54 protein-coding genes (2 of these 54 cut by a window edge) are annotated in these 55,907 nt (G+C 68.6%); 28 read left to right on the forward strand and 26 right to left on the reverse strand.

What is annotated here, in order from left to right:
* Positions 1-1,663, reverse strand: the 5' portion of a protein-coding gene (locus CQ040_RS10585; protein WP_105527060.1) for an ABC transporter permease. Its footprint begins 857 nt before the window's first position; 1,663 of the gene's 2,520 nt are visible here — the first part of the coding sequence; its start codon is at positions 1,661-1,663; its stop codon lies off the left edge, out of view.
* Entirely contained in the window at positions 1,663-2,430 is a 768-nt protein-coding gene (locus CQ040_RS10590) for an ABC transporter ATP-binding protein (protein WP_105527061.1), read from the reverse strand. The genes CQ040_RS10585 and CQ040_RS10590 overlap by 1 nt, the downstream gene beginning before the upstream one ends.
* A 108-nt stretch (positions 2,431-2,538) precedes the next feature.
* Between CQ040_RS10590 and CQ040_RS10595 the strand changes: the two genes are divergently transcribed.
* The 6 genes from CQ040_RS10595 (at position 2,539) to CQ040_RS10620 (ending at position 6,823) form a co-directional block, all read left to right on the forward strand.
* On the forward strand, positions 2,539-3,771 hold the full coding sequence (locus CQ040_RS10595) for a sensor histidine kinase (RefSeq protein WP_258131255.1): 1,233 nt from the start codon (positions 2,539-2,541) through the stop codon (positions 3,769-3,771).
* Positions 3,759-4,397 (forward strand): response regulator transcription factor, encoded by a 639-nt coding sequence (locus CQ040_RS10600; protein ID WP_105527063.1) that lies wholly within the window; start codon positions 3,759-3,761, stop codon positions 4,395-4,397. The genes CQ040_RS10595 and CQ040_RS10600 overlap by 13 nt, the downstream gene beginning before the upstream one ends.
* 152 nt (positions 4,398-4,549) lie before the next feature.
* Positions 4,550-4,909, forward strand: a complete 360-nt coding sequence (locus CQ040_RS10605) for a PadR family transcriptional regulator (protein ID WP_105527064.1) — start codon at positions 4,550-4,552, stop codon at positions 4,907-4,909.
* Positions 4,910-4,911: 2 nt separating this feature from the next.
* The gene (locus CQ040_RS10610) at positions 4,912-5,283 is read left to right on the forward strand and encodes a DUF1048 domain-containing protein (protein ID WP_028501361.1); all 372 of its coding nucleotides are present in this window, start codon (positions 4,912-4,914) and stop codon (positions 5,281-5,283) included.
* On the forward strand, positions 5,280-6,059 hold the full coding sequence (locus CQ040_RS10615; protein WP_105527065.1) for an ABC transporter ATP-binding protein: 780 nt from the start codon (positions 5,280-5,282) through the stop codon (positions 6,057-6,059). The genes CQ040_RS10610 and CQ040_RS10615 overlap by 4 nt, the downstream gene beginning before the upstream one ends.
* Complete coding sequence (locus tag CQ040_RS10620) at positions 6,056-6,823, forward strand: ABC transporter permease (RefSeq protein WP_028501359.1); 768 nt, start codon at positions 6,056-6,058, stop codon at positions 6,821-6,823. The genes CQ040_RS10615 and CQ040_RS10620 overlap by 4 nt, the downstream gene beginning before the upstream one ends.
* A gap of 172 nt (positions 6,824-6,995) precedes the next feature.
* Here the strand turns inward: CQ040_RS10620 and CQ040_RS10625 are convergent, their stop codons facing one another.
* From CQ040_RS10625 to CQ040_RS10640, 4 genes are read right to left on the reverse strand one after another with little or no spacing between them, the layout of a single operon-like run.
* Entirely contained in the window at positions 6,996-7,379 is a 384-nt protein-coding gene (locus CQ040_RS10625; protein WP_105527066.1) for a RidA family protein, read from the reverse strand.
* 23 nt (positions 7,380-7,402) lie between these two features.
* Positions 7,403-8,992 (reverse strand): amidohydrolase family protein, encoded by a 1,590-nt coding sequence (locus CQ040_RS10630; protein ID WP_105527067.1) that lies wholly within the window; start codon positions 8,990-8,992, stop codon positions 7,403-7,405.
* Between the two features lie 8 nt (positions 8,993-9,000).
* A complete protein-coding gene (locus CQ040_RS10635) occupies positions 9,001-10,251 on the reverse strand; it encodes an alanine racemase (RefSeq protein ID WP_105527157.1) in 1,251 nt (416 codons plus the stop codon).
* 5 nt (positions 10,252-10,256) lie between these two features.
* On the reverse strand, positions 10,257-11,615 hold the full coding sequence (locus CQ040_RS10640) for an MFS transporter (protein ID WP_105527068.1): 1,359 nt from the start codon (positions 11,613-11,615) through the stop codon (positions 10,257-10,259).
* 156 nt (positions 11,616-11,771) lie between these two features.
* Here CQ040_RS10640 and CQ040_RS10645 point away from each other — a divergent pair, with 156 nt between their 5' ends.
* The 3 genes from CQ040_RS10645 to CQ040_RS10655 are packed head-to-tail and all read left to right on the forward strand — an operon-like array spanning position 11,772 to position 13,535.
* Positions 11,772-12,488: a transcriptional regulator gene (locus CQ040_RS10645; protein ID WP_105527069.1), complete on the forward strand. Its 717-nt coding sequence runs from the start codon at positions 11,772-11,774 to the stop codon at positions 12,486-12,488.
* A 10-nt stretch (positions 12,489-12,498) separates the two neighbouring features.
* A complete protein-coding gene (locus tag CQ040_RS10650; RefSeq protein ID WP_258131257.1) occupies positions 12,499-13,131 on the forward strand; it encodes a bifunctional 4-hydroxy-2-oxoglutarate aldolase/2-dehydro-3-deoxy-phosphogluconate aldolase in 633 nt (210 codons plus the stop codon).
* Positions 13,128-13,535, forward strand: coding sequence for a rhodanese-like domain-containing protein (locus CQ040_RS10655; protein ID WP_105527070.1), 408 nt, complete (start codon positions 13,128-13,130; stop codon positions 13,533-13,535). The genes CQ040_RS10650 and CQ040_RS10655 overlap by 4 nt, the downstream gene beginning before the upstream one ends.
* A gap of 103 nt (positions 13,536-13,638) precedes the next feature.
* On the opposite strand, the gene CQ040_RS10660 is transcribed toward CQ040_RS10655, so the two are convergent.
* The 4 genes from CQ040_RS10660 to CQ040_RS10675 are packed head-to-tail and all read right to left on the reverse strand — an operon-like array spanning position 13,639 to position 17,367.
* Positions 13,639-14,826, reverse strand: a complete 1,188-nt coding sequence (locus CQ040_RS10660) for an ABC transporter permease (RefSeq protein WP_181158014.1) — start codon at positions 14,824-14,826, stop codon at positions 13,639-13,641.
* 17 nt (positions 14,827-14,843) lie between these two features.
* Positions 14,844-15,554, reverse strand: a complete 711-nt coding sequence (locus CQ040_RS10665; RefSeq protein ID WP_105527072.1) for an ABC transporter ATP-binding protein — start codon at positions 15,552-15,554, stop codon at positions 14,844-14,846.
* Positions 15,551-16,606: an efflux RND transporter periplasmic adaptor subunit gene (locus CQ040_RS10670; RefSeq protein WP_105527073.1), complete on the reverse strand. Its 1,056-nt coding sequence runs from the start codon at positions 16,604-16,606 to the stop codon at positions 15,551-15,553. The genes CQ040_RS10665 and CQ040_RS10670 overlap by 4 nt, the downstream gene beginning before the upstream one ends.
* Positions 16,603-17,367, reverse strand: a complete 765-nt coding sequence (locus tag CQ040_RS10675; protein ID WP_105527074.1) for a hypothetical protein — start codon at positions 17,365-17,367, stop codon at positions 16,603-16,605. Before CQ040_RS10675 ends, CQ040_RS10670 begins: the two co-directional genes overlap by 4 nt.
* A 136-nt stretch (positions 17,368-17,503) precedes the next feature.
* Here CQ040_RS10675 and CQ040_RS10680 point away from each other — a divergent pair, with 136 nt between their 5' ends.
* Both CQ040_RS10680 and CQ040_RS10685 read left to right on the forward strand, forming a co-directional pair.
* Positions 17,504-18,169 carry a response regulator transcription factor gene (locus CQ040_RS10680; protein ID WP_105527075.1) on the forward strand — a complete coding sequence of 222 codons (666 nt, stop codon included), beginning with the start codon at positions 17,504-17,506 and terminating at the stop codon, positions 18,167-18,169.
* A gap of 5 nt (positions 18,170-18,174) precedes the next feature.
* On the forward strand, positions 18,175-19,452 hold the full coding sequence (locus CQ040_RS10685; protein ID WP_181156725.1) for a cell wall metabolism sensor histidine kinase WalK: 1,278 nt from the start codon (positions 18,175-18,177) through the stop codon (positions 19,450-19,452).
* A gap of 123 nt (positions 19,453-19,575) precedes the next feature.
* On the opposite strand, the gene CQ040_RS10690 is transcribed toward CQ040_RS10685, so the two are convergent.
* From CQ040_RS10690 to CQ040_RS10705, 4 genes are all read right to left on the reverse strand, one after another.
* A complete protein-coding gene (locus tag CQ040_RS10690) occupies positions 19,576-20,484 on the reverse strand; it encodes a glycine betaine ABC transporter substrate-binding protein (RefSeq protein WP_105527077.1) in 909 nt (302 codons plus the stop codon).
* Between the two features lie 52 nt (positions 20,485-20,536).
* Positions 20,537-21,538 (reverse strand): proline/glycine betaine ABC transporter permease, encoded by a 1,002-nt coding sequence (locus tag CQ040_RS10695; RefSeq protein ID WP_105527078.1) that lies wholly within the window; start codon positions 21,536-21,538, stop codon positions 20,537-20,539.
* Complete coding sequence (locus CQ040_RS10700) at positions 21,538-22,839, reverse strand: glycine betaine/L-proline ABC transporter ATP-binding protein (RefSeq protein WP_036273588.1); 1,302 nt, start codon at positions 22,837-22,839, stop codon at positions 21,538-21,540. Before CQ040_RS10700 ends, CQ040_RS10695 begins: the two co-directional genes overlap by 1 nt.
* Positions 22,840-23,191: 352 nt before the next feature.
* Positions 23,192-24,307 carry a class I SAM-dependent methyltransferase gene (locus tag CQ040_RS10705; RefSeq protein ID WP_105527079.1) on the reverse strand — a complete coding sequence of 372 codons (1,116 nt, stop codon included), beginning with the start codon at positions 24,305-24,307 and terminating at the stop codon, positions 23,192-23,194.
* A gap of 90 nt (positions 24,308-24,397) precedes the next feature.
* Here CQ040_RS10705 and CQ040_RS10710 point away from each other — a divergent pair, with 90 nt between their 5' ends.
* From CQ040_RS10710 to CQ040_RS10740, 7 genes are all read left to right on the forward strand, one after another.
* Positions 24,398-25,390 (forward strand): ABC transporter ATP-binding protein, encoded by a 993-nt coding sequence (locus CQ040_RS10710; protein ID WP_105527080.1) that lies wholly within the window; start codon positions 24,398-24,400, stop codon positions 25,388-25,390.
* Positions 25,390-27,012, forward strand: coding sequence for an ABC transporter permease (locus CQ040_RS10715; RefSeq protein WP_105527081.1), 1,623 nt, complete (start codon positions 25,390-25,392; stop codon positions 27,010-27,012). Before CQ040_RS10710 ends, CQ040_RS10715 begins: the two co-directional genes overlap by 1 nt.
* Positions 27,013-27,020: 8 nt before the next feature.
* Positions 27,021-27,578, forward strand: a complete 558-nt coding sequence (locus CQ040_RS10720; RefSeq protein ID WP_105527082.1) for a GbsR/MarR family transcriptional regulator — start codon at positions 27,021-27,023, stop codon at positions 27,576-27,578.
* A 256-nt stretch (positions 27,579-27,834) separates the two neighbouring features.
* Positions 27,835-28,224: a GntR family transcriptional regulator gene (locus tag CQ040_RS10725; RefSeq protein ID WP_105527083.1), complete on the forward strand. Its 390-nt coding sequence runs from the start codon at positions 27,835-27,837 to the stop codon at positions 28,222-28,224.
* Entirely contained in the window at positions 28,221-29,138 is a 918-nt protein-coding gene (locus CQ040_RS10730) for an ABC transporter ATP-binding protein (RefSeq protein WP_105527084.1), read from the forward strand. Before CQ040_RS10725 ends, CQ040_RS10730 begins: the two co-directional genes overlap by 4 nt.
* Positions 29,138-29,824, forward strand: coding sequence for a hypothetical protein (locus CQ040_RS10735; protein ID WP_105527085.1), 687 nt, complete (start codon positions 29,138-29,140; stop codon positions 29,822-29,824). Before CQ040_RS10730 ends, CQ040_RS10735 begins: the two co-directional genes overlap by 1 nt.
* 155 nt (positions 29,825-29,979) lie before the next feature.
* Positions 29,980-31,089: an aromatic acid exporter family protein gene (locus tag CQ040_RS10740; RefSeq protein WP_105527086.1), complete on the forward strand. Its 1,110-nt coding sequence runs from the start codon at positions 29,980-29,982 to the stop codon at positions 31,087-31,089.
* Positions 31,090-31,110: 21 nt separating this feature from the next.
* Here CQ040_RS10740 and CQ040_RS10745 read toward each other — a convergent pair whose 3' ends face one another.
* Complete coding sequence (locus CQ040_RS10745; protein WP_105527087.1) at positions 31,111-31,701, reverse strand: helix-turn-helix domain-containing protein; 591 nt, start codon at positions 31,699-31,701, stop codon at positions 31,111-31,113.
* A gap of 74 nt (positions 31,702-31,775) precedes the next feature.
* Between CQ040_RS10745 and CQ040_RS10750 the strand changes: the two genes are divergently transcribed.
* The gene (locus tag CQ040_RS10750) at positions 31,776-33,059 is read left to right on the forward strand and encodes an MFS transporter (protein ID WP_105527088.1); all 1,284 of its coding nucleotides are present in this window, start codon (positions 31,776-31,778) and stop codon (positions 33,057-33,059) included.
* Positions 33,060-33,090: 31 nt separating this feature from the next.
* On the opposite strand, the gene CQ040_RS10755 is transcribed toward CQ040_RS10750, so the two are convergent.
* The gene (locus tag CQ040_RS10755; protein WP_105527089.1) at positions 33,091-33,309 is read right to left on the reverse strand and encodes an SCO4848 family membrane protein; all 219 of its coding nucleotides are present in this window, start codon (positions 33,307-33,309) and stop codon (positions 33,091-33,093) included.
* Positions 33,310-33,433: 124 nt separating this feature from the next.
* On the opposite strand from CQ040_RS10755, the gene CQ040_RS10760 reads away from it, so the two are divergent.
* Genes CQ040_RS10760 through CQ040_RS10775 form a run of 4 tightly spaced genes read left to right on the forward strand, consistent with a single transcriptional unit; the run spans position 33,434 to position 38,642 of the window.
* Positions 33,434-34,060 carry an RNA polymerase sigma factor gene (locus tag CQ040_RS10760; RefSeq protein WP_258131262.1) on the forward strand — a complete coding sequence of 209 codons (627 nt, stop codon included), beginning with the start codon at positions 33,434-33,436 and terminating at the stop codon, positions 34,058-34,060.
* Positions 34,057-34,512, forward strand: coding sequence for a hypothetical protein (locus CQ040_RS10765; RefSeq protein ID WP_105527090.1), 456 nt, complete (start codon positions 34,057-34,059; stop codon positions 34,510-34,512). Before CQ040_RS10760 ends, CQ040_RS10765 begins: the two co-directional genes overlap by 4 nt.
* 57 nt (positions 34,513-34,569) lie before the next feature.
* On the forward strand, positions 34,570-36,138 hold the full coding sequence (locus CQ040_RS10770) for a S8/S53 family peptidase (RefSeq protein WP_105527091.1): 1,569 nt from the start codon (positions 34,570-34,572) through the stop codon (positions 36,136-36,138).
* Between the two features lie 56 nt (positions 36,139-36,194).
* Positions 36,195-38,642, forward strand: coding sequence for a CHAT domain-containing protein (locus CQ040_RS10775; protein ID WP_105527092.1), 2,448 nt, complete (start codon positions 36,195-36,197; stop codon positions 38,640-38,642).
* 264 nt (positions 38,643-38,906) lie between these two features.
* On the opposite strand, the gene CQ040_RS10780 is transcribed toward CQ040_RS10775, so the two are convergent.
* The 6 genes from CQ040_RS10780 to CQ040_RS10805 all read right to left on the reverse strand — a co-directional run bounded on the left by CQ040_RS10780 (position 38,907) and on the right by CQ040_RS10805 (position 44,241).
* On the reverse strand, positions 38,907-39,692 hold the full coding sequence (locus CQ040_RS10780; protein WP_105527093.1) for a DNA polymerase beta superfamily protein: 786 nt from the start codon (positions 39,690-39,692) through the stop codon (positions 38,907-38,909).
* Between the two features lie 67 nt (positions 39,693-39,759).
* A complete protein-coding gene (locus CQ040_RS10785) occupies positions 39,760-40,536 on the reverse strand; it encodes a DeoR/GlpR family DNA-binding transcription regulator (RefSeq protein WP_105527094.1) in 777 nt (258 codons plus the stop codon).
* Entirely contained in the window at positions 40,536-41,390 is an 855-nt protein-coding gene (locus tag CQ040_RS10790) for a class II fructose-bisphosphate aldolase (protein ID WP_105527095.1), read from the reverse strand. Before CQ040_RS10790 ends, CQ040_RS10785 begins: the two co-directional genes overlap by 1 nt.
* The gene (locus CQ040_RS10795) at positions 41,387-42,331 is read right to left on the reverse strand and encodes a 1-phosphofructokinase family hexose kinase (RefSeq protein WP_105527096.1); all 945 of its coding nucleotides are present in this window, start codon (positions 42,329-42,331) and stop codon (positions 41,387-41,389) included. Before CQ040_RS10795 ends, CQ040_RS10790 begins: the two co-directional genes overlap by 4 nt.
* On the reverse strand, positions 42,328-43,320 hold the full coding sequence (locus CQ040_RS10800) for an ROK family protein (protein WP_105527097.1): 993 nt from the start codon (positions 43,318-43,320) through the stop codon (positions 42,328-42,330). Before CQ040_RS10800 ends, CQ040_RS10795 begins: the two co-directional genes overlap by 4 nt.
* Before the next feature lie 24 nt (positions 43,321-43,344).
* A complete protein-coding gene (locus CQ040_RS10805; RefSeq protein WP_028501322.1) occupies positions 43,345-44,241 on the reverse strand; it encodes an SIS domain-containing protein in 897 nt (298 codons plus the stop codon).
* Between the two features lie 328 nt (positions 44,242-44,569).
* Here CQ040_RS10805 and CQ040_RS10810 point away from each other — a divergent pair, with 328 nt between their 5' ends.
* Genes CQ040_RS10810 through CQ040_RS10820 form a run of 3 tightly spaced genes read left to right on the forward strand, consistent with a single transcriptional unit; the run spans position 44,570 to position 47,746 of the window.
* A complete protein-coding gene (locus CQ040_RS10810) occupies positions 44,570-45,814 on the forward strand; it encodes an extracellular solute-binding protein (RefSeq protein ID WP_028501321.1) in 1,245 nt (414 codons plus the stop codon).
* A 31-nt stretch (positions 45,815-45,845) separates the two neighbouring features.
* The gene (locus CQ040_RS10815; RefSeq protein WP_105527098.1) at positions 45,846-46,817 is read left to right on the forward strand and encodes a carbohydrate ABC transporter permease; all 972 of its coding nucleotides are present in this window, start codon (positions 45,846-45,848) and stop codon (positions 46,815-46,817) included.
* Between the two features lie 2 nt (positions 46,818-46,819).
* On the forward strand, positions 46,820-47,746 hold the full coding sequence (locus tag CQ040_RS10820) for a carbohydrate ABC transporter permease (RefSeq protein WP_028501319.1): 927 nt from the start codon (positions 46,820-46,822) through the stop codon (positions 47,744-47,746).
* Positions 47,747-47,911: 165 nt separating this feature from the next.
* Here the strand turns inward: CQ040_RS10820 and CQ040_RS10825 are convergent, their stop codons facing one another.
* Positions 47,912-49,120: an ROK family transcriptional regulator gene (locus tag CQ040_RS10825; RefSeq protein WP_105527099.1), complete on the reverse strand. Its 1,209-nt coding sequence runs from the start codon at positions 49,118-49,120 to the stop codon at positions 47,912-47,914.
* A gap of 163 nt (positions 49,121-49,283) precedes the next feature.
* Between CQ040_RS10825 and CQ040_RS10830 the strand changes: the two genes are divergently transcribed.
* Positions 49,284-52,265, forward strand: coding sequence for a glycoside hydrolase domain-containing protein (locus CQ040_RS10830; RefSeq protein WP_105527100.1), 2,982 nt, complete (start codon positions 49,284-49,286; stop codon positions 52,263-52,265).
* A gap of 296 nt (positions 52,266-52,561) precedes the next feature.
* On the opposite strand, the gene CQ040_RS10835 is transcribed toward CQ040_RS10830, so the two are convergent.
* Positions 52,562-53,728, reverse strand: a complete 1,167-nt coding sequence (locus CQ040_RS10835; RefSeq protein ID WP_105527101.1) for an ROK family protein — start codon at positions 53,726-53,728, stop codon at positions 52,562-52,564.
* A gap of 164 nt (positions 53,729-53,892) precedes the next feature.
* On the reverse strand, positions 53,893-54,192 hold the full coding sequence (locus tag CQ040_RS10840; protein ID WP_105527102.1) for a chorismate mutase: 300 nt from the start codon (positions 54,190-54,192) through the stop codon (positions 53,893-53,895).
* A gap of 62 nt (positions 54,193-54,254) precedes the next feature.
* Here CQ040_RS10840 and CQ040_RS10845 point away from each other — a divergent pair, with 62 nt between their 5' ends.
* Positions 54,255-55,469, forward strand: coding sequence for an AI-2E family transporter (locus tag CQ040_RS10845; RefSeq protein ID WP_105527103.1), 1,215 nt, complete (start codon positions 54,255-54,257; stop codon positions 55,467-55,469).
* A gap of 60 nt (positions 55,470-55,529) precedes the next feature.
* On the opposite strand, the gene CQ040_RS10850 is transcribed toward CQ040_RS10845, so the two are convergent.
* Positions 55,530-55,907, reverse strand: partial view of an ABC transporter substrate-binding protein gene (locus CQ040_RS10850; protein ID WP_105527104.1) — the 3' end only. It continues 537 nt past the right edge of the window; the window shows 378 of its 915 coding nt (coding positions 538-915); the start codon falls outside the window, past its right edge — the gene reads right to left on this strand; the stop codon is at positions 55,530-55,532.

Consider the following 55,907-nt stretch of genomic DNA (forward strand, 5'->3'; position numbering starts at 1 on the left):
GAGTGACTCCCGAGGCCTCGGTCACGTCTGCGGTGGAGCGGATCTCGTCGACGACCTCAGGCGAGAGCCCCGTCGGCGCCGTCACGCGCAGATCGGCGATGACGCCTGCTGTGGCCTGTGCGGCTGCCTCCGCGGCGATGATCGACGGCGCCCCGATCTGCACGAGTCCCAACCCGATGCCGAGAGCGATCGGCAGGATCGCCGACGCGAGACGCCTGCTGTTCGCCGCAGCGTTCGCCGAGGCGAGGAAGCCCGCAGAAGACAGCCGGCGCAGCACCGTCCCGATCAGTCGGACGCTCAGCGACACCAGCCATGGTCCGAGCACAGCGAGCGCGATGATCAGCAACATGGCCGCGCCCGCTGCGGCTCCGGCGGCGATCTGCCCGCGCACCACGAGCGGCACCGTCGAGACCGAGATCCCCGCGGCGGCGAGCACGATTCCGGTGATGATGCGCGGCAGGCCGATGGCCGGAGCGCCCGTCGCCGACTCGCGCAGCGCCTCGACCGGGTCGAGCTTCGCGACCCGAGCCGCCGCGATACGCGCCGCACCCCAGGCGGAGGCGAGCACGAGCAGCACCGCGCCGACCGCGGGAAGCGGACTGAATGCCAGGGCGAAGTCGCCCGGGATCACACCCCCGGCCACGAAGGCCGACTGCAGCACGGTCGACAGCAGATACCCGGGGACGATGCCGAGCACCGCCGCGACGGCCGCGACCCACAGCACCTCACGGGCCACGAGCGCATGCACCTGGGAGGGACTCGCCCCGACGGCCCGCAGCAGCGCGTAGTCACGGCGACGCGACTGCACCGAGAGCGAGAGCGTGCCGGCCACGATGAACATCGCGACGAGGATGCAGGTGCCGACGAAGGCGCTGCCGATGGCCACGAGCGTCGAGCGTGCAGCACCCGAGTCGAGGAACTCGACGTCGCCGCGGGCGTCTCCCGTGCGGGCGATCAGGTCGGGGAAGGCCTCGCGGATCGCGGTCGCCGTCTGCTCGGGATCCGCCCCGGAGACGAACACGCCGAGTGCCTGCGCGGCCCCTCCATGCGGGTCGAGCTGGTCGATGCGCCGCTCGCTGAGGAACACATGCGTCGCCCGCTCCGGTGCCACTGGCGCTGTGACCTCGCCGACGACGCGGTATTCCGAGGGGATGCCGCCATGGGTCAGCACGACCGTGTCGCCCACTGCACGACCGCTACCGGCCGTGACGACCACCTCGTCGGCTGCGGCAGGCTCCTGACCCTCGTTCAACTCGAAGCCGGTCAAGGCGGTGGCCGACCAGGAGTGCGCCTCGACCACGGCAGAGCCGCCGGCATCCGCATCCTGCAGTGCGAGCGGAATCGTCAAGTCGACGACGACGCGGTCGACTCCCGGAAGGGCGGCGATGTCGCGCACCGCATCGGCGGGCAGCGGCACGCGTTCCCGCAGGGGAACAGGAAGATCCTCCGGTACATCCACCTGCTGCGACGCGCCCACCACGACGTCTGCCGCGGCATAGCGCTCGGGCGCCAGACCCCCGCGCATGCCGGACTCGACGAGCACTCCGAGGCCGGTCACCAGCGCGCTCGCGACGAACACCGCGACCGCCACCCCGACGAAGCTCCCGCGGTGGTGACGAAGATCCGCGCGGACCAGCCGACCGAGACCCAGCTGCTCCGCCATCACCACTCCCCCAGAGCGCTCATGCGATCGGTGATCTGCTGCGCGGTGCCGCCGTCGAGATGCCCGGCGAAGGCCCCGTCCGCGAGGAAGATCACCCGGTCGGCGTGCGACGCCACCACCGGGTCGTGCGTGACGACCACGACCGTCTGGTTCAGCTCCCTCGCCGTGTGCGCGAGCAGGTCGAGCACCTGCTTTCCGGAGCGCGAGTCGAGCGCACCGGTCGGTTCGTCGCCGAACACGACATGCGGCCGCGTGATGAGGGCGCGGGCGATCGCCACCCGCTGCTGCTGCCCGCCGGAGAGCTCGGACGGGCGTCGATGGCGGAACTCCGTCAGACCGACGGCATCGAGCAGGAAGTCGAGCCACTGCGCCTCGAGCCGCCGACCGCCCAGGCGCAGCGGCAGGGTGATGTTGTCCTCGACGTTCAGGGCCGGCAGCAGGTTGTAGGCCTGGAACACGAAGCCGACATGGTCGCGCCGGAAGGCCGTGAGCTGGCGCGCCTTCAACCCCGAGATCTCGGTTCCGCCCAGGTGCACGGTGCCGCTGCTCGGGCGGTCGAGGCCCGCGGCACTGTGCAGGAGCGTGCTCTTGCCCGAGCCCGATGGCCCCATGATCGCGGTGAACGAGCCCTTCGCGATGGCGAGATCCACGCCCCGCAGCGCCGTCACGCGAGTGGCGCCTGCGCCGTAGGTCTTGACGACGGATTGCAGGCGCAGTGCTTCTGTCGGCCGCGCATCGACGGCGGGAGCATGTGGTGTGAAGGTCATGATTCGACGCTAGGGACGCCCGTCTCGGGATCCCATCCCGCCTCCTGCCGCATCGATGGTGGTGCTGGCTATACCGTGCGGCCCTGACCGCTCGGGCAGACTGTGAGAGTGAAGGACGGACGGATGCGACGCTGGCTGCGCGCGTGGGGATATCTGGCCGTCGAGGCTGGGGTGTCGATCGTCTCGGTGGTGTTCCTTGGCCTCGGGATCGCCCTGCTTCCGCTCATGATCATCACCGGCGGCGTGCTGCTCATGCCCGAAGCCGTGCGGGGCCTGCACTGGTGGACCGATGTGAACCGTCGCCGGGTCGGCGCCTACCGGGGTGCGGAGCTGACACCGATCGGCCGGGTGCTCGCGCCGGACTCGACCATCGACTCCCGGCTGCGCTTCGCACTCTCGCGCGCCACCGGTCGCGACGTGCTGTGGCTGGCTGTTCAGGGACTCCCGGTGCTGTTCGTCTCGCTGCTGACGATCTCGCTGCCCGTCGCGGCGGTCAACACCCTCGCCGTCACCTACTACTGGCAGTTCGCTCCGGCTGACGACCCCGTCGGGTCGGTGTATCCCGTCACGTCCTGGGAACTCGCGGCCACGATGCCGCTGCTCGCTGTGGCCTATGCGATCCTCGCGCTCTTCCTCATCCCCGCCGTCGCGCGCCTGGTGTCGTTCGTGTCGGCGAAGCTGCTCGCGACGCCGGAGAAGTCACGTCTCGCCGCCCGCGTCGATGCCCTGACCCTCAGCCGCGCCGCCGCGCTCGACGCGCACGCGGCCGAGCTGCGCCGCATCGAACGCGACCTGCACGATGGCGCACAGAACCGCCTGGTCAACGTGGTGATGATGCTCGGGATCGCCGAGCGTGCGCAGGAGACCGGGGGCGACGTGCTCGAACCGCTGCGGCGAGCACAGGATGCCGCGACCGATGCGCTCGCCGGACTCCGCCGCACCGTGCACGACATCTATCCGCCGATCCTGGACGAGCTCGGGCTGGAGGGCGCTCTGGCATCGCTCGCCGGGCGCAGCGTCGTGCCCTGCACGATCGAGACGGACGAGGTCGGACGGGTGCCGGCTGCCGTCGAGTCGGCCAGCTACTTCGTCGTGGCCGAAGCGCTCACGAACGTCAGCAAGTACAGCCAGGCGACGCACGCCGCGGTACGGGTCGCGCGCGAAGGTGAACTTCTGATCATCGAGGTCGAAGACGACGGGGTGGGTGGCGCCGTCGAGCGCCCCGGCGGCGGTATCGCCGGCATCCGTCGCCGCATCGAAGCCTTCGAGGGCGCCCTCGATCTGACGAGTCCGGCCGGCGGACCCACCACCCTGAGAGCGGAGCTGCCATGCGGATCGTGATCGCCGAAGACGACACACTGCTCCGCGAAGGTCTGGCCCTGCTGCTGCGCAGCGAGGGCTTCGAGGTGGTGGCGGCCGTCGACAACGCCGTCGACTTCCTCGCCCGACTCGATGAGGCGGATGCCGCGGTGGTCGATGTGCGGATGCCGCCGACCTTCACCAGCGAGGGGCTGAAGGCCGCGGCCGAAGCCAGAGCCCGCCGCCCCGGATTCCCCGTGCTGGTGCTGTCGGCGTATGTGGAGGACCGCTACGCCGGTGAGCTGCTGGCGGCCGGGGCCGACGGACTCGGCTACCTGCTCAAGGAGCGCGTCGGCAAAGTAGCGGCCTTCATCGATGCCCTGCACCGAGTGGCAGCCGGCGGCACGGTGATGGACCCCGAGGTCATCTCGCAGCTGATGAGCCGGCGTCGCGCCGACGACCCGGTGCAGACGCTCACACCGCGCGAACGCGAAGTGCTCGGCCTCATGGCAGAGGGCCTCGACAACGGCACCATCGCCGGGCGGCTCTTCGTGACCGAGACCGCGGTGAGCAAGCACATCGGCAACATCTTCGGCAAGCTCGGCCTCGCCTCCAGCGACAGCGGCCACCGGCGCGTACTCGCCGTCCTCGCGTACCTGCGCAGCTGACGGCGTCTCGGCCTCTCTCCTGAGGCCCATCGGCCCCACCGGATCCCTTCGAAAAAGTTTGGTATTCGGTGTTGCTAAGTACCGGTACTCAGTGTTACTTTGTACCGGTACCCAGCAACACTGAGTACCAACCGAAACGAAAGGAGGACCTGATGGGCAAGCAGATGACCGAGATGCTCAAGGGCACTCTGGAGGGCATCGTTCTGGCTCTCCTCGCCGAGCAGCCGGCATACGGGTACGAGATCACCACACGCATCCGAGACCACGGGTTCATCGACATCGCCGAGGGCACGATCTACGCACTCCTCGTGCGCATCGAGCAGAAGAACCTCGTCGACGTCGAGAAGGTCCCGAGCGAGAAGGGCCCGCCCCGCAAGGTGTACACCCTGAACGCGCAGGGCCAGCAGGAGCTCGAGGAGTTCTGGAAGACCTGGGACTTCCTCGCGCAGCACATCGCACAGCTGAAGCAGACCAACACCGACAACAGCACCACCCCGAACAAGGAGAACTGATCATGGCCGCAAAGTGGATCGAAGCAATCACCGGATCGCTCGAGGAGAAGAAGCAGTACAAGCAGGCTCAGGCCCGCATCAACGCCCTGCCCGAGCCGTACCGCGAGGTGGCGAAGGCCCAGCAGCGCTACAACATGTACTACGGCGGCGTCACCGACGGCGACACCATCGTTCAGATGTTCCTCGACATCGCCGATCTGTGGGAGCGCGCCGCCATCGACGGCACGCCCGTCAGCGCGATCGTCGGCGACGACCCCGTCGAGTTCGCCGAGAACTACGCAGCGGCGTACGGCGGACGGCAGTGGATCGACAAGGAGCGCACGCGCCTCATCAAGGCGTTCGACGACGCGAAGAAGAAGGAGAACGAGTCATGACGAACCCCGCCATCTCGGTGCGCGGCATCGAGAAGTCCTACAAAGATCTGCACGTGCTGCGCGGCGTCGATTTCGAGGTCGAGAAGGGCAGCATCTTCGCCCTCCTCGGCTCGAACGGCGCCGGCAAGACCACCATGGTGCGCATCCTCTCCACCCTGCTGAAGTCGGACGCCGGCACGGCGACCGTGCAGGGTGTGGATGTCGCCGCGAACCCGGTCGGCGTGCGCGAGCTGATCAGCCTCACCGGGCAGTTCGCCGCGGTCGACGAGATCCTCACCGGACGCGAGAACCTCGTGCTGGTCGCGAAGCTGCGGCACCTGCCAGATGCCGGGAAGGTCGCCGACGACCTGCTGGCGAAGTTCCGCCTGACCGATGCCGGCGCTCGCAAGGTCGGCACCTACTCCGGCGGCATGCGTCGCCGGCTCGACATCGCGATGAGCCTGGTCGGACACCCCGAGGTCATCTACCTCGACGAGCCGACCACGGGCCTTGACCCCGAAGCCCGCATCGAGGTGTGGGACGTGGTCAAGGAACTTGCGAACACCGGTACCACGGTGCTCCTGACCACGCAGTACCTCGACGAGGCGGAGCAGCTGGCCGACCGCATCGCGATCCTGCACGAGGGCCGCATCATCGCCAACGGCACCCTCGCGGACCTGAAGAAGCTGCTTCCGGCCGCGAAGGTCGAGTACGTCGAGAAGCAGCCCACCCTCGAGGAGATCTTCCTCACCCTCATCGGCCCCAAGGCCTCGGAAAAGACGGAGGACGCAGCATGACCACGCACTTCGCCGCCGACACGGCGACACTCACCGGCCGCTCCATGCGGCACATCTTCCGCAGCCCCGACACGATTATCACCACGGCGGTCACCCCGATCGCGCTGATGCTCCTGTTCGTGTACGTCTTCGGCGGTGCACTTCAGCAGAGCACCGGCACCGACAACTACGTGAACTACCTGCTCCCCGGCATCCTGCTCATCGCGATCGCATCCGGCATCGCCTACACGGCCTTCCGGCTGTTCACCGACATGCAGAGCGGCATCTTCGAACGGTTCCACTCCATGCCGATCGCCCGATCGAGCGTGCTGTGGGCCCACGTGCTCACCTCCCTGACGGCGAACGCCATCACCCTGGCGATCATCTTCGGCGTCGGCTTCCTGATGGGCTTCCGCACCGGAGCGAGCTTCTGGGCCTGGCTCGGAGTCATCGGCATCCTGATGCTGTTCACCCTGGCGCTCACCTGGCTGGCGATCATCGCGGGCCTGAACGCCAAGACGGTCGACGGCGCGAGCGCGTTCTCGTACCCGCTGATCTTCCTGCCGTTCATCAGCTCGGCGTTCGTGCCGACCGACACCATGCCGGCTCCGGTGCAGTGGTTCGCCGACAACCAGCCGGTCACCTCGATCGTCAACACCATCCAGGCGCTGTTCGCCGAGAAGCCCGTCGGCAACGACATCTGGGTCGCCCTCGCCTGGTGCGTCGGCATCCTCGTGGTCGCCTACGTCTTCGCGATCATCTCCTACCGGAAGAAGGTCAGCTGATCTTCGCCCAGCGAGACGGGACGCTCCGACCGGGTCACTCGACCCGGCCGGGGCGTTTCGCCGCGCTCGGTGGGGTGTCGGGCGGAGAACTCCGTATCAGGAGGAGGCTCTCGCGCGGATGCTCCTCCCGACACGGAGAAGTCCGCCCGACCGACCGCCTGAAGGCGCGGCGTCAGGCCTGGGGCAGAGCTGCGACGACGTCGATCTCGACCAGGATGTTCGCCAGCTGAGAGCCCACGGTCGTGCGCACGGGGTACGGCGCGGTGAAGAACTCCTCATAGGCCTCGTTGAACTCGGCGAAGTCGGCGAGGTCCTGCAGGTGCACGGTCGACTTCACGACGTCGTCGGTGGTCAGCCCGTGCACGGCGAGCACCTTCTGGATGTTCCGGAGCACCTGCCGGGTCTGATCGCCGACGCTCTCGGGAACGGCATGGTCGTTCGCCGCGTCCTGCGGGCCGAAACCCGCCGTGTACAGGAATCCGTTCGCGACCACGCCGTGGCTGTAGGGGCCGGCGGGCGTTGGCGCCCCGTCTGCGTAGAATCCGGTCTTCGGCATCTTTCTTTCCTTTCGTTGACGATTCAGGTCTGGGGTGAGCGGCGGAGCCCGCGGCCCGGCAGGGCACCGGTCAGGCGGCCGTCGGCGAGAACGCGGATGCCGCCGACGAACACGTCGTCGATGCCCACACCGCGGCCGCGCGGGTTCTCGTAGGTGGCGGTATCGGCGACCGTCGCCGGGTCGACGATCACGAGGTCGGCGACCGCCCCGGCCATGACGGCGCCCCGGCGCCCGAGGCCGAAGCGTCGCGCAGGCAGCGTCGACAGGTGGTGCACCGCATCCGACCACGTCCAGCTCGCCCGCTCGCGCACGTATTCGCGGAGGAACAGCGAGAACGAGCCGGCGGCACGCGGATGCGGATGGGCGCCGATGAAGATGCCGTCGGAGCCGCCCATGTGCCCGGGGTGACGGAAGATTCGGGCGAGCTCCGCGCCCGAGCGAGGGCTGCGCACAGCCATCACCGCGCTGCACTCCAGACGGGAGGCGGCGAGCACATCGAGTGCGAAGTCGACCGGGGCGACGCCGGCGCGGGCCGCCGCCTCGCGCAGCGTGAGCCCGTGCGCCCAGGCCGACTCGGGCGCGGCGAGGTGAGCGAGCGTGATCATGTCCGCCCACTCCGGTCCGAGGCTGGCGCTGCGCTCCGCCCGCAGGGTGCAGAGCTCCCGCAGCTCGGCACGGCGAGACGGGTCCGCGATCACCGCGACCGCCTCCGCCACGGGCAGCGCCGAAACCTCGGGTGGGAGCAGCGGCATCCCCAGCAGCGTGCAGCCGCGGGTGTAGGGGTAGGCGTCGAAGGTCGCATCCACGCCTGCAGCATCGAGCGCATCGAGCGCATCCAGCACGATGTCGGCGTCGGCATGGAAGTGCGAGACGTGCACGGGCAGACTCGACCCCGCGTGCTCGGCGGCCAGGCGGGAGATCTCGGCGATCTCCGCCATACCGGCAGCGGTGTTCGCCTCGTAGCCTCCGCGCATGTGCGTGACGTACACGCCGCCGGCCCGAGCGACCGGCTCGCAGAGGGCGGCGATCTCGGCGGCGTCCTGGAAGATGCCGGGCGTGTAGTCCAGGCCGGTCGAGAGGCCGAGGGCGCCGTCGGTCATCCCCTGCGCGACGAGCTCCTGCATGCGCCGGCGCTCCTCGTCGGATGCCGGGCCGCCCTTCCGGCCGCACACCTCGAAGCGCACGGTGCCCGCCGGCACGAGATAGCCCGCGTTCACCGCTGAGGTTCCGTCGACGGATGCCAGATACGCGTCCACGCCTCCGCCCCGATAGGTGGGGTGGGTCCCGTTGATGGCGGCGAAGTACTCGGAGGCGTACTCGCCGTTGCCCGGCGCGTACGACACACCGTCCTGGCCGGCGATGACGGTGGTGACGCCCTGCCGCAGCAGTGTCAGCGCGACATCAGGGTCGCCCAGCAGGCCGTCGGTGTGGGAGTGCGCGTCGATGAAGCCGGGAAGCACCAGGCGGTCGGAGGCGTCGAGCACGTCATCACCGGGACGGGCGTCGACATGGCCGACCTCCGTGACGAGCCCGTTCTCGATCGCGACGTCGGCGCGCACGAGCCCCGACGCATCGACGACGGAGCCGCCGCGCAGGACCACCCGATTCTTCACGGCACTCCTCAGAAGTAGGTGCGGACGAGGGCGGTTACCACGTCGGAGTCAGCGGATTCGACGACCGGCAGCACGCGCCACTTGTCGAAGGCGGTGCACGGATGCGACAGTCCGAGACGCACCACCGTGCCGATCGCGAGAGGCTGCTCCGAGCGCACGTACGAGTGCTGATCGTTCATCGCCGAAACCTCGCCGTACAGCGACTGCCAGGGGCCGGCGACTCCGGTGGACCAGGAGCGCGGGATCGGGAGGCCTTCGTCGTAGGGCAGATCCCTCTTCCCGGCATCGACGAGCGCCAGTCCGGGCTCCGGAGCCGACACGACCCGAGCGAGCCCGTGCATCGCGTTCACGAAGCGCGGGGAGGCCTCCGGCTGTGTGGCCCCCTCGTCGAAAGGCGAGATGCCGCGGTAGAACCCGTCGTCGTGCACGATGTAGGCGCCGGAGCGGAGGACGAAACGCGTGCGGCCATCCCGCACGGCCGTTCCCCAGACATCGGCGACGACGTCGAAGTACGCGCTGCCCCCGGCGGTCACGAAGAGTTCGCCCCCGTCGTAGAGCGGTGCGATCGCGGTGTGCAGTTCGAGCTGCGACTCCAGGTACGCGCGGACGGCCACGAGAGCCGCGGCGGAGCGATCATGCGCGAGGCTTCCTTCGTATCCGGCCACCCCGGCGAGGCGCAGCACCGACGATGCGGCGATGCGCTCAGCCACGCGCACCGCCTCCTCGATCGACCGCGCGCCGGTGCGACCGCCCGCGCCGCCGAGCTCGACGCAGACATCGACCGGACGCGGAGTCCCGGTGGAGAGCAGAGCCTCCTCCATCGCCTCGACCGTCGCGATCGAGTCGGCCCAGCACACGAACCGGAACTCCGGATCCGCCAGTTCCTGCGCCAGCCACGCCAGCGCGGGCCGATCGACGGCGGCGTTCGCGAGCATCACCGAGTCGACGCCCAGGTCACGGGCCGTGCGGACCTGCCCCATGGTCGCGAACGTGATCCCGAGCGCTCCGGCCTCCGTCTGCCGCTTCCACAGCGCGGGCGCCATGGTGGTCTTGCCGTGGGGCATGAGGTCGAGACCGCGCTCGGCGCACCACTGCGCCATCGTGGCGACGTTCGCCGTCATCGCCGCGTCATCGAGGACGATCAGCGGAGTCCAGAACTCGTCGAGCCGTGGTTCCGTGGCGAGGAACTGCGCGGCGGTCAGGCCCACCGCGCGCATGGGCAGGCCCTTGTCGCGCGCGGTGAGGAGTTCGGCATCCATCTGCGTCATCGTGAGGCACCCGTCTCGACCGGAGCATTCGTGCGCAGTTCATGCAGACGCCCGGCGCCTTCGACATCGGGTTGGATCGACGCCACCAGCGTGGCGATCACGCCGATCACGGAGATCACAGCAGCGTAGATGACCACCGGCCAGAACGCGCCTCCTGCGGCTGCGACCAACGCGGTGCAGATGAGCGGAGCGAGGCCGCCGCCGAAGGTGTTGGAGAACTGGTACCCGATGTTGACACCGGTCGTGCGCGCCTCCGGGTCGAACATCTCGACCAGCATCGTCGAGAGCGTCGCCTGCATCGCCACACCGAAGACGACGAAGCCGAGGATCTGCCCGAGCCAGATCAGCCACATGTTGCCGGTGTCGAACAGCATGAACGCCGGGTAGACCATGGCCGCGAAGCCGAGGCAGCCGATGATGTAGACGGTGCGGCGGCCGATGCGGTCGGAGATCGCTCCCCACAACGGGGCCACGACGATCTGCAGCAGCCCCACGAGCATGGTGCCGGCGAAACCGAACCACACCGGGATGTCCTTGTCGGCCAGCATGTAGGCGAGACCGTAGGTGAGCACCACATAGCCGGCGATCGACTGCGGCAGGCCGATCAGGATGCCCATGATCGCGTTCTTCGGGTGCCGGAACGCCTCGACGAGCGGGTTGGGCTTCTTGCCCGTGGTGGCCAGGAGCAGCGTCTGGGTCTCGGTGAAGGCGTCGGACTCCTCGAGCTGGCGACGCAGCAGCACCGCGGCGATCGCGAGCACGATCGAGAAGACGAACGGGATGCGCCAGCCCCACTGCAGGAACCACGATTCGGGGGCGAGGCCGAGACCTGCCATCAGACCGCCCGACACCACGTTGGCGATGCCCGCACCGCTGATGAGGAAGGCACCGTAGAGTCCCCGCTTGCCGGTCGGCGCTGCTTCGACGACCATCGTGGCCGCGCCGCCCATCTCACCGCCGACGAAGAAGCCCTGGAAGAGCCGGCACAGCACGAGCAGCAGCGGTGCGGCGATCCCGATCACCTGGTCGGAGGGGATGAGCCCGATGCCCGTCGTCGCGAGTCCCATGCCGATGACCGTGCTCATCAGCACGACCTTGCGGCCCTTGCGGTCACCGACGATGCCCCAGATGATCCCGCCGACGGGGCGGAGGAAGAACCCGACGGCGAAGGTGGCGAACGAGTTGAGCTCGGCGATCAGCGGGTCGTTCGAGGAGAAGAACACCGCCGGGAAGACGACAGCTGCGGCGAGACCGTACAGGTAGTAGTCGTAGTACTCGATGAGCGTTCCGATCGCACCACCGGCGATCGTCTTGCGCTGCTTCGGGGTCAGACCAGATGAGGCGACAGTGGCCATCCGGGGCTCCTTGCTCGGTTGATGCGCGCCCGCATCCGTTGCGGTCGGCCTCGACGGATCGTCTGGGCGTGGATAAACTAACAGCGAAATAGACAATCTGTCTATCCCCCGTATTTTTTGTACGCCTGTATCGTTGCTCCGGATTGGAGTCACAGAATGCCGACATCGACGACAGCAGAGAACGCGGTCGCAGCCCTGGCCGACGACCTCGCGCGGGAGACGTACGAGAGTGCCGAAGAGGTCCTCCGCCTCTATCGACCGGTGCTGCGCGCCCTCGCCACGGCAGCGGGGCCCACCGTCGAGGTCGTGCTCCACAACCTCGACGGCACCGACGTCGACCTCGGTCACACGATCATGGCCATCGAGAACGGGCACGTCACAGGGCGAGCCGTCGGCGGACCGTCGACCTCGCTCGGCCTGGACGTGCTGAAGGACCGGCGGGGGAACCACGACGCCTTCGGATACACCGGGTACACCAGCGACGGGCGGGAACTCCGCTGCTCCTCGGTCTACTTCCACAATGGCGCGGGCGACATCATCGCGTCGCTGTGCGTGAACGTCGACCTCAGCCCCCTGCTGCTCGCCCGCAAGACACTCGACGCGCTCCTGCCCTCGCCCGTGCCCGCGGATGCTCCGAAAGAGCACTTCGGAGCAGACCTCGTGTCGGTGATGGATTCCATGATCACCGAGGCCATCCGCGAGATCGGGCGGCCGCTCGCGAGCATGTCGCGCGACGACAAGATCACGGTGCTGGAGCGGCTGGATCAGCGCGGCGCCACGCAGATGCGCAAGTCCGTGGAGGCCATCGCGAAGCGGCTCGGCATCTCACGGGTGACCGCCTATTCGTACCTCGACGAGGCCAGAACACGATGACGGGAACACGATGACGGGAACAGGGATCACGATGGACAACTCCGGCTTCGAAGAGCTCTTCGGCGGCACACGCTTGATGGCGATCCTGCGCGGCATGGGGGCGGAGCGGAGTCTCGCGGTGTCGACCACCGCGTGGGACCTCGGGATCGACGTCGTCGAACTCCCCATCCAGACCGCGGCCGACGTCGAGGCGCTGCGCGTGGTCGCCGCCGCCGGACGCGAGCGCGGCAAGGTCGTCGGCGCCGGCACCGTCGTGTCGGTCGAGCATGTCGCGCAGGCGGTCTCCGCCGGCGCCTCGTTCACGGTCAGCCCCGGTCTCGACCTCGACGTCGTGCGTGCCTCGCACGAGGCCGGGCTGCTCAGCCTCCCCGGCGTCGCCACGGCGAGCGAGGTGCAGTCCGCCCTGACGGCAGGACTCACCTGGCTCAAGGCCTTCCCCGCCTCGGTGCTCGGTCCGCAGTGGCTCACGGCGATGAACGGTCCCTTCCCTCAGGCACGATTCGTGACGACGGGCGGCATGAACGCGGCCAATGCGGGCGAATACCTCGACGCCGGCGCCCACGTGGTCGCCGTCGGCTCGGCACTCGAGGACCCCGCTCAGTTGCCGCAGCTCGCCGCGATTCTCGGCGCACCTCGGCCATGAACCGTCTCGGTGCGCGGCTCGCGTACGTCGACGCGCGCCTGGACTACGAGATCGACGCGGTCGCCGCGCACGAGGCCGTGGCAGCGAGCGAGGCGGTGCTGGTCGACACGCGGCGCCTGGAGTCCTGGCAGCGCGGCCACATCGCCGGTGCACGGCATCTACCCAAGACCGAGGTCGCATCCGGACTCGAGACGCTCCCCCGCGACCGCACGCTCATCGTCTACGGCTGGGGTCCGGGGTGCAACGGCGCGACGTCGACCGCGCGCGTGCTGCTCGCCGCCGGCCTCGATGTGCGCGAGCTGCTCGGCGGGTACGAATACTGGGTCCGCAACGGGTTCGAGGTCGAGTCGGCCGGAGTCGTGTCCCGCCAGCAGCCCGACCCTCTGGTGACCGCCGAGACCTGAGACTGCCGCGCGGGTGGCCAGGCGTGGGGCGGAGTTCTCCGCGTCGGGAGGAGCCTCGAGCTCGAGATCTCCTCCCGACGCGAGATCTCCTCCCGCCGCGCGCTCAGACCGTGCGCAACGCCGCCGTGGGCGACAGCCGCGCGGCGCTGATCGCCGGATACAGCCCCGCGATCACGCCGACCACGAGCGCCACGACCGGGCCCCCGACGAGCACCACGAGGGGTATCGTCGCCGCCTGATCCTGGATGCCGGCGTAGACGTACACCCCCGCCGCACCGAGCAGCAGCCCGGCCAGGCCCCCCAGGCCGCCGAGCACGATCGCCTCCGCCACGAACTGACCCGCGATCTGCCCCGAACGCGCACCGAGCGCTCTTCGGAGTCCGATCTCGCCGCGCCGCTCCAGCACCGCCACCACCATGGTGTTCGCGATGCCGATCCCTCCGACCAGCAGAGCGATCGCCGCGAGTCCGACCGCGAGGCCGGACAGCGAGTCATCCGCAGTGTCCCGCGCCCCGGCGAGGTCGCCGAGTCCGGTCACCTGCACATACGGGGACGACGGATTCGCCGCACGGGCGATCGCATCACGGACCTTCTCGCCCGTGCCCCCGTCGGTCATGCGCACGTAGATCGAGGCGATCGTGTCATCGCCCTTCGCCGACACGTGCTCGGCCGCCCAGTGGTCGCCGAGGAACGCACTCGCGTCGATGGACTCGGCGAGTCCCGCCGAATCGAGGATGCCGATCACGGTGTACCACTGCTCGCCGATCCAGACGCGCACCCCCGGTTCCGTGATGCCCATCCGCGCGGCCGCCGCCGACCCGAGCACGGTCACCGGCAGCGAGCGGTCGGTCTCGTCGAACCATGACCCCTTCGCGACCGACCCCTCGACCGAAGCCAGGAAGTCGGGGCTCGCCGCGTAGGCGGTCAATCCGTTGCCCTGACTCTTCGGCATCAGGTCGTTGCGGTACACCCCGGTCTCGTCCGGCACCTTCTCCAGCACCCCGACCTGCTCGACCCCCTTCACCCGCTCGATCATGCCCGCGGCCGTCTCGGGCAGCGCGACCGGCTTGTTGTCAGGCCCGTAACCCGGCTCTACGACGATCATGTTCGCCCCGAGCGCGTCGAGCTTGGCCAACAGCTCCGCCTGGTTCGAGGCGGCGATGCCGGTGATCGCGGTGAGCGCTGCGATGCCGACCGCGACGCCGAGCGCCGACAGGGCCGTGCGCATCTTGCGGCTGCGCGGGCCGATGAGTGCCGTGCGGATGCTGTCCGCGACACTGAGCCGCGGCATCCGCTCGCCTCTGCGCCTCATGCCGCGACCTCTTCCTTCTCCAACGACCCCGTGTCACTCACGATGCGCCCGTCGTGGATGCTGACCTGCCGCTGCGTGCGCTCCGCGATGTGCGGATCGTGCGTGATGATCACGACCGCGGTGCCGGAGTCGGCGATCGATGTGAGCAGTTCGAGGATGCGCTCGCCCGTGGTCGAGTCGAGCGCCCCGGTCGGCTCGTCGGCGAACAGCACCGACGGATTCCCGACGATCGCGCGGGCGATCGCCACCCGCTGCTGCTCGCCGCCGGAGAGCTGACCGGGCCGGTGCTTCATGCGGGCGCCGAGCCCGACCCGTTCCAGGGCCGCAGCCGCCCGCACCGAGCGCTCCGCCGCCGACACCCCCGAATAGAGGAGCCCGAGTGCGACGTTGTCGACCGCGCTGAGGGCCGGCAGCAGGAAGAACTGCTGGAACACGAACCCGATGCGGCGAGCGCGCAGAACCGCCCGCTCGCGTTCGGCGAGGGCTGCGGCATCCGTCCCGTCGATCAGCACAGTGCCGCTGGTGGGGTCGTCGAGGGTGCCCATGATCGAGAGCATCGTGCTCTTGCCCGATCCGGATGCTCCGACCACGGCCACCAATTCGCCGCTCTCGATCGCGAGGCTCATGCCGTGCAGCACTCGCAGCGGCGGGCTGCCCGGGTACTCTTTGACGACGTCGACGAGCTCGACCACAGTGTCCGGCGTCATTGCGCCACCACCACGGCATCGCCGGCAGCGAGGTCGCCGCCCGTGACCTGCACCTTGGTGTCGGCGATCAGTCCGACCTCCACCGCCACGCGTTCGATCTTGCCGCCCTTGCGGAGCACGTCGACCGCGTAGCCGCCGTCGGTCGTCGCCACGAGGGCGGTCACCGGCACGACCAGCGCGTCCTTCACCTCCGAGGTGGCGAACACGACCTTGACCGCACGCAATCCGATGCCCTCGGCGACAGCTGGATCGTCGAACTCGACGTTCGCGGTCGCAGGAGTGGTCTCGCCCTCCTTCTCGGTCGGCTGACCGCCGGGGTCGACGGCGGTCACCGTCGCCGGCACCTCCGTGCCGTCGGGAAGGATCACCGTCACCCGGGTCGCGGGCAGGATCTCGCGCGCCTGCGCATCGGTGAGCTTGGCGACGACCCGCAGGGTGGTGCTCGTGTAGGTCAGCGGACTCGTGCCGGCCGGGTCGCCCAGTTGCGCCTTGACCGACTCGACCCGCACCGACGCCGCGGTGATCGCGACGACGTCGCCCAGCTTCACGACGCCGTCCTTCGTCACCCCGAGCGACTTCTGCCAGGCCTTGACGTTGGCCTCGGTGACCGCGGTGAACTCGTCGTCCACGGTCATGTTCTTGCCGAAGCCGAGGTCGGCGAGCGCCTGTTCCAGCTGTCGGACGTCGGGGCCGTTCTCGACGCCGAGCCCGAGGTCGCGCCAGAACGGCCGATCACCGCGCATGGCGATCACCGGCTTCCCGTCGACCTCGTAGAGCACCTGCCCCACGCCGATCACATCGCCCGCGGTCGGCAGGCGCGTGATCGTTCCCCCGCGCCCGGGCAGAGCGATGGATGCCCCGTAGCTCAGATTGCCGTTCAGGCGCAGGTCGGAGGTCAGGGTGGTGAGCTCGGCCTTGGCGGTCACCGGCTTCTTGCTGTCGTCGGGAGACTCGGCGACCGAGCTCCACGGCTGCAGCACCGCCAGCGCCACCGCCGCGGCGATGAGCAGCACCCCGACCGGCAGCAGCACCTTGGTCAGTCGGCGGCTCATTCGTCGCCTCCGGACGGCATCACGGTGGCCGCGCTGAAGCCACCCTCGAAGAACTCGCCGATCAGGGCGAAGAAGTCGAAGTCGACGGATTCGACACTCTCCGGCGAGAACATCGGAGGCATGTCGCCCGCGGTGTCGGCACAGGCCTCGAACAGCGTGCGGGCCTCGTCTTCGGTGATGCCCTTGGGCAGTGTGAGCATGCCGTCAGTGTCGGGGTCGGCGAAGTCCGCGAAGCCGTTGTCCCTGGCGCACGAGGCGAACGCGAGTCCCGCCTCGATGATCTCCTCGGGCGAGATCATCTGCGTCTGCGCCCCCTCCTTCATCGAGATGTCGGGCTCCGGCTGCGTGAATTCGGGAACCTTCTCCTCACACGTCTCCCAGGCCGCGCGCTGGCCGCCTTCCTCCGGGTAGCCGGATGCCGCGGTCGAGGCGAGCCACGAGCCGTCCTCATCCGAGAGGAACATCGTCATCGGCATCTCCTCGCCTTCACCGGCGCTGAGCGAGGCCGAGCTGTCGCTGAGCGTGCCCATGCCCCCTTCGCCCCCGACATCGGGCATCAGCAGACCGACCTGGCCGCCTTCGAGGATCTTCGCCGTCTGACCCTCACCGGTCAGACAGGTCACGAACCGGGCGGCCGCCGCATCGTTGGCGCCGTCCTTGGCCTTGTCGTCGCCCGAGGGTGCACTGCAGGCGGAGAGCGCGAAGAGCGCGAAGACAGCGGGCATCACCACCAGTGAACGGCGTGCTTTCGAGTCGAACATGACTTTCCCTTTCTCGCGGTCGCAGCTCGTCCACGACGTGCAGTCAGTTCTACGGATGCGGTGGTTTGCTGTGGGTATGACGGCGCCTAACCGGAAACTAACCGCGCAGCGCGCACCCTCGGAGACGGGAGGTGCCATGCGACTGCTGCTGGTGGAAGACGAGGCCGACCTGGCCGACACGCTCGCCGACGGTCTGCGCCGCGAGGGTTACCTCGTGGATGTCGCCCGCGACGGCGCGAGCGCTCTGACCGCGGCCGCGTCGAACGATGTCGACGTGATCGTGCTCGACCGCGACCTGCCCGTGCTGAGCGGCGACGCCGTGTGCCGCACCCTGATCGCGCAGGAGTATCCGGCGCGCATCCTGATGCTCACGGCGGCCGGCACCCTCAACGATCGCGTCGAGGGCCTCGATCTCGGCGCCGACGACTATCTCGCCAAGCCGTTCGCCTACGTCGAGCTGCTCGCGCGCCTGCGCGCCCTCGGCCGCCGCGGACAGTCCACCCGGGCGAATGCGGTCCTGGAACACGCGGGTGTGCGTGTCGACATCGTGCGGCGCATCGTGGAACGGGACGGCACGCCGATCCGGCTCACGCTCAAGGAGTTCGGGGTGCTCGAGACGCTGCTCGCCGCGGAGGGCGGCTACGTCAGCGCCGACGACCTGCTCGACGAGGTGTGGGATGAGCCTCTCGAACGCACACGTGGCGTGGTCAAGATCGTGGTGCACACGCTGCGCCGCAAACTCGGAGCACCCACGGTCATCCAGTCCGCGGCAGGACACGGCTATCGAGTGGGGGCGCCATGAGACGCATGAGTTTTCGCACCCGGCTGGTGATCATCATCGCCGGAGTGTTCATCGCCGCGGGTGCAGCACTGTTGACGGTGCAGTACCTGGTGGTGCAGTCGCTGTTCGCCTCGGCCATCAACACGACCGCAGCGACCTGCGTGCCGTCGCTGTCGGTGACGCAGGTCGCCCCGGGGACGCCCGCAACGGACGGGACCGACATCAGCGGGGTCGCACCGCTCACTGACGGCAGCGGCCTGCTGTACGGGACCAGCAGCACCGGCTGCGCGTACTTCGCCGAGACCGCCGACGCGGCCGACTTCCAGGTGGCCACGCCCATGCAGACCGTGGCGATCGACGCCGTCGAGGGAGCGGTGCTGCAGCAGTCGACGTTCCTCGCAGACGAGGTCGGCAGCGGTCTGCTGCTGTGGTCGATCGTGGTGCTCGTGGCCTTCACGGGGGTCGCCGCCGCGATCGCGTTCTGGCTTGCCCGGCGATCCCTCGACCGCATCGGAGAGGTCACGGCCGCGGCGCGCGACATCTCGGAACGCGACCTCGGACGCCGTCTCGACCTGCCCGGCCCCGACGATGAGATCAAGGAGCTGGGCGACACGATCGACGGGATGCTCGACCGGCTGCAGTCGGCTTTCACCGCGCAGGACCGCTTCGTGGCTAACGCCTCACACGAACTGCGCACCCCGCTGACGACCACCCGCACGGCCCTGGAGATCCCCCTCGAACAGGGTGCGGTGCCCGTGGATCTACAGGCCAACATGCAGCGCGCGCTGCGGGCCACCGAACAGAGCGAGCGGCTCATCACGGCGCTGCTCGCCCTCGCCCGCGCGCGCACCGGGCTGGACGAGGTCGAACCGGTCGAGCTCAGCGAGCTCATCGAGGATCAGGTCGAAGAGCTCGACGCCCAGGAGATCGCGGTGCACACGAATCTCCGCGAGCTCACGGTCGAGGGCGACACGGTGCTGCTGGCCAGGGCCGTGCGCAACCTGCTCGAGAACGGCATCCGCCACAACGCGCCGGGCGGCGAGCTCTGGGTGCGGTGCCGACGTGAGCGCGGACGCGCCATCATCGAGGTCGAGAACACCGGCGCCACGATCTCCCCGGCCACCGTGGAACTGCTCACCGAACCGTTCTACCGCGGCGACGCGAGTCGCACATCCACCGGCCCTGACGGCACGGGTCTCGGGCTCGCGATCGTGCAGAGCATCGCGAAGACCCACGGCGGCGAGGTGCGGCTGCGGGCCCGCAAGGGTGGCGGCCTGATCGCCGCGATCGTCCTGCCGCTCTGACCGCGGCGCTTCCAGCCCCGAACGCAGAAGCTCCGGTCGCACTTGCTGCCGCCCCGGCGGACCGGGGAGCGGCAGCAAGTGCGACCGGAGCGAACCTCTGAGAGGTGTTAGCGGTGCGTCGGGTCAGCTGGTGACGGTCCAGTCGAACTGGTCGCCGTACTCCTTCAGCCATGCGTCGACGGCTTCTGCTTCCTTGCCCTCGCCGTACTCGTTGACCACGAGGTCTTCGAGTGCGCCGTACTGCTCGTCGTCGAGCTTGATCTTCTCGATCAGCTCAGCGGCCTCGGGGAACTCCTCGGCGAAGCCCTTGGTCCCCAGGAAGTGCAGTCCCTCGGCCTCGCCCATCGCGCCCTTGGGGTCTTCGAGGTCCTTCACGGGGAAGGCGTCGTTGGCCCAGAACGGACGCCACAGCGTGACGACGATGTCCTCCTGCTTGTCGGTCGCGGTCTTCAGCTCGGTGAGCATGGCCGCGGTCGACGAGGTGACGAGCTCGTACTCGCTGTCGAGTCCGTACTCGGGCATCATCTTCTGGGTCTGGGCGGTGAGCCCTGCCCCCGGCTCGATGCCATAGATCTTGCCGTCGAACTCGGCACCCTTGCCCACGAGGTCCTCGATCGAGTTGAGCTCGGAGTACTCCGGCACCGCGAGGGTGAGCTTGGCGTTCTCGTAGTACTTGCCCAGGTCCTCGATGTCATCGCCGTACTTCTTCATGTACTCGGCGTGGGTGAGCTCGGGCCAGGCCGACGGGTACATGTCGACATCGCCCTGTGCGAGCCCGGTGTAGAGGGGACCGGCCTCGGTGAGCGTCTTCATCTCGACCGTGTAGCCGATCTTCTCGAGCTGGTCCTGCAGCAGGTACGCGGTGCTCAGGCCGTCGGTCCACGAGGGCAGGAAGCCCAGGGTGATCGTGCCCTTGTCGTCGGCGTTGCTGTCGCCGCCGCCCGTGCCGCCGGCACCGTCGCCGCTGCATCCCGCGAGGGTGAGCGAGGCGGCGATGCCCACTGCTGTGATTGCAAGAATCTTCTTCTTCATGTGATTTCTCTCTCTCAGTTCCGTATGCGTGTTGTTCCGTAGGGGTGAAAGTTCAGTGCACTCCGCCACCGATGGGTGCCCGACGCGGCGACGCCTTGACGCGCTCTGCCTCGTTCGCGGCATCCTGCTGCTCGATGACCTCGGGGGCCGGGGCGGATGCTGCTCCGCCACCACCAGCGTGCGGTTTGCGGCGCCGCGCGATCATGCCGAGCAGCGACGAGCGGTTCTCGCCGGGTGCGCCGAGAGCTGCCGTGACGCGGTCGAGGAAGACGGCGATCAGCACGACGCCGAGACCGGCCTCGACACCCTTGGGGATGTTGATCGTCGAGATCGCCTCCACGACCATCTTCCCGAGGCCGTCCGCGCCCGCCATTCCGGCGATGACCGCCATCGACAGGGCGAGCATGATGACCTGGTTGACGCCGGCCATGATGGTCGGCATCGCGAGCGGCAGCTGGATTCCTCGCAGGATCTGCCCGGGCTTGGCGCCGAACGCCTGTCCTGCCTCGACGGTCTCGGAATCGACACCACGGATGCCGAGCTCGGTCAGTCGCACACCAGGAGGCAGCGCGAAGATCACGGTCGCGACCAGGCCCGGCACCACGCCGATGCCGAAGAACACGATCGCCGGGATCAGGTAGACGAACGCCGGCATGGTCTGCATGAAGTCGAGCACGGGCTTGAGCACCGCGCGCACGGTCGAGTTCCGTGCCGACCAGATGCCCAGAGGCACGGCGATCAGCACCGCGATGATGGCAGCGACGAGCACGAGCGCGAGGGTCTGCATCGCAGGAACCCAGAGACCCATCCCGACGATCAGCCCGAACGACACGATGGTGCCGATCGCGAGCTGCCACGAGCGCACCACCCAGGCGATGAGCGCGGCGATCACGATGATGACCACGAAGCTCGGGGCGAGCAGGATGCTCGTGAGCCCGTCGACGAGGAAGCTCATGACGAACGAGATCACATCGAGCAGGCCGTCGAGGTTGTCCTTGATCCAGTCGACGACTGATTCGATCCAGGTTCCGATGGGAATGCGGAAACCGTCCATCAGCGCACCTCCTCGGTGGTCGGGGCATCGGCCGGGTCGGCGGTCCACCCGTCGTCGAGCACGGCGTCGATCTCGGCTTGCGGCATCGGCATCAACGGCAGGGTGATCTCCTCCGTCGCGCCGGGGCCGGGGCCGAGGGCGGCGAGCAGCGTCACACGCGGGATCACACCGACGAGGCGCCCTTCGGCATCCGTCACGGCCAGCGGCACCGGCGACTCGACGGCCGGGACGAACAGGTTCATCAGAACCTCGTCCTCATGCACGCTCTGCAGCACGGGCTTGATGATCGAGTCGAGGGTGGTCGCGCCGTTGCGCACGAGCTTGACCGCATCACGGTCGGTCACGACGCCCATGAGCTGCCGGTCACGTCCGACGACGTAGGTCGCCGACATGTACGAGTCGCGCATCTGACGCAGCGCGGTGCGGGGACCGGCGGTGTGCGGCACGACGGGGCGCGGGCGCTCCATCACGTTCGCGGCGGTGAGCACGCGGGCGCGGTCGACGTCCTGCACGAACTGCTCGACGTAGTCGTTCGCCGGGTCCATCAGGATGTCTTCCGGCGTGCCGATCTGCACGATGCGGCCGTCGCGCATCACGGCGATCCGGTCGCCGAGGAACATGGCCTCGTTCAGGTCGTGCGTGATGAACACGATCGTCTTCTGGAGCTTCTGCTGCAGTTCGAGCAGCTGCTCCTGCATCTCACGGCGGATGAGGGGATCGAGCGCGCTGAACGCCTCGTCCATCAGCAGGATGTCACTGTCGGCGGCGAGCGCACGGGCGATGCCCACGCGCTGCTGCATTCCGCCGGAGAGTTCGGAGGGGAGCTTCTCGCCCTGACCCTCGAGCCCGACCAGCAACAGGATCTCCTCGGCCTTGGCCAGGCGCTCGGCCTTGGGCATGCCCTTGAGTTCGAGCGGGTAGGCGACGTTCGCGGCGACCGAGCGGTGCGGCAGCAGGGCGAAGTGCTGGAAGACCATCGAGATGCGGTCGCGACGGATCTCGCGGAGCTTCGATGACGGGATGCCGGTGATCGGGTCGCCGTTCACCGTGACGGTGCCGTCGGTCACGTCATGCAGGCCGTTGAGCATGCGGATGATGGTGGACTTGCCCGATCCGGACAGCCCCATGATGACGAAGATCTCACCGCGGTTGACGGTGAAGCTGGCGTCGATGACCGCTGCGGTGCCGGCATCGGTCACGGCGGCGCGGCTCTCACCGGCTTTCAATCGACGGACGGCGGTGTTCGGATTCTTACCGAAAACCTTGTACAGATTGCGCGCTTCGAGAGCGATTTCGGACACGTTTCCCCCGCGGCTCGCCTTCGGGTGGCTGAGCCTGCTTCGGTTACGCCCGGGTGATCCTCACGAGGCCGTTCGACATGACTGCTGTGGCGGCGCAGGCGGTGGATTTCGGATCCACCGCAGAGAGTATCGACCGTACGTCCACGCCTCTTCGCAGCACAGCTCATCGAAAGAAGGACGTGGTCGCGGACTGGTCTTCGGGCCGTCAGGCCCACGTTCCAACGTAACGAAATGGCCGATCAGGGGCAAATCCCGGGTTCGTGAGAGGCGTGAGTTTCGTTGGCTGACCGGGGGATTGCACGGGTATTCAACAATCCCATAACGGACGACCGCCACGGCGAGGAACGCCGTGTCAGGAGCCTCGAACGCTGCGGGTCACGGTGAACTTCGGGGTGCGCCGGAGCTGTTCGGTCGCACCGATCAGACGTGTCAGTTCGGCACGATATCCGAGCGAGGAGTTGTATACCGTGAAGAGCTCTCCCCCCGGTCGGAGCACGCGCGCGGCGGCCTCGAACAGGCGGGTCGCGGCGCCCGTGTGGACGCTCGCGCCGAGGTGGAACGGCGGGTTCAACAGCACCACGTCGAACGACGCGTCCGGGAGCTCGGAGGCCGCGTCGTCATGCGTGACCGTGACACGGTCGGCGACCCCGTTCGCCGCGGCCGTCGCCTGTGCGGATGCCACGGCTGCCGCCGAGCGATCGGTCGCCGTCACCCGCGCCTCGGAGTGGGCGAGCGCGAACGACACGGCGAGCGCCCCGGTGCCGCATCCGAGGTCGAGCACCTCGACTGCCGAATCCGTGGGCTGAGCGTCGAGCACCTCCAGCAGCGCCCGCGTGCCGATGTCGAGGCGGGCGCCCGCGAAGGCACCGCCGTGCGCGACCAGAGTCAGCCGGCCGTGCTGCGCGGTCACGGGGAACGGCGGATTCTCGGGCACGGCGAGCGGCTCGGAGGCCACGATCAGGCGCGACTTCCGCTCGGCGCGCTGGGCTTGCACGTGCGCGAAGCTGCGCCCCAGCACCTCGTTCTGGGTGAGGGTCATGTGCTTCACACGACCTCCGGCGATGAGCACCGCGTCGGGGGCAGCCCATCTGGCGACGGCATCCGCGATCTCTTCCAGCTCAGCGAGCGACTTGGGCAGCTGCAGAAGCACGAGCCGAGCACCGGTGAGCAACGCGGCGTCGAGCTCGTGCGCGGTGAAGCCCGTGAGTCCGAGCTCCTCGGCGTTGCGCTGGAGGGCGCGGCGGCCGGTCGCGAGGTCCTGATGAACACGGATGCCGCGGAGCCCGGCATCCGCCAGAGGCAGGGTGATCGCGCCGTATTCGTCGCCGATCACGACGGTCTCGGCGCCGGGAACCTCGAGTGCGAGCGCCCGTTCGACGAGCAGCGGATCGGTCGCGTCATGGGCCTGGAGGTTCTCTGCCTCGACATCGGGCCAGCGGCGCAGGCGGCTGTAGGGGAACTCCGGCACCAGCCCACTGTACGCGGGGGCCGTAAGGATTTCGCATGCGTTGTTTTCGCCCGATTCACAACTTTGTGAATCGGGCGTACGCTCCCGCGCATGACCACCGTCATCGCCACCCAGAACCTCACCAAGCAGTACGGCCACGTGCACGCGCTCGACGGCCTCGACCTGACCGTCGAGCAGGGGCAGGTGCACGGCTTCCTCGGGCCGAACGGCGCGGGCAAGTCGACCACGATCCGCATCCTCCTCGGCCTCGCGCGACGAACCGGGGGCGAGGCGACCGTGTTCGGTGAAGACCCCTGGAACCGAGCCGTCGACCTGCACCGGCGCATCGCGTACGTGCCGGGCGACGTCAGCGTCTGGCCGAACCTCTCGGGGGGTGAGGCCGTCGATCTGCTCGCCCGCCTGCGCGGCGCACAGACGAAGGATCCCGCCTATCAGCACGAGAAGAAGCGGTTGATGGATGCGTTCCAGTTCGATCCGCGCAAGAAGGGCCGCGCGTACTCGAAGGGCAACCGGCAGAAGGTCGCGCTGATCGCGGCGTTCGCGGTGCCGGCCGACCTCTACATCCTCGACGAGCCCACCAGCGGACTCGATCCCCTGATGGCGGTCATCTTCCAGCGCGAGGTCGCCCGCGCCCACGCGAACGGTGCGACCGTGCTGCTGTCGAGCCACATCATGAGCGAGGTCGAGCAGCTGTGCGACCGGGTGTCGATCATCCGCGCCGGCCGCGTGGTCGAGACCGGCACGCTGACGGAGCTGCGGCACCTCACTCGCAGCGACGTGTCGTTCACTCCCTCCGGGGCGACCCTCGATCAGGTCGCGCGCATCCCCGATGTGCACGCCCCGGTGCAGCAGGGCGACCGCATCCGTCTCGCCGTCGACAGCGACCGCACCGCCGCCGTGCTGCCGGCTCTCGCCACGCTCGGCATCAGCGACCTGCGCGTCGCACCGCCCTCTCTCGAGGAGCTCTTCCTGCGCCATTACGGCGACGATCTCGCGACGCTCGAAGCTGCGGAGGACGGCGGGACGGACGATGCCGCGCCCGGCAGCCGCCGCGAGCGCCGCGCACAGAAGGGTCGTGCGTGATGACCGCCTTCGGCGTGCTGCTCCGGCAGCGACTGCGACGCGACTGGCTGCAGCTGACGCTGTGGATCGTGGGCACGGCGCTCATGGCGTTCGCGGGCTACGCCGGTGTCAGCCAGTCGTACGCGACGCTCGCCGACCGGCAGAACATCCTCGCCGCCGCTCTCGCGAACCCGGTGATCCTGATGTTCCGCGGCCTGCCATCGGGCACGTCCGAGGGGGCCTTCCTGGCCTTCGAGGTGCTGCCGTGGTTGGCGCTGCTGGCCGCGCTCATGAGCACCTTCCTCGCGGTGCGGCACACCCGCGGCGATGAGGAGGCGGGGCGTGCCGAACTCGTCTGGGCGACCCCGGCCGGACGCCGCCTGCCGACCATCGCGACCATTGTGCACGGCATCCTCGCGAACGTCGTGCTGGCCGCACTCACCGCTCTGGCGCTGATCGCCACCGGGCTTCCGGCAGCGGGCTCGCTCCTCGCGGGCGCTGCCGCCGCGTCCTGCGGCATCGCGTTCCTCGGCATCGGGCTGCTCGCCGCGCAGCTGATGCGCACCTCGCGCGGAGCGAACTCCCTGACGGTCTGGGTGCTCGTCGCGACGTTCCTGATCCGCGGCATCGGCAACGCGGCAGGAACCCCTAGCGACGACCTGACCAGCATGACGAGCGCGTGGCCGGCCTGGCTCTCGCCCTTCGGCTGGGCCGAGCAGACGCGTCCCTACGACTCCGACCTCGTCTGGCCGATGCTGCTCGGACTGGCCTTCGGACTCGTGCTCGCGGTCGCATCCGTCGCCCTGCAGTCCCTGCGCGACATCGACGCCAGTTTCGTTGCGGAGCGCCCTGGACGCGTGTCGGCACGGCCCGCGCTCGCCTCGCCGCACGCGCTCGTGTGGCGCCTCACCTCCGGCTCGATCATCGGCTGGGCCGTCGGCGGCGCGATCACCGGCATCCTCGCCACGACTCTGAGCGGACTGGTCGATCAGATCGCGGGCGAGAACCCGGCGGTCACCGAGATCCTGAAGAAGATCGGAGGGGCGACCGGCGGACTCGACGAAGTCGTGGTGACGGTGTTCTTCACGCTCCTCGGCATCCTCGCCGCGTGCTGCGCCGTGCAGACCGTCGTGCGCGCACGACAGGAAGAGGCCCGCGGCACCGCCGAGGCCGTGCTCGCAACCCCGGTCGGGCGCGTGCGCTGGCTTGCCGACTACGTGATCGTCGGCGTGGTCGGCGTGGTGATCGTGGTCGCCGCCGCCGTACTCGCCGGATGGGTCGGCATCTGGTCGAACGGCGGCGACGGTTCGCTCTATCGCATCGTCGCGGTGGCAGGACTCGGGCAGGCGGTCGCGGCCTCGATCTTCGCCGTACTCACCGCGCTGGTGTTCGTGCTCGTCCCGCGCGCGACGACCGCCGTGGCGTGGAGCCTCGTGCTGCTCGCAGCCCTGCTCGGGATGTTCGGTCCGCTGTTCGGACTGCCCGAATGGAGCGCGAACCTCTCACCGTTCGCGGTGACACCCGCAGTCGACGGCAGCGGCGTCGATGTGCGCGGCCTCTGGTGGCTCGTGCTCGCCCTGGCCGCGGGTGGTGCCGGAGCCCTGACCCTGATGCGACGCCGCGAGCTCGCCCCCGGAGCCTAGGAGGCAGGATGCGCGACGACAGCACCGAGAACCTCGACCCCGCGGCGTCGATTCAGCCCGCGGCGTCGATTCAGAACGCGGCGTCGATTCAGAACGACGACCCCCACCGCGGGATGGAACCCGCCGAGCAGGCCGCGGCCATGATGACCGCTGCAGGGATGCCACGCATGCCCGCCCGCGTGATGATGGCGCTGATCGCCGCTCCCGAGGGCGGATACACGGCGGCCCAGCTCGGAGATCGCCTGGGCGTCTCGGCGGCCGCCGTATCCGGTGCGGTGCGCTACCTGCAGCAGCTGCACTTCATCCAGCGCCGCTCGCGTCCCGGCGACCGGCGCGACCGCTACGAGTTCGTGCATGACCCGTTCTACAGCTCGATCGTCGGGAACATGCCCGTCTACGCCCGCCTCTCGGAGTACATCGACGACATCGCCGCCGAGCACGACGACGACCAGGGCGCCCACGACCGGGCCGTCGAGCTCGCCGAGTTCTTCCGGTTCCTCTCCGTGCGCATGCTGCAGATCGTCGACGACTGGCGCGAGCACCATCGCGAGACCGACCCGAGCTGACTCCGCCTCGCCCCGCAGTTCCGTCCGGCCCCGGTTCATCCGTCCCGCCTCGGTTCATCCGTCCCGCCCCGGTTCATTCGTCGGGAGAATGCACGGCTGTCGGGCTATTCGGCACGTTCTCACCCGATATCGGCCCGCCCTCCCGACATCCGTCCCACCGCCTTCCGGAATCGCCACCCACGACAGGGGTTGACACCAGCGTGGGTTCTATGGTTACTTAGTCGAGTAAGTAACCCACTAACCAAGCGGAGGACTCGTGATCGAAGAAGGCAAGCCGCTCTTCCTCCAGATCGCCGAACAGATCGAGGACTCGATCGTCGACGGCTCACTCGCCGAGGAGTCTCAGGCGCCTTCCACGAATGAGCTCGCCGCGTTCTATCGGATCAACCCCGCCACCGCAGCGAAGGGAGTCGCCATGCTCACCGACAAGGGAGTGCTCTACAAGCGCCGAGGCATCGGCATGTTCGTCGCCGACGGCGCCAGGGAAGTGCTCCTCGTCGAGCGCCGTGCCGCGTTCGCCGACCGCTACATCGACCCGCTCCTGACCGAGGCCCGAACTCTCGGGCTCGGCGCCGAAGACCTCGCAGGCCTGCTCCGGCAGCGCTCCGCCCAGACCACCGACGCAGAAGGGAAGACCCCCGCATGACCGCCGTCATCGAGGTGCAGAACCTCAGCAAGCGCTACAAGGAGAAGCGAGCGCTCGACAACGTGTCGCTCTCCATCGAAGGAGGCGCGATCTACGGCCTCCTCGGCCGCAACGGAGCCGGGAAGACGACACTCATGTCGATCCTCACGGCCCAGAACTTCGAGTCGTCCGGCACCGTGAAGGTGTTCGGCGAGCACCCGTACGAGAACGCGCACGTCCTCAGCCGGATCTGCTTCGTCCGCGAGAGTCAGAAGTACCCGGACGACGCCTACCCCAAGCACGCCTTCAAGGCCGCGAGCCTGTTCTTCCCGCACTGGGATCAGGCCCTCGCCGAAGAGCTCATCGCCGAGTTCCAACTGCCGATGAAGCAGACCATCAAGAAGCTCTCGCGCGGCCAGCTCTCGGCAGTCGGTGTGATCATCGGACTCGCATCGCGCGCCGAGATCACGTTCTTCGACGAACCGTACCTCGGCCTCGACGCGGTCGCGAGGCAGATCTTCTACGACCGCCTGGTCGAGGACTACGCCGAGCACCCGCGCACCGTCATCCTCTCCTCGCACCTGATCGACGAGGTCTCGAACCTCATCGAGAAGGTCATCGTGATCGACAACGGGCAGATCCTGCTCAACGAAGACACGGATGCCATGCGCGACCGCGCTGTGACCGTGGTGGGCGACGCCGACAAGGTCGACGCCTGGGTCGGCGCCCGCGAGGTGCTGCACCGCGAGTCGCTCGGCCGCGTGGCATCCGTCACCGTGCTCGGCGCACTGTCCGCCGCCGAGCGCGCAGAGGTCACGGCATCCGGTCTCGATCTCGCCCCGGTCTCGCTGCAGCAGCTGATCGTGCGACTCACCCAGAAGGCAGAAGCTCAGATCGCCGCGAAAGACGCGGCCGCGAAAGAGGAGGTGCGCTGATGGGACGCACGCTCAACGTCATCCGCCTGCAGCTCATCAATCGGCAGACCTTCATCTGGGTGCCGCTGATCATCCTGGGCTCAGCGACCCTGCTCTCGGTGCTGATCTACGCGATGATCCCGACCGACGGCCCCAAGTACGGCGGAGGCGGACAGGCACCGCTCTGGTACTTCTTCGCCATCGGCATGTCGGCGATGACACTCACCTTCCCGTTCTCGCAGGCGATGAGCATCACCCGCCGGGAGTTCTTCCTCGGCACGCTGCTCACCGCGATCATCGGCAGCACGTTCATGGGCGTACTGTTCCTGATCGGCGGCGGCATCGAATTGGCCACGAACGGCTATGGCGTGAACGGCTACGTGTTCTACCTCCCGTGGTTGTGGGAGGCCGGCCCGCTCGGCGCCTTCGTCGTCTACGTCAGTCTCGCGCTGTTCTTCTTCGTGGTCGGCTTCACCGGCGCCACGATCTACAAGAGCTGGGGACCGACGGTGCTCACGGTCGTGAGCGTCGCCCTGTCGCTGGTGCTCCTCGGGCTCGCGTTCCTCGCGACGCAGTTCGGGCTGTGGGGAAACGTGTGGACGGGAATCATGGGCCTCGGCGCCCTCGGGCTGGCGCTCTGGGGGCTCCTCATCACCGCGGTGCTCACGGGCATCTCGTTCCTCGCGTTCCGCAGGGCCATTCCGTAGAACGTGCCTTCTCACCGACGCCGGTCACCCTCCTGGGTGGCCGGCGTCGTCGCGTGTGCGCGCTACCGGTGCCCCGGCGAGGGCGCAACCCACTCCCTCACCGTGCACCGACCGCATACGCTCGCGGAACCACCTGCCCCGACAGAGAGGATGCCGTGACGCAGACCCCCACGCGACTGCGCGTACGACGAGCCGGCGTCGAACGCGCGCTCCACGATGCCGTCCGCCCCGCACGCCTCCTCCTCGTCGCGAAGACGACGCTCGCGGTCGGACTGGCATGGATGATCGCTCCGCACATGCCCGGCGTCACCGACGCGTACCCGTACTACGCCCCCCTGGGCGCCCTGCTGAGCATGTATCCGACGCTGATGGGGTCGGCGAAGTCGAGCCTGCAGACGCTGCTCGGCCTCGCCACGGGAATCGGTCTCGCCACGATCGTCGTGCTGACGGTCGGCCCGACCTGGTGGAGCATCCCCCTGGTCGTCGGCGTCGGTGTGCTGGTGTCCGGCACCGGGTGGTTCGGTGCCGGGCGCGAGTACATCCCGATGGCCGCCCTGTTCGTGCTGATCATCGGCGGGCAGAACGCCGACGACTACTCACTCGGCTATCTGACGCAGACGGCGGTCGGCGTGGTCGTCGGCCTCCTGGTCAACCTGGTGATCGCCCCCGCTCCGCTCACCGTGGCGGCGGCAGGTAGGGTCGCGGAGTTCCGCGAGCAGTTGGCCGCGCACCTGCACGACATCGGCTCAGCGGTCTCGGAGTCGTGGCCGCCCGAGCATGAGCAGTGGGCAGACGATGCGGCGTCCCTGGCCGAAACCGCGACCGAGCTCCGAGCGACCCTGGCCGAGGCGGACGAGAGCCGACGCGGCAACCCCCGCGCCAAGGGCCATCGCTCACGGATGCAGCAGAGTCATGACGAGCTCGCAGCCCTCGACCGGATCGCCCACCTCATCCGGGACATCTCCGACGCGATCGCAGACACCATCTGGGACCGACCGGCCGGTCTCGCGCTCGACCCAGCACTCCCCGAGCCGCTTTCCGCCGCCTGTCACGCCGTCGCCGATGTGATCGCGCGGGGCGATGCCTCCTCCAGCGAGGATCACCGCGCCCGCGGCGAGGCGGCCCGCGCGATCCGACTGCTTCTCGAGGCCGTCGACGACCGCACCATCGATGTCCGTCGATCGATGGGCCCCGGCGTGCTCACCGCCATGCATCTGCGGCGCATCCTGATCCTGAGCGGTGCGTCCTCCCCCATCGAGGACTAGCCCGATCGGGTACTACCCGCGTCAGATGGTGTCGTCGGCGGCGATCAGATCGAGCTGCCAGTAGCGACCGGCGGGGTCTGCGCTGTCGTGCGCATCGTCGGCGGCGCTCAGGATGTCGTTGATCTTCACCATCACGTCGTCGAACTCGGTCTCGGTGAGCTTGATCGTGCGCTGGGTGAAGGCGGCGTGCACCTCGGCCGTGCGACCGGCGACATACTCCGGCGTCCAGGCGAGCACGCGGCGGATCAGATCCTGGTGGTCTTCGACGAGCGCGGCGATCACGGCGGTGCCGAGGGCCTCATCGGCGACCGGGCTCTCCGGGCCGCCGACGTTGAGGGCGCCCTTGTGCCCGGTCCACACGCGATCGCGCCGGTCGCGGGCCTTGTCCGGCGCCTCTTCGATGAGTCCGGCTTCGGCGAGCGCGCGCAGATGGAAGCTGGCGCTGTTGGCGGGGACGCCAAGCTCCGTGGCGATGTCGGCTGCGCGAAGGAACTCACGCCGCGAGAACAGCCGGATCATCTGGCGCCGCAGCGGATGCGAATAGGCCTTGAGCATGGCCGAGGTCATCCATACCGGATCCTCGCTCGTGCGCTTCGCGCCGTCCTCCGTCATGCGTCGATCCTACCCGCACCTGAAATTGCGCAATAAGACTTGCGCAATAGTTCTTGCGCATCTACTCTCGACGCATGACCATCGTCACCGAGCCCCATCGCCTGTGGCACAACACCCGGTACATCACCTGGCTGGTGAGCGACACGAGCAAGGGCCTCGCGGCCTCCCTGTTCGGCTTCGCCATCCCACTGCTCGCCCTGATCGTGACGAACGATCCCGCCCAGGCCGGCATCATCGGCGGCGCCGGGATGGTCGCGCGACTGCTCATGACCCTGGCCGGCGGCGTGCTGGCCGACCGCCATCGCCGCATCGCACTGATGCTGCTCGGCTCGCTCATCGGCATCGTGCTCGCGGGCGGCTTCACCATGCTCGCCCTCGGCGACGCGATGACATTCGGGTCGCTGCTCGTGATCGACATCCTCCTCGCCGCACGCAGCGGACTCTTCGACGTCGCGGGCGAGAGCGCGATCAAGGAGATCGTGCCCGATGATGCGATGGGTCGCGCCCAGGCGGCCAACCAGGGGAGGGATGCGGCGCTCCAACTCGCCGGTGGTCCGCTCGGCGGGCTGCTGCTGGGGGTGGGCGGATGGCTCGTCGGCGTGGTCATGACGCTCTGCCACGCCGTCGCGGCACTGACCGCATGGATGCTGGGGCGTCAAGCGCGTCGCGCAGGCGCAGTCGACGTCGACGCTCCCACCTCCGCGACGGCGAAGCCCAACGCGTGGGCGGAGATGCGCGAAGGCTTCGGCTGGCTGCTCTCCCGGCCCGACCTCGGCGGAGTGCTGCTCATCACGACGGTCATCAATCTCGGCTTCAACGCCACGATCACGACCGTCATCTACGCCCTCCAGCAGGACGGATACTCCGAGCTGCTGATCGGCACGCTGAGCGCGTCGATCGGGGCCGTGATGCTCGTGGGCGCGGTCTGCGCTCCGCTGCTCGTTCCGCGCATCAAGGCCGGCGTCCTGACCATCGCCGGACTGTCGGTCGTCTCAGTCGGGGCGATCGCGCTCTCGATGGTCACCGAGCCGTGGGCCATCGCGGTGGTGCTCGGCGCCGCGGTCCTGCTGGTGCCCGCGCTCAACGCCGGAATGATGGGCTACTTCATGGTCGCCACCCCGAGCCATCTGCTCGGCCGCGCCAACAGCGCCGCCGGCGTGCTCGGCATGGGCGCGATGCCTCTCGCACCGCTCATCGCCGGCTTCGGACTCGCCTGGATCGGGCGGGAGTGGACCATCCTGATCTGCGCCGGGCTCTGCCTGATCTCCGTCGTCCTCGCTGTGAGCAACAGGGCGCTGCGCGCACTGCCCGTCGAGTCGGGCTGGGCCGCGCACGCGAAGCAGTACGAGACGGCCTGACCCTGCACCGCAGCGATGCCCGACGAGAGCCCTAGAGTGCGCCGGTCAGCGCCGCGATACCCGCGAGAAGTGAGACCAGGGCGAGCACGAGTGCGGTCGCGATCAGCACGGCATGCACCTTGAGGAACGCCGTGGCCTTGCCGTTCTGGTCGCGCGCCCGTGGATCCTTGGCGACACGCTTGTAGAACTGCGGCCAGACGAGGGCGTTGAAGGCGGCGTTGAGGAAGAGCACGACAGCGAGGGGGATCACCCCTCAACGCTATCGGCGTCGCCTATGGGCGCCGACCGCCGACGAGCGCGCGGAATTCTTGGATGCAGACATGTATCAGAAAGCTCTTGCCGTGCTCTTGGTAGGTGTGATCACAATGGGCTTCATGATCGACGGTGCACCCGGCACCGCTCACGATCCTGCCTCGGACGACGGCCGTGCACGCTGGGAGCGTGCCGCGGACCTGTTCGATGCATGGCGCGAGAGCGACAGCCGCGCGATGGACGAGCTCGTACGACTGATGACACCCGTGCTCTGGCATGTCGTGCGCGCGTACGGACTCGAACGCACCCTCGCCGAAGATGTGGTGCAGACCACCTGGCTGCAGCTCGTGCGCGGTCACGGCTCGATCAGCGACCCGAAGGCCGTTTCGGCCTGGCTCACGACGACCGCGCGCCGCGAGGCCTGGAAGGTCGCGAAGGCGCACGGCAAGGTCGACACGACCGAGGCCGACGACCTCGACACGCTGCTCCCCGAGCAGGCCTCCGCTGAGGAGCACGCCACGATCGGCGACGAGAACCGGCGCCTGTGGACGGCCGTGCGCCGCCTCAACGAGCGCTGCCAGAGGCTCCTCCGGGTGATCGCCTTCGAGGATCGCCCCGACTATGCGCGCATCGCCGCCGATCTGGCGATGCCCATCGGGAGCATCGGTCCGACACGGAACCGGTGCCTCGCCAAACTGCGCGCACTCCTGGAAGCACCACCGACAGCGCAGACAGGGGGATTCGCATGACCGAGCACGAGGATGCCCAGATGTTCGCCCGGCTCCGCACGCTCTGGGGCGAGGTCGACCCGATGCCTGCGGGTCTGATCGACCGCATGGTCGCCGCGGTCGCCGCGGATGGCCTGAACCGCGAATACGCGCTGCTCACCCTGGTCGAAGGACAGCTCGGTGCGGTGCGAGGCGAGGCGGATGCGCTCACCCTGCAGTTCAGCGACGGCTCCACCAGCATCCTGCTGCACGTGACGACCACCGCCTCCGGCCGCCGCCGCGTCGACGGCTGGGTCGACACGGCTGCCGCCGAGATCGTCCTCACGCAGGGCGAGAAGACCAGGTCGACCTCACCGGAGGCGACCGGACGCTTCGTGTTCGACGAGGTTCCGCCCGGTCTCACGCGCGTGCGCCTGACGACCGTGATCGGGGACGAGACGCGCACGCTCTCGACCCCGCAGTTCGAGCTGTGACCGCGGGCGCCGCCCGTCGATGAAGACGCGGGGTGACCCGCACGGAGAGGATGACGCATGGATCAGCCCAAGGGATGGACCTGGCAGGACCGCGCGGAGGGATCGATCCGCCGAGGAACGGCGCTCGATCCGAGCACGGAGCCCGTGGACGGCATCCGCGCGTTTCCCACGGCGTATCTGCCGGAGCGGCTGCTGATCACGCGAGCGCTCGGCGATGAGGAGGCCTACGACCGCGAGGTGCGGACGCTCCGCGACGCGGCCGACACCTTCGGCTGGCAGCTCGAGGTCGAAGACGACACCCGCTCAGCGGCCAACGGCGAGCTGGTCCCGGGAGTTCCGGGATTCCTGCGAGCCCGACTGCGGACGCCCGACGAACCGGTTCGCGGCGAATCGCCCGTCGCCCCTGACGCCTGGCGGGTGCTCCAGCGCGCACGTCGCATGTCGCGCTCGACCATGTCTCGCACGAGCCTCGACCACGTGCTGTCGATCGATCCGGTCGGACTCAATCCGTTCAGCCACACGAACCCGTTCAGCCACACCAACCCGTTCAGCCACACCAACCCGGTGAGCGGCGAGCGGGGCGGCAGCGGCAGCGAGGACTACCTCGCGCCCGGGCGCGGGGCCCGTCAGCCCGTGGCCTGGCTCGGACCCGCACCAGCGCGAGGCCCGGCTCCACGTCGAGGCCGACGTCCGGTCATCGCCGTGCTCGACACGGGATGCGGCGAGCACGCCTGGCTGCCGGCAGACATCGTGACACGACAGGTCTCCCTCGACGGCGTGCCGGTCGGACTGGTCGATGATGCCGATCCCGAGCGCTTCCCCGACCTGTACGGCCCCCTCGACGGCGGGATCGACTCCGTCGCCGGCCACGGGACGTTCATCGCCGGGATCGTGCGTCAATCAGCTCCGGACGCAGATATCCTCTCGATCCGAATGGCAGGCGGGCTCGGGGTGGTCGACGAGAGCACGTTCCTGACGACGCTCGCGCAGGTGGTCGAACTGCTCCGACGTCATCGCGAGGACCCGAAGACCGGACATCCGATCGACGTGTTGAACCTCTCGCTCGGCTACTACCACGAGACCCCGCAAGACGGGCTCTTCAGCGCCACGCTGAATCAGCTCCTCACGAAGGCACGCGACCTCGGCTGTGTCGTCGTGTGCTCCGCGGGAAACGACACGATCGATCGCCCCGCGTTCCCCGCTTCGCTCTGGGACTGGCCGGGGGCGGACAATGGCATACCGCACGACGACCATGCCCCTCTCGTGTCAGTGGGGGCGCTCAATCCGTCGGCTCGATCCGTCGCATTGTTCTCGAACGTCGGGCCGTGGGTGCGCGCGTACGCACCGGGCGCCGCCATCGTCAGCACCACTCCGGCCTTTGTCGGGGGCGATCAGGCGACGACGCGAGCCGACTTCGAGAATCTCCGCCGAGAAACCCTGGATCCGGACGACTACCGTGGCGGATTCTCCGTGTGGAGCGGAACCTCGTTCGCGGCACCATACGTCGCCGGCCGGATTGCGGCAGAGCTCGGCAGTGTCCCGCGCCAAGGAGTCAGCCCCAGGGTCGCTGCCGCCGCCGTCGCTGCGGTGCTGAAGACACTTCCTGCACCGAGAGACGACGACTGACCGACGCTCGCGTCTGAGAGCTTTCGCAGATACAGCGGACAGGGCATCCTGGAGGGATGACCCTGTCCGCTGGCGACCTCCACAGGCGTGGGATCGAGGCGGCGAACTCTCGCCGATTCACCCAGGCGCGGCGCGCCCTGGCGTCCGCCTCATCCCGCACCGACGATCCCGACCTGAAAGCGCGGATCGAAGGGACCATGGCGTACGTCCTCGATCAGACCGGCCAGCATGCCGCGGCGGAGGCGGCAACGCGCGCCTTGCTCGATCGCGAGGGTCTCAGTGCGACGACGATCGCGTTGTTGAGCGGGCAACTCGGAGTCCTGCTCATGCATGCAGGGCAACTCGACGACGCGGACCGGCTGCTCAGCCGGGCGATCAGCACCCTGCCGACGAAGACCATCGAGCTCGCCAACCTGCTCATGAGCCGATCGATGGTGTTGATGCAGCAGCATGAGCTGGGCAGGTGCGTGGACGACCTGAACACCGCGATCACCGTGTTCGAGGATCACGGCGCCGTCGAATCACTCGCCCGAGCCCGCCACAATCTCGGCTACGCGGCGTTGCTCGGCGGAGACCTCGTCGCAGCTCTCCGCCTCATGAGCGCTTCACGCCCCGTCTTCGCCGAGACGAGTGAACTGGCGACGGCGGTGAGCGACCTGGATCGTGCCGAGGTACTGCGTGACGCTGGAATGACGACAGAGGCCGAGGGACTACTCAGTCAGGTCGCCGTCCGATTCGGTGCGCAGCGCATGCGCCGGGCCCGCGGCGAAGCCGAGTATCACCTCGCACGATCACTGCTGCGGCACGACCCCGCCGCAGCCGAGCGTGTCGCCGCCGCAACCGTTCGACGCTTCGCTGCGCTGCAAAGCGAAGGGTGGGCGGCGCGAGCGGTGTCGGTGCATCTGGAGGCTCGGACCCGCGCCAGACCGGACTCGCCGCCCACCGCGACGGAATTCGCTGAAGCCCGTGCCGCGCTGTCACGCCACGGATTCCGCACGGAAGCAACCGCTCTGCACCTGGTGGCGACACTCGCAGGGCACGAGCGGATGCCACGGATCGCCGCGTCGTCACCGACGCCTTTACGCCTTCGAGCGCAGGAGGTGCGAGCGGTGCGCGCGACGCAGCGCGGCCACAGCGCCGAAGCGATGCGTGCGGCGGCGACCGGCCTCGAGTTGCTTCACGGATGGCAGCAGTCGTTCGGCGCACTTGACCTCCAGGCGTCGTTCGCCATGCACGGCAACGACCTGATCTTGGCCGGACTGGCGGCGGCGGCACGCACGAAGACCCCGGCCACGCTTTTCGAATGGTCCGAGCGGGCACGGCACCTGAGCCAGCAGACGGTTCCGGTGCGACCGCCTCGCGATCCCGAGCTCGCCGACGATCTGGCGGAGTTGCGAATGCTTCGCGCCGATCTGGCGGGGTCTGATTGGACGGCCGATAGACGGGTCAGCGCACTGCGCGACCGGGTACGCGACCGTCAGTGGTCGGCGACCGGTACCGGCCGATCTCGCGAACGCGTGGGACTCGATGAGGCTGCGGCGGCGCTGGATGACGGCACTGCGATGCTGTCGTACGTATACACGGGCGCGGAGCTTCTGTGCGTGGCCACGACCGCCGACGACGCCCGCGTCGTCGCCTTGCCGTGGTCACGCATCCGCACGGCCCTCGACGGTCTCCGGGCCGACCTCGACGTCGCTGCCGCCATGACCACCGGCCCCCTGGCACACGTGGTCGCACGAGGGCTCGACGACCGGCTCCGTGCTCTCGACGGCGACCTGATCGGTCCGGTGATGGCTGCGATCGCCCCCATGGAGCGGTTCGTGATCACGGCACCCGGTGTGCTCGCCGGAATCCCCTGGGCGATGCTGCCCGGCTTGTCAGGCACCCCATTCACCCTGGCGACCTCGATGTCCCGCTGGGCGGATACTGCCCGCCGCCCGATGACCAGCGAGCCGAAAGTCGGCTTCGCCACCGGACCGCGGGTGCCCAGGGCAAGCGACGAAGTGCAGCGTGGAGCGGCTTCCTGGCGCGTGTCGGACGCAGGCCCGACCCCGTCGATCCTCGAAGGGGCAGAGGCGACGGTCGCCGCAGTCACCGAGCTCGCCGCGGCCACCGATGTGCTGCACATCGCCGCGCACGGCAGGCACGCGGTGGACAACCCGCTGTTCTCCGGGTTCGAGCTCGCCGATGGCATCCTCTTCGGCTACGACGTCGACCTGATTCCGCGGGTCCCGGCGACGGTGATCCTCTCGGCCTGCGAGCTCGGGCGCTCATCGGTGCGCTGGGGCGAGGAGGCGTTGGGCATGACGCGGGTATGGCTGCACGCCGGTGCCGACTGCGTCATCGCGGCTCCCGTCGCCGTTCCCGATGACGTGGCCGGCGAACTGCTCAGCGCCGTGCACACCGGCCTCTCCGCGGGGGCCGCACCGGCCGTCGCGCTCGCGAGGGCCGCGGTCGACACCGGCTTGAGCGCGCCGTTCCAGTGTCATGGCGACGGATTCTGAACTTTTCCTCCATTCGGTGTATCAGAACGGATGCTGCACGCTCCTGTTCTTCGGAAGGTGCCATGCGAAGGGCCTCGAAGGGTGAGGCGCGAGGGAGGCGCAGTCGGATCTGGGGATCATGCGCACTGGGGAGCGCGAACACGACACGGACACCATCTGCTCGGGGGCGTCGCGGCATGCAGCCGCGACACCCTCATAGGGCCTCGACGATCTGGGGACGTCGGGGCCCTTGGGGTGTCCGGGCTCAGAGATTCCGAGATGCTCTCAGCCGAGCTGAGTGCGGAAGTAGTGATTGGCGATGTCACGAACGGCCGCGGGATCGCGCTGAGGCTGCGCAGTCTCGAAATGTTCGGCTCTGTCGAGCTCGTCCGCCACGAACCGCGTGAGGATGGCGGGTGCGATGCCGGTGCCGAGTTCCCGGGTCACGGCCTTCGCCGCGATGAGTTCCGCGGCGGCATCCGTCACGGCCTTCGGCACGGAACTCTCCGCCAGCAGCGTGGGAAGGTCCATCGGCGGAACGGACTCCTGCGGGTGATCCGCGAGCCACCGCAGTGCCGCGGCCGGCCGAAGCGTGTAGAAGAAGCGCTTGAGGGTCGTCGTTCCGTTCTGCTGCTGGCGCGCGACGTGCAGGTAGTGGCGTGCGATCGAACTTCGCTCGACGACCTCGGACGCCAGCTTCAGCAGGCCGTCACGAAAGGCGCTCTCCCCCGTGTAGATGATGGGCGAGCGCAGCCACTCGATCGGCGTCGCATTGCCTCTGACGAGAAGCTTCACCGTCTTCGCCAGATCCCAGCCGTTCACGTCGAACGTCTCGTCGAGGGGCGTCTCGATCACATCGCGAGCGGGCCAGAGCGAGAGATAGTCCCGGGGCTCGCGCACGAAGATGAACCGGCAGTCGTAGTCGCTGTCCGGCGACGGAAAACCCCAAGCACGACTTCCACTCTCGATCGCCCAGGGGATGCGCACGCTGTGCTCCACGGATACGCCGACGAGCCGCCGGTCGATCTCGGAGACCACCAGCGGATCGAGGGATGACGGAATCGCACGCATTGCTCGAAGATACCTGGAGCGGGCTCCCGTTCGCGTCGGACGAAACGCGATCAGCCAGACGCCGGGCTCAGGCGACCAGCACCGTGTATCCGGCAGCTCGAAGGGCTGCGAGCACCTCGGCATCCGCTCCGGAGTCGGTGATCACGGTGGGGAACAGCTCCGCGCCGCCGACGGTCGAGAAGGCCTCGACGCCGAGCTTGCTGCCGTCGGTCACCACGACCGCACGGCGAGCGCGCTCGGCCATCATCCGGTTCACGGCAGCTTCGCGCTCGTCCTGCGTGGTCGCACCGGCTCTGGCATCCATCCCGTTCACGCCGATGAAGGCGATGTCGAGCCGCACCCCGCGCAGCAGCTGTTCGACGAAAGGGCCGACGAGCTCGTAGCTGCGCGAGTGGATGACGCCACCGGTGACGACGACCTTGATGTCGGGCCGCGTGGCGAGCTGGGCGGCGATGTTCACGGCGTTGGTGACGACGGTGATGCCGCCGTTCCCCGCAAGGTCGTCGCGGGCGGCGAGGGCTGCGGCGATCGCCGTCGTGGTCGTGCCACCGGACAGCCCGACCACCATGCCGGGCATGACGAGCGCCGCGGCGGTCTGCGCGATGCTGGCCTTCTCGTGCGTGCGCAGGTGGCTCTTGTAGCGGATGGGCAGCTCGTAGGCGACCGACTGCGCCACCGCGCCGCCGTGCGTACGGGTGAGCAGGCGCTGCTCGGCGAGGGTGTCGAGGTCGCGGCGTGTGGTCGCAGACGAAGCCTCGAACTGCTCGACGAGCTCTTCGACCGTGACTTCGCCGTTGGCAGCCAACAGGTCGAGGATCGCGTTCAGCCGCGCCGCCCGCTTCATCAGGAGACCGGTCCCGTGGGCTGCAGGGCGAACAGTCGGAGCATGCGCGCGGCCTCACTTGCGAGCGCGTCGCGAGCGGGGGCGAGGTACTTGCGGGAGTCGACCAGGCGCTCGTCGGCGTCGAGCTTCTCGCGCACCGCCCGCGTGAAGAACCCGTTCAGGTGCGTGGAGACGTTGATCTTGGTCATCCCCGCGCGCACCGCGTCGGCGATCACGGCATCCGCGACTCCCGATGAGCCGTGCAGCACCAGCGGAACGGGGAGTGCCTCGTGCAGGCGCCCGATCAGGTCGAGGTCGAGAGACGCCGTGCGATCGGTCATCGCGTGCGAGGAGCCCACAGCGACCGCGAGGGCGTCGACGCCCGTGGCCGCCACGAACGCGCGCGCCTCTTCGGGGTCGGTGCGCACACCCGGAGCGTGTGCTCCGTCCTTGCCGCCCACCTCGCCGAGTTCACCTTCGACGTAGACGCCGGCCTCGTGTGCTCGGGCCGCGACCGCCGCCGTGAGAGCCACGTTGTCGTCGTAGGGCAGCGCTCCGCCGTCGAACATGACCGAGCCGAAGCCCAGCGCGATGGCCTCGTCGACCAGCTCAGGCCGCTCAGCGTGGTCGAGGTGCACCGCCACGGGCGTCTGCGCGCGCCGCGCCACCGCGAGCGTGGCCAGGGCGATCGGCTCCAGCCCGCCGTGGTAGTCGGCGCAGTTCTGCGAGATCTGCAGGATGACCGGCAGCTGCGCGAGGGCGGCCGCGCGCACCAGCCCCTCGGCCGTCTCGAGGTGGATCACGTTGAACGCGCCGATGCCGGTGCCGGCGGCGGATGCTGCAGAGACGAGGTCGCGAGCGGAGACGAGGGTCACGAAGGGTCCTTCCGGAACGATGCAGGGTCAGGGTGCGAGACGCGCAGCTGCTGTTCGAGCTCGGTCCAGCGCGGGGAGATGTCGCCGGCGAGCGGGGTGAGCACGGCGGCAGCCGACCAGGCCGTGGCCCGGCGGAGGATCTGCTCGGGGTCGCGCACCCCGTCGGCGTACAGCGCAGCACAGGCGGCGACACCCGCATCTCCGGCCCCCGTGGGGTTGCCGGCGAGGGGTTCGTCGAGGCGAGCATGCACGAGATCGGATGCCGTGACCGCGAGCATCCCGTCGGCCCCGAGCGAGAGCAGCACGAGCTCGGTGCCGCGGGCGATCAGCGAGCGGGCGCCCTCGACCGGGTCTGTGATGCCCGTCGCCTCGGCGAGTTCGGCGGCGTTCGGCTTCAGCACGGTGGCTCCGGCATCGGCCGCCCGCAGGAGCGCAGGCCCCGAGGTGTCGACGATGACCGGCACACCGGCGTCCATCCCCACCGCGATGAGCATGGGGAGCAGCGAATCGGGCGCTCCGGGCGGCAGGCTGCCGGAGATGACCAGCACGGTCGCGCCGGGCAGACGCTCGACGACCTCGGCGAGCAGCGCGGCCCACTCCGGGTCGGTCGGGTTCAGCCCGCGCTCGTTGATGATCGTGGTGTCACCGAGCGTCTCGTCGACCACGGCGATGCTGCGACGTGTCTCGGCGGCGACCGGCACCAGGGCGTGCGGCACGCCGCTGGCCCGGAGTTCAGCTGCGAACTCCTTGCCTACCCGACCACCGATCGTGGTCACGGCGAGCGCGTCAGCACCCTGGGCGTGCGCGACGCGCGCGACATTGAGTCCCTTGCCGCCCGCGCGTGCGGCTCCGGCATCCGCCCGGTGCGTTCCGCCCTCGATGAGCCGGTCGACGCGCCAGGTGAGATCGAGCGCGGGGTTCAGGGTGACGGTGAGGATCATGTGAGCTCCCGTGCACGGAGGGCCGCACCGAGCAGCCCCGCATTGCCGGAGAGCTCTGCGGGGACGAGTGCGGGGATGCGGTGGAAGCTGAGTCGCGCGGCCAGGCGCGTGCGCAGCTCGTCGAACAGGGCACCGCCGGCACGCGAGAGCCCGCCGCCGATGACCACGGCCTCCGGGGCCACGACGGCGGTCAGCTGCGCGAGCGACATGGTGAGGGCGTCGAGCGCCGAGTTCCAGATCTCCGCGGCGACCTCGTCGCCGGCTGCAGCCCTGGCGATCACGTCCTTCGCGCCGTCGGGAGCGATACCGGTCGCCTCGCGGTAGCGCCGCGCGATGGCACCGGCCGAGGCGACGGCCTCCAGGCAGCCTCGTGCGCCGCACGCGCAGATCGGCCCGTCCGCGATCGGCGAGTGCCCGATCTCGCCCGCATATCCGCCGGCGGTGTAGGGGACACCCCCGACCAGCAGGGCACCGGCGATCCCGGTGCCGATCACGAGCACGACCGAGTCGGCGTAGTCGCGCGCACCGCCGAGGCGACGCTCCGCCCAGCTCGCCGCACGCACGTCGTGGTCGAACGCCACCGGCAGGCCGAGGCGGGCTGAGGCGAGATCGCGCAACGGGGAGTCGTGCCAGCCGAGGTTGCTCGCGAACACCCCCAGTCCGGCATCCGCGTCGACGATTCCCGGCACGACGAGCCCGACCGCCTGCGGCACCACTTCGGGGTGCGCGGCACGGAGCTCCGCCGCCAGCACCTCGAGACGGTCGAGGAGCACCTGGGTGCGGTCGCCGTCGGCGATCGGGGTGGGAGTGCGGCGGAGACCGAGCGCGGTTCCGTCGGCGTCGAACAGCGCCGACTTGATGTCGGTTCCGCCCACGTCGAACGCCAGCACGGGCGCTCCGACGCCGAGGGTCCGCACGGCGGCGAGCTTCTCGCCGGTGGCGTCGCGTTCGACGTCGGGAACGGCGGCGGTCCCGTCAGCTCGGGTCATGGTCAGCTCCGGCGGCGGGTTGCGTCATGCATCCAGGATGACGGATCGCGTGAGGTTGCGGGGCTGGTCGGGGTCGAGGCCCCGGGCGACCGCGCGGTCGAGGGCGGTGCGGTGCAGGCGCACGAGGTCGGCGAGCGGGTCGATCGCCCGCTGCTCGAACCGGGCGCCGGTGGCCTCGACCTGACCGGCGAGTCCCTCCGGAGCCTCACCGAACTGCCAGGTGACGCGTCCGGGGGCCGCGATGGCGATCGGGCCGTGACGGTAGTCCATCGAGGGGTACGCCTCGGTCCACGACTGCGACGACTCGCGCAGCTTCAGCGCGGCCTCGTGGGCGAGACCGATCGTCCAACCACGGCCGAGGAACGTGTACTGCTCTGCGTCACGGAGCTCGTCGTCGCCGTCTTCGGCGAGCACGGCCTCGGCATCGGCGATGGCGCCGGAGAGGTCTTCACCGAGCGAAGCGCGAAAGAGTGCCAGCGCGGTGGTCGCGAATCGTGTCTGCACGACCGACTGCTCGTCGGCGAACGGCAGCAGCACGGCCTCGTCGACGAGCGAGACGAGCGGCGACTCGGGGTCGCCGATCACGCCGATGGTCGGGATGCGCCCCTTGATGCGCTCGACGAGTTCGAGCACCTCGCTGGTGGTCCCGGAACGGGTGAGGGCGACGACGGCGTCGTATCCGCGGTCGAGGAAGGCTTCGGAGGCCGCGTACGCGTCGGTCTCACCCTGCCCCGACGACTCGCGAAGGGCCGCGTAAGACTGCGCCATGAACCACGAGGTGCCGCAGCCGACGACGGCGATCCGGGCGCCCGAAGCGGGGAGCAGCGCCTGCTCGGCCTTCAGATCTGCGGCCGTGGCCCACATCCGGGGCTGGGAGTTGAGCTCTTCGCGCATGTGTGCGCCGGGCAGCGATTCGGTCATCGAGGTGCCTTTCTGGCGATAAGTTGCAGACTTGTGATTGTTTCAAGCTTGATTCGATCATAGTATGGCGTCAAATCAAAGCACCAGCAGCTTTACCTTGATTTGTTTGTTCTCCTGACAAATAATCAGACCAGTTCCACTCTCGACCCCGACCCCGGCCGATGTCGAGATCCCCGAGCCCCGGCTTGAACGATCGCGGTTGCCCTCCGGCGAAGCGGTCACCCACGCACTGTCGCGTGATTTGTGCTTGCGACTGTGCACCACACCCCCCTCCCGAAGCGGCCCTGCCGTCGAGGGTTCGGACATCACAGTGAGGAATGCAATACACATGAAGAAGTCACTGCGGTTCGGCGCCGCCGCCATTGCGGCCGTCGCCACGCTCTCGCTCGCTTCGTGCGGGTTCGGCGGATCTTCCGGCGACAGCGGAGGCGGGGATGGATCCACCACCCTCGACCTTCTCGTCCCCAGCTACTCCGACGGCACCAAGGCCAACTGGGAGACGGTGATCTCCGGATTCGAGAAGGCCAACCCCGACATCAAGGTCAAGCTCGAGGTGCAGTCCTGGGACAACCTCGAGAAGGTCGTCTCCACCAAGATCCAGGCCGGCGAGGCGCCGGACATCTACAACGGCGGTCCGTTCGCGGGCTTCGTCGACGACGAGCTGCTCTACCCGACGAAGGACGTCGTCTCCGACGACACCTACTCCGACTTCCAGGAGTCGTTCCTCAAGAATGCCGAGGTCGACGGCACCGCATACGCCCTGCCGCTGATCGCGTCGGCCCGTGCGCTGTTCGTCAACAACGCGCTGCTCGACCAGGCCGGCGTCGAGGCGCCCACCGACTGGGATTCGCTGCTGGATGCCGCGACCAAGGTGTCGGCGCTCGGCGGCGGTGTCGCCGGCTACGGCATGCCGCTCGGATCCGAAGAGGCCCAGGCCGAGGCGGCCGTGTGGCTGTGGGGCGGCGGCGGATCGTTCGGCGACGCATCCGAGATCACGATCGACACCCCGGAGAACCTCGCCGGTGCCGAGCAGATCAAGAAGATGATCGACGCCGGTGCGACCCAGGCCGACCCGGGCTCGACGCAGCGCTCGCCCCTGATGGACATCTTCATCCAGGGCAAGATCGGCATGCAGGTCGGGCTCCCGCCGACGGTCGGCCAGATCAAGGAAGGCAACCCCGACCTGGACTACTCCATCGTCCCGATCCCGACGAAGGACGGCTCGCCCTTCACGCTCGGCGTCATGGACCAGCTGATGGCGTTCCAGAACGACGACGACAAGAAGGAAGCGATCACCAAGTTCTTCGACTACTACTACTCGGCAGACGTGTACGTGCCGTGGGTGCAGGCCGAGGGCTTCCTTCCGGTCACCAAGTCCGGTGCCGAGCAGCTCTCCGGCGAGGAGGCTCTCAAGCCGTTCCTCGACGTGCTGCCCGACGCCCAGTTCTACCCGTCGACGAACCCGAAGTGGTCCGCAGCAGACGGTGCGTTCAAGTCGCTGTTCGGTCAGATCCAGTCGAAGCCCGCTCAGGACGTGCTGACCGAGATCCAGGCGCAGGTCGACGCGGGCTGAGCCCGCTGAACGGAGAGGTTCGGGTACCCGAATGAGCCAGAAGACAGAGTCCTCGAACCTCGCGGGGGCGGCCACCGGCCGCCCCCGCACCCGGAAGACCCCGGATGCCCTTCGCGGCAGGCCGGGCGGAAAGGATCTCCTCCAGGCGCTGCCCTGGATCGCTCCCGCTCTGCTCCTCATCATCGGCGTGGTGTTCTTCCCCGCCGGGGTGATGTTCTTCAACTCGACGCGAGACATCTCGCTGTCGGGCCTCGACAAGGGATCAGTCGGCTTCGACAACTTCGTCACGGTCTTCACGTTCACCGAGTTCTGGCCGATCTTCTTCCGCACGATCCTGTGGGTCGTGTCGGTCGTGGTCTTCACGGTCGTCATCTCGCTCGGCCTCGCGCAGATCCTGAACAAGGCCTTCCCCGGCCGTCAGCTCGTGCGCATGGCCGTCATCGTGCCGTGGGCGGCCTCGGTCGTCATGACCACGATGGTGTTCTACTACAGCCTCGAGCCGTACTTCGGCATCTTCAACAAGTTCCTCTACGACATCGGGCTCTCAGACGATGCCGTCGGATACGGGTGGACGAAGAACCCCGCGACAGCCTTCACCTGGTCGATCGTGATCGCGATCTTCGTGTCGCTCCCCTTCACGACCTACACGATCCTCGCCGGGCTCCAGTCGGTCCCGGCCGATGCGATCGAAGCGGCGAAGATGGACGGCGCGAGCCCGGCCCGCACCTACTGGTCGATCGTCCTGCCGCAGCTGCGCAGCGCCCTGGCCGTCGCGGTCCTGATCAACATCATCAACGTGTTCAACTCGCTGCCGATCCTGAAGGTGATGACCGGATCGATCCCCGGCTACGACGCCGACACGATCATGACGCTCATCTTCAAGTACATCGAGCTGCAGAAGAAGGTCGATGTCGCGAGCGCCCTCTCGGTCGTCGCGTTCCTCATCGTCATCGTGATCGTCGCGGCCTACGTGAAGATCGTCAAGCCCATGAAGGAGGTCTGATCGTGACCGTGACCGAGACCGCCCTCGTGACCACCGCCGGAGGCCGCGGACGTCGTACGCCGCCGATCCCCGGCCGCAAGCGCCGCTACACCGAAGACCAGGTCACGCTGCCCCGCGTGATCCTCCGCACCGTCGCCGGCTTCCTGGTGCTCGCGATCTTCGTGCTGCCGTACCTGATCATGTTCTTCGGCTCCGTGAAGACGAAGCCGCAGATCCGCTCCGTCGACCCGACGTACCTGCCGACGGAGTGGCACTGGGAGAACTACATCACGATGTGGTCCACCCCCGAGACGCCACTGCCGTACAACCTGATCTCGACGATCGTGATCGCGGTGTTCGCGACGCTGCTCGTGCTGCTGGTGTCACTGCCGGCGGCGTACTACACGGCCCGGTTCAAGTTCCCCGGCCGCATGGTGTTCCTGTTCCTCGTGATCATCACGCAGATGCTGCAGCCGGCGGTGCTGACCTCCGGCCTGTTCCGTCAGTTCACCGTGCTCGGGCTCGGCGACACCTGGACGGCGATGATCTTCATCAACGCGGCGTTCAACCTGTCGTTCGCGGTGTGGATCATGCACTCCTTCTTCGCCGGCATCCCCAAGGAGGTCGACGAGGCCGCGCAGATCGACGGTGCAGGGCGCTTCACCGTGCTGTTCAAGATCAACCTGCCGCTCGTGTGGCCGGGCATCGTCACCGCGATCGTGTTCACGTTCGTCGCCTGCTGGAACGAGTTCGCGGCATCGCTGGTGATCCTGTCGACCGACAAGAACCAGCCGCTCTCGGTCGCACTGACCAAGTTCGTCGGTCAGTACGAGACCAGCTGGCAGTACGTGTTCGGCGTCTCGATCGTCGCGATCCTGCCGGTGGTCATCCTGTTCATGCTCATCGAGAAGCGCCTGGTCGGCGGACTGACCGCGGGCAGCGTCAAGTAAGCCGCTCCAGCCGGACTCCCGGACTCCCGGACATCCGCCCGATGGAACACCCGTCGGGCGGATGCCCGTCTGTCGGGCCGTCCGGCGGCGCGTCGCCCGACATGCGTCCGCACTCCCGACATCCGTGCGTGATGACAGTACGGGGCGGTAGGGCCGACCTGGGCCTCAGAGGGCGCCGGGGTTTCCGGCCGGACGCAGCAGCGAGACGCCGAGCACCCGACCGAGCACGAGCCGTCCCGGACCCAGCGCCGGGTCGGAGTCGTGCGCGAAGCGGATCGGCGGGGATGCCGTGCCCTTGGGGCGATTCGTCGCGAACCCGGCGCGCACGGCTGCGAGGAACGGTTCGCCCAGCAGCGGCGCCCGACCGGCGATGACGATCTCATGCGGGTCGGTGAGTCCTGACAGGATGCGCAGCGCCGCGGCGACGGCCTCCGCGCCCAGCAGCATCCGCTCTCCGGCACCCTCTGCCGCGAGAAGGGCGCGCACGGCGTTCGGCTCGAGCTCGTCATGGAAGTCCGGTCCGAGTACGGCGGTGAGCGAAGCGACGGCTTCGATGCATCCCAGGCCCCCGCAGCGGCAGCGGATCTGCGCACCTCGTCCGCCGAAGGCCACGTGACCGATCTCGCCCGCCCTGTTCGTCGCGCCCGGCAGCACCCGGCCGTCGATCGTGACCGCGGCGCCGATGCCCTCGCCCATGCGGAGCACGAGCCGCTGCACGCCGTCGACGTCATCGAATGCCGCCTCCGTGAGCGCTTCACCGTCGGCGTCGTTGAGGATGACGACCGGAACATCGGCCTCGGCGGCGATGAGCTCGGCGAGGGGCACGTCTTTCCACCCCAGCAGTACGCTCTCCCGCACCACGGAGCCGTCGGTGACGCCGGGAGACTGCAGGCACACGGCCAGGACCCGGTCACGGAACTCGCGCACGATCTCGCCCGTCACGGCAGCGACGTCGGCCGGAGTCACCCCTCCCGGATGAACCGAGTCCCTGGTCAGCACGCGCGCGCCACTCAGGTCGAGGAGCACGGTCTCGATGCTCTGTGCCCGCACGATGACGACGCACACCGCGTAGAAGGCGCGATTCATCTCGACGCGCGTGCCCGGCTTGCCACCGGTGCTCTCGGCCTGCTCGCCCGAGACGACGAGCCCCAGCGCGATCAGCTCGTTCACCAGCGACGACGTCGTCGCGGTCGTGAGGCCGGTCGACCTTGCGAGGGAAGCCCTGGTCACGGGGTCGGCTGAGGCGATCAGCCTGAGGGCCCGCCGCAGATGATCACGACGGATCTTGCCCTTGCCGTCGAGAAGGGCATCCGCGCCGCGGCCGAACACGGAGTTCTCGAGCCGCGTCCTCGGCTCTTCCACTGCTTTCAGCATCGATGTTCCGCGCCCCTTCGCCGTCTGCCCGCGTTCCCCGCGGAACCTTGACAGGCAGCCGGTTCAAACTCTACGCTAGCCACACTTCGCTTACTCACTAAGTAAAGTCTGCGCTCTCCCCCCTTCACTGCCTTTCATCGACGACAAGACAGGATCGAGACACGTGTCTGAAACGCCTACCCGATCGCCGCGCATTCGTGCGCGCCGACTCCTGAGAGGCGGGGCCGCGATCATCACCCTGGCTCTCGCGCTCCCGCTCGTCCCCGTGCTGACCGCCCCGGCGACAGCCGCGGACACGACCGTCGTGATCGTGGACGACGCCGTCACCTCCCCGACCGAAGGATTCGAGTTCCCCGCCAAGTGGGTCGCCGAATCCGGCCTCGACGCGACCCGGTGGATGGAGGGGACGGAGCACTGGGTGCGTGCCGGCGATACTCCGAGCATGACCTTCCGGTTCACCGGTGTGCAGGCAGAACTGCTCGGCAACACCGACCCCGCGCACGGCACGTACGCGGTCTCTGTGGACGGCGGGCCCGAAACCGTCGTCGACGCGTACTCCGCGACCCGGCAGTACCAGCAGCTGCTGTTCTCCACCGGCATCCTCGATCCCGGACCGCACACCGTCGTTCTTCGAGTGACGGGAGCCAAGAACCCCGCGGCCTCGCGCGCCGGCGCCCAGATCGACTTCGCGCGAGTCACGAAGGAGGTCGTCGCGGCGACCGGCGTGACGACGGATCAGACCCCGCTGACGATCGAGGCTGCCAGCACGGCGAAGGTCACCGCGACCGTCACGCCCGCCGATGCCACCGATAAGACGGTCACCTGGTCGTCGGCCGACACGGGCATCGCCACCGTCGCTGCCGACGGCACGGTCACCGGCGTCGCGGCGGGCGAGACCACCATCACCGCGACCACCCGAGACGGCGGATTCACCGCCCGGCGCACGATCACCGTGACCAAGGCCCGTACCGACCTCGCAGGAGCCGTCGCCGACACGAACTTCCACTACGTCACCGCCAAGTCCTTCGACGACTACCGCCGCAAGTACTACCCCGACGTGGTGGGGCTGACCGAGAAGTCGTGGCAGGGAACGGCCTGGCAGCGCGACCGCGTCAACGCGCAGTTCGTGCTGTGGACCTCCGGCGAGCGCAAGACCGGAGTTCGGGTGGAGAGCGTGCACCTGAACGGGGCCGACGGAGCGACGCTCGACGAGGGGATCACCGCGACGCTCATCTCCAGCGTGATGGCCGGACGCGGCCGCCCCTCGCTCGGGAAGCCGCAGGAGCCGATCCCGGACATCCTCAAGCCCATCGCCTCGGTGGAGATGGCACCGCGATCGGTGCAGCCGATCTGGATGACCGTCGACGTCCCGGCCGACACCGCACCCGGCGCCTACGACGGCACGATCGTCGTGGTCAGCGACCAGGGCGACCGCATCGAGCTCACACTCTCCCTCGAGGTGCTCGACATCCGCCTGCCCGCCCCCGGCGACTGGGACCAGTTCATCGACCTGTGGCAGAACCCGTATGCGGTGGCCCGCGCCGAGGGCATCCCGAAGAGCGAGCTCTGGAGCGAAGCCCACTTCGCCGCGATGCTTCCGCACTACCAGCGGCTTCGCGATGCGGGACAGGACGTGATCACCGCGACGGTCGTGAAGGACCCGTGGGCCTCGCAGACCTACGACCCGTACGACTCCATGGTGGAGTGGACCAAGAACACCGACGGCACCTGGTCGTTCGACTTCAGCGTGTTCGACCGATGGGTCGAGTTCATGATGGACGAGGTCGGCATCGACGGGCAGATCGACGCCTACTCGATGGTCAACTGGGCGAGCAAGATCGAGTACTTCGACGTCGCACAGAACCGTCGGATCACCGCATCCGTCTCGGTCGGCACCCCTGTGTGGCGCGAGATGTGGACGGCATTCCTGACGAAGTTCGGCCCGCACCTCAAGGAGAAGGGCTGGTTCGACATCACCTACATGGCGATGGACGAACGCGCGCTCGACGACATCTTGAAGGCCGTCGACCTCATCGACACCGCAGCACCCGGCCTCAAGGTGGGCGCGGCTATGAACTACAACAGCCTGCACGACGACCGACTCGATCGCATCGACAAGATCTCGGTGTCGTCCGACAACGTGCTCATCGGCGACGAGGAGTTCGAGCAGGTCGCAGCCCACCGTCGCGACCTCGGCCTGATCACGAGCATCTACTACTGCGTGGGCATCTACCCGAACACGTTCGTGCGCTCAAACCTCGCCGAGGCGGTCTGGGGGCAGTGGAAGACCACGGCGACCCAATCGGACGGCTACCTCCGCTGGGCCTACGACAGCTTCGTGGAAGACCCGTTCACGACCGTCGACTTCAAGACCTGGGAGTCGGGCGACGCGGCACAGGTGTACCCGCACGACATCTCGTCCGTGCGCTGGGAGCACATGAACGAGGGGATCAGAGACGCCGAGAAGGTGCGGTGGCTGTCGGCTCGATCAGCGGGTGCCGCGACGACCCTGAACGCCGCGATGGCGCAGATGGCGAACCCCGGGTTCAAGAAAGACCCGTACGGCGGAGTGATCGATCCCGGCGACGTCGACATCCCCGCCGAGGTCGACCGGCTCCAGTCGGTGCTCGACACCGCGACACGGGCGTACCTCGCCGACCGTCAGGTCTCGTTCGACGTCTCGGTGCCTACGGGTGCGCTCGTGATCGGTACCGAGGTGACGGCGACGGCCACTGGGCTCGAGCCCGGTTCGACGGCATCGTTCGAGCTGCACTCCGACCCGGTTGCCCTCGGCTCAGCCGTGGCCGACACGCAAGGAACGGCCCGGTTGTCGTTCATCGTCCCGAAGGTCGACGCGGGCGAGCATCAGCTGGTGGTCACCTCCCGTGACGCCACCGGCACCCCCGGCTCCGTGTCTCTCGCCGTGACGGTGCGTGCGGCCGCGACTCCGGGTGGCGGCGAGGGCAACGGGTCGCCTGGCACCGGGACGGGAGCGGGCTCCGGCTCCGGCTCCGCGTCGAGCGGGGACAGCCTCGCCACCACCGGCCAAGACCCGGCGATGATCACGACGGCCCTTCTGCTGGCCTTGTTGCTGCTCGCCGGCGGCGCCGTCGCAGTCCGACGCAGGCGAACCTCCCACCGCTGACCGGACTCCCCTGCAGGGTCGTCGCCGCCTCACCCCGGAGGCCGCGACGGCCCTGCATCCGTCTGCAAGGACGAGTGCAGAGCACCTTCTTCTACATACACGTAGACAAACGTCTAGATTCACCGTTTACTGGTCTCGGGGGCCGTACGCCCCGATCCCGGGTTTGTCCGGGTCGCCGCATCGACGGCAGATCAGGGTCCACCCCTCACGCATTTCCGCGATCGGGTGGATCCTGATACGAAACAGTGCGACGAACGAAGTGCCTCGGGTTCCGCTCCGCGAGCCGTCGCTGATTCTCAGTGGGCCGACGTGGATGCCGCGCGCAGCTGCTCCGGATTCCACCGCACGCCGAGCGCCGACGTCAAGGCAGCCTGCGCTGCTCCGGCCGCAAGCGACACCCGAGGGTCGGCATAGCGGACCGGCACCTGCGCCGTGCCGCGGGCGGGGTACTCGGTCTCGCGGCGGACGCGGTCGAGGAAGCGCGGCCCGAGTTCTGTCGCCGGACCGCCGATGACGACCTCGATCGGATCGAGCAGCGCGCTGATGAGTTTGACGGCCCTGGCGAGCGCGCGAGCGCCTTCGTCGAGATGCTCCTCATCAGCCTGGGTTGCAAGTGCCCGGATCTCGGTGGCATCCATGGCATCGGAGAACTCGTCGCCGAGCATCGCCCCCAGGGCGGCTGCCGACTCCAGGCATCCGCGCTGCCCGCACCGGCAGGCGCGCGCTGCTTCTCCGAACACGACCTGCACGTGGCCGATCTCGCCGGCGCGATCGCGCGGGCCCGGTGCCAGCTCACCGTCGAGCGTGACGGCTGCACCCACACCACCGCCGAGGTGGATGAAGAGCCGATACCCGGACGGGGACTCCTCCATGCCGGCTTCGGCGATGGCCTCGGCGTCGACGTCGTTGACCAGCAGCACCGGCGCATCGAGCACCCGCTCGAACCGCTCGGCGAGACGCACGTTCTGCCACTTGAGCTGCACGCTCTCGAGCACCGAGCGTCCGTCGGTGGTGCCCGGCAGCTGCACTCCCGCGGCGAGGAGGCGTCCTCCGAAATCGTCAGCCACCGCTGACACCGCCTCGTCGAGGACGATGTCGCGGTTCTCGGCCGTGTAGTTCACCCGGCGGATGTCGACCTCGGTGCCGTCGAGTGCCATGAGGGCGATGTCGGCGTGGAGCGGCTGAATCACCAGCACCAGGATCAGGTGGTGACTCGCATCGACGCTGAGGGTGGTCGCCCTTTTGCCGCCGGTGCTCGCGGCCTGCTCGCCTTCGACGATCAGCCGGCTCTCGATGAGCTCGGCGACCAGGGAGGATGCGGTCGCCGCCGTCAGACCGGTCGACCTCGCGATGCCCGCACGCGTCTGCGTTCCCGGATTCCGGAAGACCAGCTGCAAGGCACGACGCAGGTTCGCACGCCGAACCGATGCCTGCGTGTCGAGGCCCTCATCCGTGCTGAGCATGTGTTCCCGTTCCGGAGCTCGCAGGTCGCGAGCTGTTGACAGATCGTGGTGCGATCCGTAGTCTCTCCCTAAGTTTATTCATTGAACTTAGTTGGTCAATCGACCTCTCAAAGCTCCGGACGGGCGAGTGCTGCACACACCGTCGCCCGTCCGGCACCTCTTCTTCAGCGGCCCTCGGCTGCTTCGGTGTGGTGGCGGATGACCTCGGCCACCACGAAGTTGAACCACTTCTGCGCGAACTCCGGGTCGAGGTGCGCGTCCTCCGCGAGAGCGCGCAGTCGTGCGACCTGCTGCTCCTCCCGATTCGGGTCGGACGCGGGCATCGAATACTCCGCCTTCAGCTGTCCGACCTGCTGGGTCGCACGGAAGCGCTCGGCCAGCATGAAGATCAGTGCGGCGTCGATGTTGTCGATGGTGGCGCGAAGCCGGAGCAGTTCGGCCTTCGGGTCGTCGGCGGCGGTCATGCCCCTACTCTAGAGCCGCGTGACATCCTGGTTTCGATCCGTGGCACCGCTATCGTGAGCACATGAGCAACGAAGAGTCGCCGGAATCCGCGCCCCACGATGACGCCGCATCCGCCGCGGCTCCCTCCGCGCCAGCGACCTCCCACCACAAGTCCGCTCCGGCACCCGTGATCGCCGCCGACGCTCCGCGCCCCGTCGTGATCGAGCCGATGACGCCGAGCCGCTCGTTCTGGACCCGCATCGATCGCCCGTTCGTGTTCGGCTTCCTGGTGACGCTGGGCGGACTCGGGGCGATCGTGATCGGCCTCGCCCTGTCGAACCTGTCGACCGTGCTCATCTACGTCGCACTCGCGCTGTTCGGCGCACTCGGCCTCGACCCCGCCGTGCGTTTCCTCGAGCGCCGCGGTCTCACGCGCGTGATGTCGGTCGTCATCACGATCCTCGCGCTCATCGTGGTGTTCGCCCTCGTGGTGTGGATGATCGTGCCGGTGGTGATCGATCAGATCGTGAGCTTCGTGCAGTCCGTGCCCGGCATGATCAAGGACTTCACGCACAGCGATGTCTACGCGACCCTCGAAGCCCAGTTCGGCGACCAGTTCCAAGACCTGGTCGCCCAGGTGCAGGCGTTCCTGACCGACTTCGGCAACCTGGCCACGATCGGCGGCGGTGCTCTGGCGGTGGGCGCCTCGATCGCCACCAGCATCTCCGGCGCCATCGTCGTGCTCGTACTCACCCTCTACTTCCTGGCCTCGCTCCCCTCCATGAAGCAGGGCCTGCTGCGTCTGGCCCCCGCCCGCGACCGCGCTCGCGCCGGAGACATCACCGACCAGATCACCGACTCGGTCGGCGGCTATGTGATGGGAATGGTGGTGCTGGCGTTCTGCAACGCGACGCTCGCGTTCCTGCTCTACTTCTTCCTCGGCCTGCCGTTCCCTCCGCTGATGGCGGCGATCGCGTTCTGCGTCACCCTGATCCCCCTGGTGGGCTCGGTGCTGTTCTGGATCCTCGGCACGTGCCTCGCACTGTTCACCAACCCGATCGCCGCGCTGATCTTCGCGGCCATCTACCTCGTCTACATGCAGATCGAGGCCTACGTGATCACACCGCGCGTCATGAACCGCGCGGTCTCGGTCCCTGGTTCGCTCGTCGTGATCGGCGCTCTCGCCGGCGGCACGCTGCTCGGTCTGCTCGGAGCGCTCGTGGCCGTGCCTGTCACAGCATCCATCCTCATCATCATCAAGCAGGTACTCGTCCCTAAGCAGGACGCCCGGCTCTAGAGTTCCTGAAACGACGAAGCGCCCGGACCCTCAGGGGCCCGGGCGCTTCTGTCATTCGACTCAGCTGAGGTCGTTGTCGGCCAGCCACTTCTTGGCGATGTCTTCCGCCGACTTCTGGTCGACCGTGCTCTGCACGTTCAGACCGACCAGCTCTTCGGCGGTGAGCTTCTTGCTGACCGCGTTGATGACGTCGGAGATCTCGTCGGCGACGTCGCTCGAGACGATCGGCACGACGTTCGAGGCCAGGATGATGTTCTCCGGGTCTTCGAGCGCGACGATGTCTTCGGTCTGGAACGCCGGGTCGGCCGAGTAGATGTCGGCTACCTGGATCTCGCCGGCGAGCAGCGACTCCAGCGTGGTCGGGCCGGTGGCCGAGAAGCCGAGGTCGACGCCGTAGACCTCCTTGGCCGCTGCCGGGCCGTACGGGCGCTGCTCGAA

The organism is Microbacterium sp. MYb54 (assembly GCF_002979515.1).
GTDB lineage: Bacteria > Actinomycetota > Actinomycetes > Actinomycetales > Microbacteriaceae > Microbacterium.

What these genes read in the sequence shown, in the direction of transcription:
- CQ040_RS10590 (WP_105527061.1), bottom strand. Translation starts at nt 2,430, where the DNA reads ATGACCTTCACACCACATGCTCCCGCCGTCGATGCGCGGCCGACAGAA.
- CQ040_RS10600 (WP_105527063.1), top strand. Translation starts at nt 3,759, where the DNA reads ATGCGGATCGTGATCGCCGAAGACGACACACTGCTCCGCGAAGGTCTG.
- CQ040_RS10605 (WP_105527064.1), top strand. Translation starts at nt 4,550, where the DNA reads ATGGGCAAGCAGATGACCGAGATGCTCAAGGGCACTCTGGAGGGCATC.
- CQ040_RS10610 (WP_028501361.1), top strand. Translation starts at nt 4,912, where the DNA reads ATGGCCGCAAAGTGGATCGAAGCAATCACCGGATCGCTCGAGGAGAAG.
- CQ040_RS10615 (WP_105527065.1), top strand. Translation starts at nt 5,280, where the DNA reads ATGACGAACCCCGCCATCTCGGTGCGCGGCATCGAGAAGTCCTACAAA.
- CQ040_RS10620 (WP_028501359.1), top strand. Translation starts at nt 6,056, where the DNA reads ATGACCACGCACTTCGCCGCCGACACGGCGACACTCACCGGCCGCTCC.
- CQ040_RS10625 (WP_105527066.1), bottom strand. Translation starts at nt 7,379, where the DNA reads ATGCCGAAGACCGGATTCTACGCAGACGGGGCGCCAACGCCCGCCGGC.
- CQ040_RS10635 (WP_105527157.1), bottom strand. Translation starts at nt 10,251, where the DNA reads ATGGATGCCGAACTCCTCACCGCGCGCGACAAGGGCCTGCCCATGCGC.
- CQ040_RS10640 (WP_105527068.1), bottom strand. Translation starts at nt 11,615, where the DNA reads ATGGCCACTGTCGCCTCATCTGGTCTGACCCCGAAGCAGCGCAAGACG.
- CQ040_RS10645 (WP_105527069.1), top strand. Translation starts at nt 11,772, where the DNA reads ATGCCGACATCGACGACAGCAGAGAACGCGGTCGCAGCCCTGGCCGAC.
- CQ040_RS10650 (WP_258131257.1), top strand. Translation starts at nt 12,499, where the DNA reads ATGACGGGAACAGGGATCACGATGGACAACTCCGGCTTCGAAGAGCTC.
- CQ040_RS10655 (WP_105527070.1), top strand. Translation starts at nt 13,128, where the DNA reads ATGAACCGTCTCGGTGCGCGGCTCGCGTACGTCGACGCGCGCCTGGAC.
- CQ040_RS10660 (WP_181158014.1), bottom strand. Translation starts at nt 14,826, where the DNA reads ATGCCGCGGCTCAGTGTCGCGGACAGCATCCGCACGGCACTCATCGGC.
- CQ040_RS10665 (WP_105527072.1), bottom strand. Translation starts at nt 15,554, where the DNA reads ATGACGCCGGACACTGTGGTCGAGCTCGTCGACGTCGTCAAAGAGTAC.
- CQ040_RS10670 (WP_105527073.1), bottom strand. Translation starts at nt 16,606, where the DNA reads ATGAGCCGCCGACTGACCAAGGTGCTGCTGCCGGTCGGGGTGCTGCTC.
- CQ040_RS10675 (WP_105527074.1), bottom strand. Translation starts at nt 17,367, where the DNA reads ATGTTCGACTCGAAAGCACGCCGTTCACTGGTGGTGATGCCCGCTGTC.
- CQ040_RS10680 (WP_105527075.1), top strand. Translation starts at nt 17,504, where the DNA reads ATGCGACTGCTGCTGGTGGAAGACGAGGCCGACCTGGCCGACACGCTC.
- CQ040_RS10685 (WP_181156725.1), top strand. Translation starts at nt 18,175, where the DNA reads ATGAGTTTTCGCACCCGGCTGGTGATCATCATCGCCGGAGTGTTCATC.
- CQ040_RS10690 (WP_105527077.1), bottom strand. Translation starts at nt 20,484, where the DNA reads ATGAAGAAGAAGATTCTTGCAATCACAGCAGTGGGCATCGCCGCCTCG.
- CQ040_RS10695 (WP_105527078.1), bottom strand. Translation starts at nt 21,538, where the DNA reads ATGGACGGTTTCCGCATTCCCATCGGAACCTGGATCGAATCAGTCGTC.
- CQ040_RS10710 (WP_105527080.1), top strand. Translation starts at nt 24,398, where the DNA reads ATGACCACCGTCATCGCCACCCAGAACCTCACCAAGCAGTACGGCCAC.
- CQ040_RS10715 (WP_105527081.1), top strand. Translation starts at nt 25,390, where the DNA reads ATGACCGCCTTCGGCGTGCTGCTCCGGCAGCGACTGCGACGCGACTGG.
- CQ040_RS10720 (WP_105527082.1), top strand. Translation starts at nt 27,021, where the DNA reads ATGCGCGACGACAGCACCGAGAACCTCGACCCCGCGGCGTCGATTCAG.
- CQ040_RS10730 (WP_105527084.1), top strand. Translation starts at nt 28,221, where the DNA reads ATGACCGCCGTCATCGAGGTGCAGAACCTCAGCAAGCGCTACAAGGAG.
- CQ040_RS10735 (WP_105527085.1), top strand. Translation starts at nt 29,138, where the DNA reads ATGGGACGCACGCTCAACGTCATCCGCCTGCAGCTCATCAATCGGCAG.
- CQ040_RS10745 (WP_105527087.1), bottom strand. Translation starts at nt 31,701, where the DNA reads ATGACGGAGGACGGCGCGAAGCGCACGAGCGAGGATCCGGTATGGATG.
- CQ040_RS10750 (WP_105527088.1), top strand. Translation starts at nt 31,776, where the DNA reads ATGACCATCGTCACCGAGCCCCATCGCCTGTGGCACAACACCCGGTAC.
- CQ040_RS10760 (WP_258131262.1), top strand. Translation starts at nt 33,434, where the DNA reads ATGATCGACGGTGCACCCGGCACCGCTCACGATCCTGCCTCGGACGAC.
- CQ040_RS10765 (WP_105527090.1), top strand. Translation starts at nt 34,057, where the DNA reads ATGACCGAGCACGAGGATGCCCAGATGTTCGCCCGGCTCCGCACGCTC.
- CQ040_RS10770 (WP_105527091.1), top strand. Translation starts at nt 34,570, where the DNA reads ATGGATCAGCCCAAGGGATGGACCTGGCAGGACCGCGCGGAGGGATCG.
- CQ040_RS10775 (WP_105527092.1), top strand. Translation starts at nt 36,195, where the DNA reads ATGACCCTGTCCGCTGGCGACCTCCACAGGCGTGGGATCGAGGCGGCG.
- CQ040_RS10780 (WP_105527093.1), bottom strand. Translation starts at nt 39,692, where the DNA reads ATGCGTGCGATTCCGTCATCCCTCGATCCGCTGGTGGTCTCCGAGATC.
- CQ040_RS10785 (WP_105527094.1), bottom strand. Translation starts at nt 40,536, where the DNA reads ATGAAGCGGGCGGCGCGGCTGAACGCGATCCTCGACCTGTTGGCTGCC.
- CQ040_RS10795 (WP_105527096.1), bottom strand. Translation starts at nt 42,331, where the DNA reads ATGATCCTCACCGTCACCCTGAACCCCGCGCTCGATCTCACCTGGCGC.
- CQ040_RS10800 (WP_105527097.1), bottom strand. Translation starts at nt 43,320, where the DNA reads ATGACCCGAGCTGACGGGACCGCCGCCGTTCCCGACGTCGAACGCGAC.
- CQ040_RS10805 (WP_028501322.1), bottom strand. Translation starts at nt 44,241, where the DNA reads ATGACCGAATCGCTGCCCGGCGCACACATGCGCGAAGAGCTCAACTCC.
- CQ040_RS10810 (WP_028501321.1), top strand. Translation starts at nt 44,570, where the DNA reads ATGAAGAAGTCACTGCGGTTCGGCGCCGCCGCCATTGCGGCCGTCGCC.
- CQ040_RS10815 (WP_105527098.1), top strand. Translation starts at nt 45,846, where the DNA reads ATGAGCCAGAAGACAGAGTCCTCGAACCTCGCGGGGGCGGCCACCGGC.
- CQ040_RS10825 (WP_105527099.1), bottom strand. Translation starts at nt 49,120, where the DNA reads ATGCTGAAAGCAGTGGAAGAGCCGAGGACGCGGCTCGAGAACTCCGTG.
- CQ040_RS10835 (WP_105527101.1), bottom strand. Translation starts at nt 53,728, where the DNA reads ATGCTCAGCACGGATGAGGGCCTCGACACGCAGGCATCGGTTCGGCGT.
- CQ040_RS10840 (WP_105527102.1), bottom strand. Translation starts at nt 54,192, where the DNA reads ATGACCGCCGCCGACGACCCGAAGGCCGAACTGCTCCGGCTTCGCGCC.
- CQ040_RS10845 (WP_105527103.1), top strand. Translation starts at nt 54,255, where the DNA reads ATGAGCAACGAAGAGTCGCCGGAATCCGCGCCCCACGATGACGCCGCA.